We start from the raw sequence: 56,762 nt of genomic DNA on the forward strand, positions 1-56,762 counted from the left end.
CTCTGGTTCGAGAGGCGCGGACGGCTTGCGCGGGTGCGCGCCCCGACGCGCGCGACGTGGCTGGCCGCCGTGGCCGTCTGGGTCGCACGGCATCGCCGGGTCAGCGTGCCGGTGGTCGGAGTCCTGTTCGCACTTTCGGCCGTCTCTGCGAGGCATGCGTCGATCGACACGGATCTGTTCCACCTTCGTCCGGCAGAGTCGCGCGCGCGCTCGGTGGAGAAGGAAATTCAGCGCGAGTTCGGCTTCACGGACCCCCACGGTTCGGTTCTGGTCGAAACACGGAACATCGGGGATCCCGACGCGATCGACTCCGTAGTGCGCGTGGCGGAGATCGTGACGGAGAGTCTTCGAGGTGCGCAGGAGGCGGGCGACGTGCGGTCCGTGACGAGCCTGGCGCCGCTCCTCCCGTCGCGCACGACGCAGCGGGAGCGCCTGGACGCTTGGGCGGCGCTACCGCGCGAGGCTGCCGCCGATCGTCTCGAGGTGGCCCTCGATGCGGCGGGCTTTCGCACCGAGATGTTCGCCAGTGCGATACGGATGCTGCGAGAAGTCCCGGCTCCCGCGGATCCCACCTCCGAGGTGCTCCCCGGACTCGAGATCTTGATCGAGCGACAACTCGAGCGCGACGACGAGGCTCTCTCCATCCTGGTGTCGTTCACGCCTACGGATGCGGCGGCCCTCGAGCGGGTGGCCGATCGATTGGTGCGCGAGACCGTGCTGCCGCCTGGGGTTTCGTTGATCGTCACCGGTCGTCCCCTGATGGAGGCAGAATTGGGCCGGAGCGCCCGCCGCGAGTTGTTGGGCTTTCTCGGCTTTGTGCTCGCGTGCACCGTGATTCTGATCGGCGCCCACGAGCGCCGTGTCGCCCCCACCCTCGCGCTCCTCGCGATCCCGGTGGGATCCGTCGTGGGTGTCCTCGGGCTCGCCGGGTTCTTCGGGATTCCGCTCACCCCGGTGAGCGTCGTCGTGCTGCCGCTCACCATCGGCATCGGGCTGGACGATTGCCTCTATCTCGTCGAGCGGTACCGGGAGAGCGGTGACGTCGGGGAGGCGGTCGCACGCGGCGGCCGCGCTTTGTCGATCACCACGGCGACCACGATCGCGGGGTTCGGCGCCCTGGCGCTCTCGCGTTACCCCGCCCTTTCCGGACTCGGTACGCTTGCCGCGGTAAGCCTCGCCATCTGTCTCGCGACGACCATCGTTCTGCTTCCGGCGCTTCTCTCGCCCGCCTGGCTGCGACGCAGCCGCGAGGATTCGTCCGTGGTGTCTTCGTGAGCGACGATGAGCTTCGTCGCGAGCGGCGGAGTCGGATCTGGCGAAGCCTGCTTGCGATCCTCGGTCTCGTCGCCCTCTTCGCGCTCATTCGACGGGCTGGTGCGGAGAACGTCTGGGATACGCTGGCCGGTGTTCGACCGGGGTGGTTGGCGGTCTGGCTCTTCGTCGAGGGTGTCATCTTCGTCGGCTTCGCCCTGCGGTGGCGGATGCTGTTGCGCAGCCTCGGCGCCGAAGTTCCGCTGCCTCGGTTGATCGGCGTTCGGGTGGCCGGGTTGGCGGTCGGCACGTTGACGCCGGGTGCGAAGTTGGGCGGGGAACCCCTGCGTGCGTATCTGATCGCCCGCGACGGTGTGCCGAGCGGCCCGGCCATCGCGAGTGTCGCGGTGGACCGTTCGCTCGAGCTCGTGGCGAATCTGGTGTTCGCGGTGGCGTACTGCGCCCTGTTCGCACTGCGCGATCAGGAAACTGCGTCACGGGTCCTCATCGTCGTCGTCGTGAGTGGGATCGCCTTCGTCGTCGCGACGGGGCTCCTCGTGCGTCGGCTCAAACGCGGAGGCTCGATCGTGCCGGCGCGGATGAGGAGCGTACTCGATCGTCTCGGCGCGTCCGAGGACGCGATTGAGCGAACCGACGAGGCCCTACGGGAATTGCTCTTCGCCCGACCGCGCATGCTCGCCGGAGCTCTCGGCGCATCGCTTCTGCTGAACGCGATCATCCTGACCGAGTACGGCGTGTTGTTCATCGCCTTCGGAATCTGGCCGACGCTGCCGGACCTCGCCGGCGCACTGCTCGGCGTGGGCCTGGCGCATGCCCTTCCGATTCCCGCTTCTCTCGGGGCGCTCGAAGGAGCGCAGGCGGTGGTCTTTGGTCTCGCTGACGACGATCCAAAACTTGCGATCGTCGCCGCGACTGCGGCGCGGGTCCGGGACATCGGATGGACCGTGCCCGGGGTAATCTATCTCGCCGTGACGGCGCTACGGCGGCGCGCGTCAGGTCGGAACGACGCGTAGTTCCTCGTATTCGAGGCGCTCTTCATTCCAGAGGTGTCCGGACATTCCGGTGATCGAATTGTCGTCGACGCCCACGACGATGTAGACGGCTTCGGGGTAGATCGGCTCGTCGAACATCTTGGCGCGAGCCTGGTCCTCCTTCGAGAAGTAGGCACGTCCGTTCGGGTGGGAGTGGTAGATGCAGCGGAGTTCGAAGTCCTGCGCGTCGACTTGCTCTGACACGGCGAGGAGTTCCTTCTCGTCCATGATGTAGCCGTCGCTCCCGTCTCGTGAGAACGTCTCGGGATCGGCTTTGTGCCGTGCGGTCGCTACGTTTTCGACGCGCCGAACGATTTCGACATCGTTGTCGACGTCATAAAGGATGAATCCGCAACACTCCTCAGGGAAGGCTTCACGGGCGTGCTTCTTGACCTCGATGAAGAGGCTCTTGGCCAGATGATACATGATGGGGGTAGATCAGCCTTCTACGCGGTCGGAAGTCAAGCCGCTCGGACGGTCGCTCAGCCCTGGATCTCGCCGCCACTCGCCTCGGTGAAGGCGGTGCGCAACTCGTCGTAGGTCCGGCAGACGGGGTATTGGGGGAACTCGGCGATGACGTTGTCGGGGGGACGGAACAGGATCCCGGCATCTGCGACGCCGAGCATCGTGGTGTCGTTGTACGAATCGCCTGAGGCGACACAGCGGAAGTTGAGAGCGCGCAGCGACTCGACGGCACGCCGTTTTCCGTCGTCTATGCGCAGCTGATAGCCGGTGATTCGATCTTCGGAGTTGACCTCGAGCGCGTGACAGAACAGACACGGATGACCGAGCTGCCGCATGAGCGGCGCCGCGAACTGATAGAAGGTATCGGAGAGGATGATCACCTGAGCACGCGCCCGGAGCCAATCGAGAAAATCGGCTGCGCCCTCCAGCGGGCCCATCCCATCGATCACTTCCTGGATCTGACCGAGGGAGATCCCGTGCTCATCGAGAATCCCCAGTCGGTACTGCATGAGATTGTCGTAGTCGGGCTCGTCCCGAGTCGTGCGGCGGAGCTCCTCGATTCCGGTTCGCTCGGCCACGTTGATCCAGATTTCCGGGATGAGAACTCCCTCGAGGTCCAGGCATGCGATCATGCGCGGACGCTACCGGAGCCTCGGTACGCCGACAACCGATGGCGCGCCCTGCTGGTGGGTCTTCTCGTCCTTCTCGTCTCGGCTTGCTCGGTCCGCACGCTGCGCGTCGGCACAAGTGGCGACTACCCACCGTTTTCCGTGCAGGAAGAGGGCGGAACCCGCCATGGCTTCGACATCTCGGTGGCGCGGGCCTATGCGCGCGACCGGGGCTTGGCGCTCGAGGTCGTGCCGTTTTCGTGGCCGGAACTCGAAGATGCGTTGCTCTCCGGGAAGTTCGACGTCGCGATGAGCGGGGTCACCGTGCGCGGCGACCGGCTGGTCCGAGGCCCGATGACGAGTTCCGTCGCCCGCGCGGACGCGATCGTGCTGGTGCGCGATGGGCGCTCCGGTGCGGAGATCGATCGGGAGGGTGTCGTGGTGGCGGTGAACCGGGGTGGGCACCTGGAGAAGCTGGCGCGCGCCAGGTTCCGTCACGCGACGATCCGCACGGTCGACGACAACCAGAGCCTCCCCGCTCTTCTCGGAGGGAGACGGGTGCATGCAGTCGTCACCGACACGCTCGAGGTCAAGAGCTTCGAGGCGTTCGATACGGAGGTGAAGGAGGTGCTCGCCCGCGACCGGAAGGCCTATTGGGTGACGCCGGCCCGTCCGGAGCTCGCGCTCGATCTGAACCAATGGATTGGAGCCCGGGCCGCAGACCGCTGGCTCGAGACCGAACGCAACGTGTGGATGGACGATCCGCAGCGATCGACGCTGCCCGTCGACGACGCTGCGTTGGTCGATCACATCGCGCAGCGACTGATGCTGATGCCGCTCGTCGCCGAGGTGAAACGTGCGAAGGGACTTCCGGTTGAGGCGCCGGGTCGAGAGGAAGTGATCGAGGAAAAATCGCGGGCGGCGGCAACCCGCGCTGGTCTAGATCCGACGAGCTACCTGGGCTTCGTGCGCGCCGAGATCGAAGCTGCGAAGAACGTGCAGCGGGCCGTGCTCGCCGGCGCGGTGTCGATGAACGCATCCGATCTGCCGGATCTCTCTTCGGACATCCGACCCGCCATCGATCGAATCGACGTCGCGATCCGGATGACGTTGCTCTGGGCGGCCCCGGTCGAGTCCTCGGTAGACGACCTGGTGGCGGCTCTTCGACTCGACGCGCGTGTACCGGGCCTGGACGACGAATCCCTCCGCGCGATTGCTCGTGCGGCGCGCGCGATTCCGGCGCCGGCGCGCCAACCTACTTCGTAGTGCGCGGCGCGATGGCGTAGAGGACGCCGCCGCACAACCCCCCGAGGGCGCCCACGGCCCACCACAGAAGGGCCAATGCCACGGCGTCGTCCGTCGCGATGCCGGCGTGAGGGAGCAGGTAGGCGTACGCCGCTTCGCGGAGGCCGAAGCCCCCGATCGTGATGGGGATCGCCGTCGCGAGCACGACGAGGGGGTGGTAGATCGCGATGAAGCTCAGGGGCACGGCGAGTCCGAGTGCGTCGGTGAGGAGCTTTTGCGTCACGATCTGTAGCGTGTGGACGATCACCGAGAGAGCGACCGCCCGTGCCAAGAGCCCCGGGTCGCGGAAGTACGGGAGGAGATCATCCTCCACGAGGGTCCGGATTCGATTGCCCTCCGGAAGGAGGCCCGAGAGTATCGGGGCCAGCGCCCACCCGGCGATCAGCGCGACTCCAAGTCCGATGAGGACGATCACGACGCTTTCGGGCAGATCGCCGCTCGGCCCGAGAAGGAGAGCAGCCACCGCAACGCCGACCAATGTGACGAGTCCGACCCACCGATCGAACACCACTGAGGAGAGGGCCCGTGCCTGCCCCGGCTCTGCGCGACCGAGGTAGAGCGTGCGCGTGCCATCCGACCCGAGAGTGCTCGGAACGGCGAGGCCGAAGAACATCCCCACGAAGTAGATGCGGGTGCATTCGATCATCGACGTGGTGAATCCGACGCCACGGGCGAGGGCATGCCAGCGAACCGCGCTCACGATCTGCCCGAGGATGAAGAGCCCGAACGCCGCCGCGAGGTACTCGGGTCGCGCGCGGAGGCAGATCTCGAGTACGTCGCCGAGCCCGACGCGGTAGAACAGAACCGCGAGGACTGAGACGCTGACGGCAACGCGCAGGGCCGTCTTGGCTATGAGATCCGCTCCCGCGACATGCGCCCGCGAAGCTACCGCCCCGCGGTCGTTCGTTGCAACTTCCGCGTGGGTTGCACCGGACGCCCCCTCCGGAGGTATCCTGCGGCGTGGCGCGGTCGATGGGAAGCGCGGACCTGCCCCTGCACGGGGGGCGGGTGCCGCAGTGGCTGGGAGAGCGGATGACGCGCCTGGGCGGCGTGATCTCGCAGGCGATCGTCCACCATTACGGCCGAGACGAGCTCCTGCGACGCCTCGCCAACCCGTTCTGGTTCCAGTCCTTCGGCGCGGTAATGGGAATGGACTGGCACTCCTCGGGGATCACGACCTCGGTGATGGGAGCCCTCAAGCGCGGCCTCACGCCCATGTCCGGCGAACTCGGAATTCACGTCTGCGGTGGGCGCGGGAAGCACTCGCGGCGGACCCCTGAGGAGCTCTTCGACGTCGGCGAACGCGTCGGACTAGACGGCGCGGCCCTCGCCGTCACGAGCAAGCTCGTGGCAAAGGTCGATAGCGCAGCGGTCCAGGACGGCTTCGATCTGTATCTCCACAGCTTCGTCGTGGCAGATGACGGGAAGTGGGCGGTCGTGCAGCAGGGGATGAACCCCGACAGGAAGGAAGCGCGGCGGTATCACTGGTTGTCGGAGGGGCTCGAGAGCTTCGTGGAAGATCCGCACGCGGCCATCGAGGGTGCGGCGAAGGGGCGCATCGTGAATCTCGCCGACGAGCGCGCTCGCCGTGCCCGAGACGCGCAGCTTGCGTTGATCGTCGATGACCCGGAACGCGTGACGAGGGCCGTTCAGCACTGGAGCCCAGAGCTCGCTCTGGACGTCGAGAAACAGGATGCGGGCGCCATGGAGCCCATCACCCCGCAACCTGAATGGGAACCCGGCCCGCGTCTTCACCTGACGATGCCGAAGCGCCACGACGTGAACGCGTCCGACGTCGTACTGCGCCGCCTGCGCGGGACCATCGCGACGGCGCAGACAGCGGCCCCGCCGGACTTCCCCTCCCTCCTGCTCACGCCCGGGGTCGGTGCCCGCACGGTGCTGGCTCTCGCGATGGCGGCCGAGGTGATCCACGGGACGCCGTGTCGCTTCACCGATCCCGCGCGGTTCTCGCTCGCGCTCGGCGGCAAGGATGGCCACCCATTCCCGGTTCCGCTTCGAGTGTACGACGAGACGATCCGGGTTCTGAAGGATGCCGTTATGGCGGCAAAGCGTCTTCCGGGCGACGACCGGCTTGCCGCCATTCAACGCCTGGATCGCCAGGCGCGTTGGCTCGAGAAGGGTGCCGAAGGCCCCAGCTTCGAGGAGTTCGTTTCCCGTGAGCGCAAGCGTTCGCATTCGCTGGGTGGCCGCGCCGTCGGGGACAATCGGGGCGAGCGGAAGCCCCGGCGGCCCAGGGGGCAGCAGACGCTCCCAGGTTTCTGAGCGCCGGGCGGCGGCTCTCTGGTCGCGACGAACGTAGAATTCGCCGGGGCGGGGGTGGCGAGAGCGCGTCGCCTTTGGTGACTATGGGGCATGAGTCGACCGCGGATCTTCATCGATGGGCACGTCGGAACGACGGGGCTCCGCATCCGCGATTGGCTTGCTCCGCGCGACGACCTCGAGCTCTTGCAGATAGAGGAGTCGAAGCGCAAGGACCCGGACGCCCGCCGCGAGTTGTTGAATCGGGCAGATCTCGTGATCCTGTGTCTCCCCGACGCCGCCGCTCGCGAAGCGGTCACGTTGATCGAGAACGACACGACCCGGGTCGTCGACGCGAGCACCGCTCATCGTGTGGCGGACGGTTGGGTGTACGGACTACCGGAGATTAGTGCGGAGCATCGCGCATCTCTCGCGGCAAGTCGGCGCATTTCGAATCCGGGTTGTTGGCCGACGTCTCCGATCCTCAGTCTTCGACCGCTCGTCGACGAAGGGATCGTTCCGGCCGATGCTGCGATCTCCATCCACGGACTCTCCGGGTACAGCGGCGGCGGTCGCTCGATGGTCGAGAAGTGGGAGGACCCGGCGAATCGGCTGGTTGGGCTTTCGCACGAAGCTCCGTATGCGATGGAGCGTCGGCACAAACATGCGCCGGAGTTGCTGAAGTACTCGCACCTGTCGGCACCACCGCATTTTCTTCCGTCGGTCGGGCCATTTCGGTGTGGGATGCGAGTGGGTACTTCCCTTCATGCGGCGTCGCTCGCGCCGGGTGCGGATGGGAAGCGCATTCACGAGGTGCTCGCCGACTGCTACGCGAGCTCGAAGTTCGTGAATGTATGCGCGTATCGAGAACCTCTCGAGTCGGACGAGTTCACGTTCGATCCGCAGGCGTGCAACGACACGAACCGGGTCGACCTCCATGTCGCCACCCATCCCGACGGGCATGTTCTCCTGGTCGGTGTGCTCGACAACCTGGGGAAGGGCGCGGCCGGCGCGGCGGTTCAGAATCTCAACTTGATGCTCGGCCTCGACGAAGGCGCGGGCCTCACCGCCTGACCTAGTGTCCTGAGTCGAGCCGCTTGCCGAGCGAGAAGCGTTTCTCCACGGCGAACCCGATCCGCTCGTAGAACTCGACCACGGCCTGATTGTCGGCGCGGACCTGCAAGTTGACCTTGGGGCACCCGAGCTTGCGGAGGGCGTCTTCTGCCATCCCCATCATCCTTCGCCCGAGGCCTTCCCGTCGGTGTTCGGGTGCCACCGCGAGGTAGTTGATCCACCCGCGGTGGCCCTCGTACCCCGCCATCACGGAGGCGATGATTCGGCCGTCGCTCTCGGCGACGAACAGAAGACCGGGCTGAAATGAGAGCTTTAGGTCGATGTCCCGTTTCGGGTCATTCGATGGACTGACGAGCCCGCAGTGCTCCCAGAGACGGATGATGCCTGCCTGGTCGGCTGGAACGTACGTTCGTACGAGAAAAGATGCGCTACCGTCGGCCAATACGCCCGTTTCTCATCTGCACATCGCACGCGCAAGGACTTGACGAAGGGTGTACAAGAGAAACGGGTTCTCCGTTGGACAACATCGACCTCTCAGAACGAGCCCGAAGCGGAGCACGTGCGGGCTTCCCCTGGATCGCAGCCGTCTACGCGGCTGTCGGAGTGGTGTACATCGTGCATCCGCCCATCGAACCGGGTTGGTTGTATGCGGCGCTCGCGTTCTTCACGTCAAGTAGTTTCGTTTTTTTGTGGGCGTGGCTTCGAACCGCGCCGACGAGGTTGCTCGCGCCGCTGACGCTCGCCGCTGCTCTCACCGCGATCTTCTTTGCGTTGGCCTTCGTCGGCATTACCGGTGATGCGGGACAGACGACGACGTTGCTGATCACTCTGCTCGGGATCGGTTGTCTCGTTCTCGACCTCCGTACGATCGTCATCTCGGTGTTGGCTGGGACGTTGGGTTGGATCGCGTTGCTTCCGCTGCAAGCGCCGCCGCCGGCGGCGCACTGGAGTATCGACCTAGTGGCGACGGCTCTCTTGGCGATCGTAGTGACCGCAGTCCGACGCAGTACGTTCGTGGAACTCGAGATTCTGAACCGACAGAACCGTCTGCTCGTAGACTCCGCGGGCGAGGCGATCTACGGCGTCGACGCGGCGGGGCTGATTAGCTTCGTGAACCCGGTCGCGGAACGTGTCTTGGGACGGTCCCAGTCGGAGTTGCTCCGACAGTTGGAACACCCTCTCCTGCACCTCGAGCCGCGGGGCGAGCGGGTCTACCCCGCCGTCAGTTGTCCGTTCTGCCATCCGGCTCTCGACTCTTTCCGGACGGCTCTGCCGCTTCGGCGACCGAGCGGAGAGATTGCATGGGTCGAACTGACGCGCACCGACGCGCACGCTCCCGATGCGCTGCGTGCGGTGGTCACGATGCGCGATGTGACGGAGCAGACGTGGACGCAACGCGCTCTGCGCGCGAGCGAGGAGAAGAATCGCCTCGTCGTGGATACCGCCCTGGACGGCGTCGTCTCGATGGACCGCCGTGGACGGATCGTCGGGTGGAACCGCCAGGCGGAGAGGATCTTCGGTTGGACGCGCAGTGAAGTCGTCGGCCAACTACTGATGGATTGGTTGGTCCCCCCGTCCCTCAAACCGACGCTGATCGGTGAGGCAGAGCGGTACGGATCCACCGGCGACAGCCGCGTTCTGGGGCGCCGCCTCGAGGCCCGCGCGCTTCGAAAGAACGGAGAAGAATTCCCGATCGAGTTCTCTACGTCGTCGATCGGCACGGACAGCCAACAGCATTACACCGCGTTCGTGCGCGACATCACCGAGCGTGTGGAGGCCGCGGAGCGCCTTCGAGAGTCGAAGGAGGCCGCCGAGGCGGCCGCGGAGGTCAAGACCGAGTTCCTGGCGACGATGAGTCACGAGATTCGTACGCCGCTGAACGGCATCTTCGGGATGACGGAGTTGGCGATCGACACGACGGACGCCGGGGAGCGGAGCGACTTTCTCAACCGGGCACGTTCGTGCGCGCAGAGCCTCATGACGATCCTCAACGACGTGCTCGACTTCTCGAAGATCGAGGCCGGGCACCTGCCGCTCGAGAGGATCGAGTTCGAGCCGGAGAGTCTTCTCGACGGCGTGATCGACACGCTTGCCGCGGAGGCCCAGCGCAAAGGTCTCGAGTTGATCGGCTGCCTCGACCAGTCGGTCCCCGACCGGCTCATCGGCGATCCCGGACGGCTACGCCAGGTGTTGGTGAACCTGGGAGGGAACGCGATCAAATTCACCGAACGAGGCGAGGTGCTCATTCGCTTGTTTGCGGAACCGACGGCCGAGCACAATCACTTCATGGTGTCCGGGATGGTGCGTGATACCGGCGTCGGCATCCGGCCAGAGCACCAAAGCCGCATCTTCGAAGCGTTCACCCAGGCCGATAGCTCCACGACGCGTCAGTACGGCGGCACGGGTTTGGGCCTGACCATCGCGCACCGCTTGGTGGACGTGATGGATGGCACGATCGGGGTGGACAGCGTAGAAGGCACCGGGAGCGTCTTCTCATTCTCGGTTCCGCTGGCGGCCGAAGGGAACGGGACGGCGGAAGCGCCGCCTCTGCCGAGGGGATTTCGAATCCTGGTGGTGGATGACAACGAGGCGAGCCGCCGTCACCTGCTTCACCGTCTCCGGGAATGGGGTTGTTACGCCGACGGGGCGGCCGAGGGCACGACCGCGTGTACGCGCCTCAACGCCGCGTACCGCGAGGGTTCACCGTACGGCTTGGTCCTGATCGATCTCGACATGCCGGACCCCGACGGTGTCACGGTGGCTCGGTGGATTCGTGGAGCGGCGCAAGGGTCGAACGTTCCGATGGTGGCGCTCACGCCGCTTGCGACGTCGCCGGAAATCGAGGTCGAAGGGCTGGGCTTCCAGGCGTCCGTCACGAAGCCGATCAAGCAGAAGCAGTTTCGCTCCGCGATGACCGCGGTGTTCCGGCGTGCGGGCCATCGCAAAGGCCCGCCTGTGCGCGCGGTGCCGCGTCGAACGAAGAGAGCCTGAAGAGTCGGCTCAGCTTCCGCCCGGCTTTGGCTTGGCCTCGAACGCGACGAACACCAGTCCGGGCCCGCGCTGAACCTGCAGCACGGCCGCTTCTCCGCCGGGCAACTGATCGATCTCTTCTCGCAGCTGCTCGAGCGTGACGATGTCTGTGCCGTTCACGGCGATGATGACGTCACCCGGAACGAGTGGCATTTCGAACAATGGACCGTCGGCCGCTCGGCCGGCGACCGCGACCCCGCGCGAGATGCGCAGCGGGGGCAGATGTTTCGTGACCTCACTGTCTAGCTCGATACCCAGGATGCCGAGGCCGGGCACCAGGTTCTTCTCTGGGCGCACCATTTCGGCGATGCGCTCAGGCTCTCCTTCGCGCTCGCGCACGGAGACGTACTCCGTCGACTTTACGCCCGCGCGTTCGATCTCCATCTCGATCACGTCGCCGGGGGGATGCTGGTACACGTTGACCTCGAGCTGCCGGCCGTTCTCCATCGGCTTGCCGCCCATGCTGAGGATGATGTCGCCGATCTGGAGACCGGCGGCGTAGGCCGGCCCGCCGGGCTCGACGTCTCCGAGGACGACGCCACGGTCGCGACCGAGACCGAGGGCGTCCGCGAGGAGCGGAGTAATCGTTTGCGGGAACGCGCCGATGTTTCCGCGCCGGACACGGCCGTTCGTCTTCAGCTGCTGATAAACGGACTTCACGATGTTGCTCGGCGCGGCAAAGCCGATGCCTTCGCTGCCGCCGGAGTGGGACAAGATGAAGGTGTTGATCCCGACCAGATTGCCCTCGGTATCGACGAGGGCTCCGCCGCTGTGGCCCGGATTGATGGGTGCGTCGGTCTGGATGTAGACCATCCGGTCTTCGGGTCCGCGCTGACGCCCGAGGGCGCTCACGACGCCGAGAGACACCGAGCCGCCGAGGCCCATTGGGCTGCCGATGGCGACGACGAGCTCGCCCGTGCGGAGCTTGTCGGAGTCGCCGATCTTCACGGTCGGCAGGTTCTTCTCCGAGACCTTGAGCAGCGCGAGATCGGTTTCGCGATCGAGCCCGACGAGCTTCGCTTCGACCTGCTGGCCGCGCGGTCGAACGATTGAGTTCTTTCCGCCCTTGCCCTTGTGCTCGTGCGGCAGAACGACATGAACCTTCTGCGCGCCGCCGATCACGTGTGCGTTCGTGATGATGTAGCCGGAAGCATCGATGATGACGCCGGAGCCGGTCGAACGCTGTGTCGTGAGGAGACTGCTCGTCGCCGCGGAAGAGAGTCGCGCGGGGCCACCTGGTCCGTACCCGGTGGCGAGCACCTGGACGACGCCGGGCTGGACCCGTGCGACGAGGTCTTCGGTGGCGTCGCTTAGCGCCGTCAGATTGGTGCCGGCTTCGGCAGGTCCGGCCGCCGAGAAGAGAACCGTTGCGAGAACGGCCGCGCATGCGATCAGGCGTGCATTCATGAAGAAGATGGGTAATCGAAGAGAACCAGGGAAACACCCCGAGATGGGCTCCATGCGACGAAATCCCCGAAACCTCCGAGTTCCCGGCGCGCTCCTGCTGGCCGTTCTTCTGTGCTTGGCGCCGACCCCGGTGCCCGCCCTCGAGATGATCGAGACCTTCGATCGCGATTGGACCGCTCCCGATGCGGCCACCTGCCGCGGAGGGCACGGAGCCTTCGTCCGCCGGGTCACGAGCGGGGCCTGTGGGGATCCGGGCTCGTTCTCGTGGGAAGGTGCCCCCGGCGCGGAACACGGGGCGCCGGCGTGTCGGGGCGCGGCGGGCTGCGATGGTGATTCGGTCGCCGTCCACCGGTTCGCGGAATTCGAGGCGGACGGGGGACCCTTCGGAACGGCGAACCGGGGCGTACTCGAGATCATGACGACCCGCGACCGGCAGGCGTCGGAGACGGGCCGCCTGCGGGTGGATCTCCACGTCCACGAGGACGTCGCGGTGGGCGGCGCGGGAGAGCACTACCTCATCCTCCATAACCTCACCGTCACCGAGACCGCGTGTGACCGGGACTGCGCTGGTATCGCCGACACGGCGACGAGCCACGGGGACGGGCCGGACCGCTATCGGTGGTACGGGGTCATCGGGGGTGCGTTCGGCGAGCCCGCCGATCGCGACTCCCCGATTCGGGGAGGGAGCGTCGGGTTCGCGGTGGAAGTACCGAACGAGGTCTCGGAATCGGGAGGGCGGCCGAACGACCTGATCGACGTTTCGTACTTGCCCTATAGCGTCGGTGGAAAGGGCGTGGCGTTCCCGGCGGGGTGGTACCGGATCGAAATCGAGCGGGGCGCCGAGTCCTATCGGTACTCGGTTCTGCGCTTTGACGGGGCAGGCTTCGTTCCGATCGTCCCCGACGATGCCGCGCAGGGAGGCACGCACGAGCGTCGCTTTCCGACCGCATTACTGGCGGAACCCCTGGGCCGGGCCCTCCCCCCCGGCTACATCGGCCTCACTGTGGCCTGGTTCGGAGGAGCGGCGCGCGCGGGCGCGCATGTCGATTGGGACCATCTACGGGTGGACTGGTAGGCGCGGCTGCGTACAATAGGGCCTTGCCCAAGCCGTGCGGGCTCCGGCGTAACGCTCGATTCTCCTTGCTTGCTTGAGGATCCCTCCTTCCATACCGATATATCCGCAGAAGCCAGACTTTTTCCTTCAATTGCGCGGGCTTGCACCCGCGTGTTTCATTTTCGGGCACCCTGAGAGGCGATGTATTTTGTCTTGAGCACCGGGCGCGCCGGTAGCAGGACCATCGCTACCGCCCTCAATCAGATTCCGGGCACCGTCTGCCTGCATCACCCGCAGCCGGAGCTCGCGGCGGAAGCCACCGACTTCTACACCGGTGGTTCGTCGCGCAATGAGCTCGCGCAGACGCTGCGCGAGACCCGCGAGGCGACTGTCGACGGCAAGGTATACGGGGAAGTGAACCTGCAGCATACGCTGCTCTTCCCGATCCTGCGCGACGTCTTCCCCGAAGCCCAATACATCTGGCTGATTCGCGACGGCCGCGATTCCGTCGCGTCGATGTACTATCGCGGTTGGTACGACGAGGTGTATCCGCGCCAGGGCATCATGTGGCGGCGGGCCCGTCTGCATGGGGATCGCACCGGCGACTTCTCCTCGGAGGAGTGGGAGAGCCTCTCTAGGTTCGAGAAGTGCTGCTGGTGCTGGAGTAAGTACAACCGGTTGATCGAGACCGAGTTGTCGGGACTCGACGAGTCCCTGCACACCAAGGTTCGCCTCGATCGCCTCACATCCGCGATCCCTCGCTTGCAGGCATTCCTCGGGCTGTCCGAGCAAGGAAAGGTCGTCGTCGAGCAGCTGAACACCGCGCGGCAACCCGTGAGCTACTGGACTCGCTGGACGAAGACGCAACGCGCCTCGTTCGAGCGTTTTTGTGGTGAGGATATGGATCGCTGGTTCCCCGAGTGGCTTTCGCCTTCGGGCATCTGGCGGGATTTGGCGGCCGAGCCCGTGCACCACCCGGGCCGGGTCGAGTCGCTCGTCCGTTCCGGTCGAGCCACTGCGGAGAAGGTGAGTAAGAAGCTCGGTCGCGTGAGCGGCGGGCTCCCCGGATGACCGAGGCGGCGAGCCGCCCGGCAAACCCAAGTTAGGAAAACCATGAGCAGGAAGTTCGGTGTCGGCGTCGTCGGAGCGGGGGCAATCTTTCCCTCGCACCTGCAGGCGTACAAATATCTTTCAAAGCGCTTTCGGATCGTCGGGATCTCCGACACCGACGAGCTTCGCCTGCGCCAGGCAGGCCAGAAGCACTTCCTTCCGGTTTCGACGACGGACTACCGCGAGCTTCTCGCGCGCCCCGACATCGACATCATCGACATCTGCACCCCTCCGGGTGTGCATGCGCAGATCGTGAAGGACGCGCTCGTCGCGGGGAAGTGGGTCATCTCGGAGAAGCCTCTCGCCCCGACGCTGGCCGAGGTCGACGAGCTCATCGAGTTCGAGAAGCAGTACCCGGGCAAGCTCTCGACGGTGTTCCAGCGCCGCTACGCGACCGACGTCGAGCGCCTCATGCGGTTGAAGGACGATGAATCGCTGGGACGTCTCGTCGGCGGAACGTTTAATCGGACCGCGCGCGGCGCCTTCGTGCAGAACGCCAAGAACTGGGGCAGTTGGAAGATGTCCGGTGGCGGCACCGTGATGACCCAGTTCGTACACGAGCTCGATCTGATGTGTCTCGTCTACGGCGAGCCCGAGAGCGTCTCGGCGATGATGGATACCGTGCACCTCGACATCGAGTCGGAAGATGCGTTCGCCGCGACAATTCGATTTAAGAACGGTGCGATCGTGTCGTGTAGTTCGTCGACGGGAGTCGGCAAGTCGGGGGTCATGTTCGACGTCGTCGGTACCAATAAAGTCCATCGCTACGCGTCCAAGAGTGACGACGACGGCGGCGGCAGTGGGCTTGCCCGCTTGCAGACTCTCGCGACCAAGGTGGTCGAAAAGGGCGGCGACAAAATCAAAGGCAAGCTCGGACGCCCTACGAAGAAGAAGGGCGACGGTGGCAGCCACCGCCCCTACTTCGAGGCGATCCTGAAGGCGCTCGACATGGATCAGCCGTTGCCCGTGGGGCCGGCGTCGTCGCGACCCGCCGTGGAACTCGCGACGGGGATCTACACCTCGGCTATTCTCGGGGAGCCGGTCGTGTTCCCTCTCGGTTCGTCGGCGACGTACTACAACGGCATCACCGCCGAGATTTATCGCACTCGACCGGGTGCCGGCGGTGACAAGAATAATTTGACGGCGATCAGCGGGAGACAGGCAGGATGAGCGAAGCGGGCGCGAATGGCGCAAACGGCAAGCTGGCGATCTTCGGCGGCAAGAAGGCCGTCACGATAAAGCGCCCGACGGACAAGTGGCGCAAGGTCACGTTCAAGGACATCGTCTCGGTTCTCTACAGCGGCCTTCGCGACGTGAACACGATCTCCGATGGCCGTGGTGCGCAGGGTCAGTTCGAACAGAAGTGGGCCAAGATGGTCGGGACGAAGTACGGCCTCGCCATGAACAGCGGCACGTCGACTCTGCACAGCGCCTATTTCGCGGTGGGCTGTCGCCCCGGCGATGAAGTCATCGTGCCGGCGTACACGTTCTTCGCTTCGACCACGCCGATCCTGCAGACTGGTGCGACGCCCGTCTTCTGCGACGTGGACGAGAACACGCTCATCGCGGATCCGGAGCACGTCGAGAAGCTCATCACGCCGCGCACCAAGGCGATCTGTGTCGTTCACGTCTGGGGAAACCCGGGCAAGATGGACGCGTTCCTCGACATTGCGCGTCGACATCGCGTGGCGCTGATCGAGGACTGCTCACACGCGCCCGGCGCGACCTACGCGGGTCGGCCGGTTGGTTCGTGGGGCGACATCGGCTGCTTCAGCCTGCAGGGCGCCAAGGCCGTTTCGGGTGGGGAGTGCGGTATCGCGACGACCGACGATCCGGTTCTCTACGACCGGATGCTCGCTCTGGGGCACAACGGCCGCACGGGCAAGCAGCAGAAGGCCGGAACGTTCGAAGAGCTCGACAACATCAGCTTCGGCTTGAAGTACCGTCCGCACGTATACGGCGTTCTGCTCGCGGCGGGTGGCCTCGAGCGGCTTCCGATGCTCAACGACCTGCGACGCCGCAACTACGGGATCCTCGAGGAGGAGCTGCGCGGCTGCAAGGGAATTCAGCCGGTCGGCACGTACGACGAGGCCGAGCGAGGCGGCTTCCTCAACTACATTTTGAAGTACGATCCGAAGGAGTGCAGCGACTGGTCGCGCGAAGCCTTCGTCCAGGCCGCGAAGGCCGAGGGTGTGCCGCTGAACGTTGATCGCTACACGCAGTTCGGTCAGCGTTGGGCGCTTCTCCCCGACTCGCCGATGTTCCAGACGATGGATACGAGCGAACTCGGCGGCCCGATGGGTGTCGCGTTGGAGAACTTCCGCAAGAGTCGGGCGCCCGAGTTGCCGAACACGAGGAAGCTGGTGACGCGCTTGGTGTCGTTGCCGGGGTTTGCGAGTGTTCCGCCCGAGTACGTGCGTGAATGCGCGCGCGCTCTACGCAAAGTAGCGGAAGGCGCGAGCAACGTCAGCGACTTCCGCGAGGTCTAGCGCCGAGGTGCGCTAGCGCGCGGTTTCCGTTCGGGAGTCCTTGGGCCCGCAGGGCTTTCGTGTAGAGTCTCCTTCGCATGCGGCGGTTCGGGCTGATTCTTCTCGTTCTTCTGGTAGTGCTGGGCGGGGTACTGGGCCTCGCCCTGCTGAACGTGAACCGGTACTTGAACGAGAACCGGGATTGGATCGAAGAGCGGACGGAGTCCGCCACCGGCCGGCGCATCTCGTTCGGCGAGATCGGGCTGTCGCTCTGGGGCGGTTTCGGGGCTCGCGTTTCCGACCTGCAGGTCGCGGACGACCCGGCCTTCTCCGACGAGCCGTTCCTTCGGGCCGGCGTGGCTCGCGTGAAAGTCGCGATCCTGCCCGCGCTCTTCGGCAGAGTCGAAGTGCAGGAGATCGTACTCGAGGATCCGACCGTCCGCGTCATCCGCGATTTGAGCGGGATGAACTTCGAGACGCTCGGGGCCCCGGGCCCTGCAGAGCCTGCCGCTTCCGGGCCGCCGAGTTCCGAGGGCGACGAGAATGAGTCGGCCCCGCTGGGAATCGCGCTTCTGATCGGCCTCGTGACGATCCGCGACGGTGAGGTCGTGTACGTCGATCGCACGGTCTCCCCCGCGACGAGCACCGCCTTGCAGCACCTCGATGTGAGTGCCATCGGAGTCGGCAGTGACGATCCGGTGGAGGTGTCGTTCGCCGCTGCGGTGCTCGGAGCCGATGAGCCGAACGTGCGGATCGACGGGCAAGTCGGCCCGCTGACGTCGGCGACTGCCAAGAATGTGGGCGCGGTTTCGCTCGATCTCGCGGTTCGCATCGGCCCGGTCGTTCTCGACGAGATGCGAGGGCTTCCGGGAGCGGGCGAAGCGATGCCGCCGGAGTTGTCCGCTCCGGATCCTTTGACGCTCGTGGCGCGCATCCAGGGCAGCCCTTCGCGCCTCGGCTTCGAGGTGGACCTGGACGCGACGGCCGCGCGACTGGGCTACGGGGACGCGTTCCACAAGGGTGCCGGAGTCCCGCTCACACTTGCCGTGTCGGGTACGCAATCTTCAGAGCAGATCGATTTGACGAAGCTCGAGTTGGTGCTCGCAAAGCTGGAGCTCGGCGGCTCCGGAACGGTGAAGCTGGGCCCGGACGCGAAGATCGACGTGCGTATCGACGCCGACGGCGCGCCCCTCGCTGGGTGGAACGAGATCCTCCCCGCGCTCAAAGGGTACGACCTGGCGGGCACGGTCTCCGTTCACCTGAGCGTTGCGGGGAAGGTGGACGGGACGACACCCCCGGCGGTCACCGGGACAGTGGCGCTGGCGGAAGTCTCGGGGCAGCAAGAAGGATCGACCGACGAGATCGAGGGTCTGTCGACGAAGCTCGAGTTCACGGGCAAAGCGACCCGGTTCAAGGGGGACGTTCGGATCGACCGGGGCTCACTCGGCAACGTACCGTTCGATACGTTCGGCGCAGAACTCGCGATGGCGGACGACGTTGCGTCGCTCCAAAAAATCGAGATGAACCTGCTCGGTGGCTCCTACGAAGGAAAGGGTAAATATGATCTCCGTGATGCCGAAGCGCCTCGGTTCGATTTTAGTCAGGAGCTGCGCGGCGTCGACGTGAGCCGGATGCTTGCGAGTCAGTCGCCGAGCGCGGGGGGGCGAATGACGGGGCGCCTCTCGGGCAAGCTACAGGTGGCCGGCTCCGGCTCCGGCGCGGAGGCCGTCCACAAGACGCTTCGTGGAGACGGGAGCGTCGTGGTGACCGACGGCGTTCTGGTCGGGGTGAATCTCGCCGAGTTGGTACTCGAGAGCCTCACCGGAATCAGCGGGCTGACCGGCCTGCTCTCGGATGATCTCCGGACGAAGTACGCCGATCTCTTCTCGGCGGACGACACCACGTTCGAAAGGATGTCCGCCTCGGTCCTCATAGAGGACGGGCGTGCCCGCACGGACGACGCGATCGTAGCGGCGCGCGACTACACGCTGCGCGGCGAGGGTTCGGTCGCCTTCGATGGAGAGCTCGACTTCACCACGACGCTCGTTGCATCCGAAGAGCTGACCGGAGATGTGATTCGCAGCGTGCGAGAAGCGCGCTACATCACGAACGACGAACAGCGTGTCGCGGTCCGGGCCCGGATCGTCGGCGTCCTCCCGGACGTGAGCGTCAAGCCGGATGCGGAGTTCGTCGCGAAGGCCCTGACGAAGGGCGCGATCGGCGCCGGCCTCGAGCTTCTCGGCGGGGGAAAGAAGAAGGACGCCTCCGGCACGAAACCCGGCGCGCTCGCGGCCGATTCAGAGGCCGAACCGAAGCGCCCCGAAGACGTCGGAGCCGAGCTCATCGAAAAGGGGCTCCGCGGCCTGTTCGGAGACTGACCGGGCTCTATTGCCGCCGATTTCTCCCATCTGCCATCAAGCTGACGTCACTACTACGTTCTAGCCGGCATCGGGATCTACGGCGACGTCAAGAATGGAGCGACGCACTCGATCGGGTTCGCTCGGCCCTGCCCGAAGAGGCCGATCTGATCCTCATCGAACGTCTGTCGGAGTCAGAGGTCGGCGCCCGCGTGCAGTCTGCCCATCTCTTTCTCGCGATCTCCCCCGACGAAGCGTTCGGGCTCCCGCCGCTCCAGGCCATGTGCGCGGGTTGCTGCGTCGTCGGCTTCCCGGGGATGGGTGGCTTCGAGTGTCTGCGGCATCGCGAGGTCTTGCAGGCGACGGCTCGGAAGGGAACTCAGCGCCCGGCGAAGCTGCGGCGACGTTTGCGCGGTGCCGGTGCATCGTCGCCGCGATGCCAGGAGAATTCGTTGTTCTGTGAGCGCGTCGATCCGGGGCTACGGTCGAGTTCTCCCCGCATGGGCGCGCGGACTTGCATCCTAGGCAACGACTTCGCGGAACGGCGGATCGTCGCACGGGGACGCAGGACGAACTCCACGAGGAGGCACAGCGGCACGGAGACGATCATCCACAGTGCGACGCCGAGCCAACCTTCTACTTGCGAGAGGAAGGCCCAACCCGAACCGGCGAAGAGCAGCAGAAGCCCGACGCCGAGTGGGGCATCCCGTGCGAGTCTCCTCCTGCGTGCCGCATACTGAGCGTCCCTGCTGAAGCCGGGAGTAGTTTCCGCTAGACGCATTCGCCCCGACCATGGCGAAGCAGGTGGCGTCAGGCAAGCGCCAATGTGTCAGTTCGGTGAACGCGCGTTCAACTTTTCCGGTCGAGTGACGCCGGGTTTAGGTGGGAGCCTCACCCTGGATAGTGACGCGGTGAATCACTCGCGGCGCGTCCGAGTAGTCGGCGATCGCGTAGTGCATCGTGCACCGGTTGTCCCAGAATCCGATGTCGCCCTCTGTCCACCGGCGGCGGCAGAGGAATTCGGGCTGCGTCGAGTGGCGGTATAGGAAATCGAGCACGGCGTCGCCCTCTGCCATGGGCAGATTCACGATGTGAGACGTGAACGTGGGGTTCACGAAGAGACATTTTCGCCCTGTCTTCGGGTGGGTCCGGATGACCGGATGGTGGGCGCTTGGCAGGTCGAGTTTGGCGAATCCAGCCATGCCTTCGCCGATCTCGGTGCCCGGGTCGGCCGGATTCACCTTCGCCGAGAGCTCGCGCATGACCGTCTTCACCGTGCCCATGAGGTCGTGGTAGGCGACGACCCCTTCGAGATAGGTTTTCATCTTGTCGGAGAGTGCGTCGTAGGCCGCGTAGAGATTCGCGAACATCGTATCGCCGCCGTACTCGGGCGACGTACGCATGTGGAGGATCGAACCCATCGGGGGTTCCGGCGAGATCGTGATGTCGGTGTGCCAGAGGTCGGCGCGACCGCCCTCCTGACCCGCGAGCACGACAATCTCTTTATGATCGGGATGTGTCGGTAGATACGATGGATGGTCGGTGGTGAGTGAGCCGTACGCTTCCCCGAACGCGATGTGCTGCTCGGCGGAGATGTTCTGCTCGGGCAGGAAGACGACGAGGTGCTCGAGCAGTGCCTGTTCGATCGCGCCGATCGTCTCGCGGTCGATTCCGCTCTTGAGGTCGATTCCGTGGATCTCTGCGCCGAGCGATCCGGCGATGGGGCGAATGTCGAGCTGGGTCATTGTCGTGCTCCCTTCGGACTGCGCTTGTTTCCCGCCTTCGGCTTGAAGGTTCGGATGGCGATGTGATTTGTGGCTTCGAATCCGCCGGAGATGAAATCGATCAGCGCTGCGCCTCGTTCTCTCGCCTCGAGCGGTGCGGCGTCGGGTCCGGAGGTTGCGGCGGGGACCATCAGGTCGGCGAGGGAACGCAGGCTCGTCTCGAGTGCGATGCCGAGTCGAATGCTCACCAACTCGGGTGGCAGGTCCGGGAGCGCACGCTGTGCCATCGGGCCGATTCGCTCTATGCCGTTCCCGAAGTGTTCGCGGATGAACGCGGGATCGAGCCGGCGGTCGCTCCAGGCGCGGGCGATGAACCGCGCATAGCGAATGCCGTCGTCGCCTTGCTCGAGCACCAGGTCGAGGAGCGGACCGACGATCGCCTCGACGACCTGCCGGGCCGTCGGAGGATCGTCGTCGTTCTCGATTGCGTCCAGAAGCTCGCGCCGTTTCGCCATGAGGGCCGGCATGCGTCGCAGGAGGATGGCTTCGAGGAGCTTTTCCTTGGTGCCGAAGTGGTAGTGCAGCGCCGCCGGGCTGAGGCCCGCGGCGGCGTTGATCGCCCGAAGCGATACGCCCTCGAGGCCGCTCTCGGCGAAGAGTTCCTCGGCGACGTTGAGGATGCGCTCCCGTGCGGATCGGTCTGACATCTCTTCCGAGCATGGACTTATCAAATGATAAGATCAAGTGATAGGTGAGGCGCCGGTCGCTTTCAGGCCGATAGGGCCCGAGAGTCTGGTGAGGGCGGTTTCAGCGACCGAGGGCGGCCCGGACGGGCCCGACGAGAGTCTCGGCTATGACCTGGTAGCCGGCGTCGTTGGGGTGCACCCAGTCGATGTGGAGCGTCTCGTTGCCCCCCGAATCGAACACCGGGAGCAGGTCGACGAGGGCCACGTCCTCGGCGGCCGCAACCTCGCGCGTGATCTCCTGGTACACCGGGTGCGCATCGATGTTCGCGTCGACCAACGCGCGGGGATGTTTCCAGTGCGACGCGACACCGGCGCGCGTGTCTTCGTCGCTCAAGATGGGCGGGTACACCAGTAGGACCGGTTCGCTTCCTTTCTCGCGCAGCGTGCGGACGGTCGCGACGAGATTATCGCGGTACTGCACCGGTGAAATCGACGGCGTGAAGTCGACCAGTGGGGGGCGCGTGTCGGCCCGCGGCTGGGCCAGGTAGTCGAACATCGTCGCACACACCCGGCTCGCGAAGCACGCGTAGGCGCCGCGGCGGACCCACAGCTCCTCTTCGGCGGTTTGGTACGCCGGGAAGTGATCGTTGAACCCCGTCATCACCAAGGTGACCGGTGCGGGATCGTCGTTCCGTTCGGCGAGGAGTCGGGCGGACTGTGACGTGTATCCGGGAACGCCCAGATTTCGCACCGGCTCGCCGAGCAGGCGGGCGAGCGCCGCCGGGTAGGTGCGGCCGTTCACCGAACCGTACCCGAAGGTCGTCGAGTCCCCGATGCAATCGACAGTCGGTTTCTCCTCGCCTTCGCTGGTGAACCGATTGCCCGCTTCGTTAGTCGAGAACGGCTGGACCAACTCGCGGCCCTTCCATTCGAGGTGCGGCCTGAGTGTCCAGGCGAGGTCGCGGTCGGGCTGATAGAACGCCGGAAACTTCGGAAAGAGGAGGACGCGATCTCGGTTGTCGGGAGCGTGGTAGCCGACGAGCCGCAGAACCAGCTCGAGCACGATCCACGGCAAGAGGAAGGCGGTAACGAGCTTCGCCAGAGTTCGCATCAACTCCTCAGTCGCCCGCGCTTCTGCCGCGGCCGATCGCGATCTTGTACGTGAAGGACACGGGCGGAGTCCCTTCGTACCAGATGCCTGGTGTCGCCCCAATTGCGCACGCTACAACGACGGGCATGTTCACGAGTGTCGATCACATCATCGTCGCGGTATCGGACCTGGACGGGGCGACGTCCGACTACCGGACGCTTCTGGGCCGCGAGCCCTCGTGGCGTGGGGATCATCCGGGCCAGGGTACGGCGAACACGCTCTTTCGACTCGGCAACGGTTATCTGGAACTTCTCGCCGCGACCGGCGAGGGCGGTCTTGGGGATTTGGTCCGCCAGCGTATCGAGACCTCGGGCGAGGGCATCCTGGGCTTCGCGCTGCAGTGCGAGGACGCGGCGGCCTGCGCGACCACGCTCCGGGAGCGTGGGATGAGCCCCACCGATCCGGTCGACGGCTCGGGGAAGGACGAAAAGACGGGCGCCGAGCGCCGCTGGCGCAACGTCTATCTCTCCCCGGACGAGACCCGGGGCGTGCTTATCTTCGCCATCGAACACCAGTCCCCACCCGACGCGTTGCCCGACGCCGTCCCTACCCACGGCGACGAGGGGGCGGTGCGTGACTTTGACCACATCGTCGTGATGACCAAGGACGCCGACGGTGCTCGCGAACTCTACGGTGATCGTTTCGGAATTCGCATGGCGCTCGACAAGACGTTCGAGAAGTTCGGATCGCGGCTCGTGTTCTTCCGATTGGGAGGGATGTCCATAGAGATCGGTGCGTCTCTGAACGAGGAGCCCGACCCCGCTGCCCCGGACTCCTTGTGGGGCCTCGCGTACCGGGTGCGCGACGTCGCGGCGACGCAGGCACGGATCGCGAAGGCCGGCCTCGCCGTGAGCGAGGTGCGTGAGGGGCGAAAAGCGGGCACGCTCGTGTGCACGGCGAAGGAAGCGACGCACGGTGTTGCGACGCTTCTCATCGGTCCCGATCCGGGCGCCGAACGCACGGCTCATTGAAACGAACGCTCGGTCGAAATCCTTGACACTTTCGAGGATTTGAAGAACGTGCCTCCTATGAGCGCTCATTCGGATGTTCTCGTCGTCTTCGGAGCCTCGGGAGACCTGGCGAGGAAGATGACCTTCCCGTCTCTGTATCGTCTGGCGAGGCGCAAACTGCTCAAGGTGCCGATCATCGGCGTCTCGTTCTCGGACTGGACCGACGCGGACCTGAAGGCCTACGCCAAGAAGGCCATCCGCGAGGCCGGCCTGCGCGTCGACGCGAAGGTCTTCGCCCGCATGACCCGCGGGATGAAGTTCGTGAAGGGTGACTATACGAAGCTCGACACGTTCGAGCGCGTGAAGGCGTCGGTCGGAAAGGCCAAGCGGCCGCTCTTTTACCTCGAGATTCCGCCTGCCCTCTTCCAGACCGTCGTCTACAACCTCTCCAAGGTGGGGCTGACCGAGAACGGACGCGTGATCATCGAGAAGCCGTTCGGCCACGACCTGGCGTCGGCGCAGGCGCTGAACGTGTCGCTGCTGAAGGTCCTGCGCGAGGAACAGCTCTACCGGATCGATCACTACCTCGGGAAAGAGCCCGTCCAGGACTTACTCGTCTGGCGCTTCGGGAACACGATGTTCGAGCCGGTATGGAATCGCCGGTACATCTCGAACGTCCAGATCACAATGTCGGAAACCGTGGACGTCGCCGACCGCGGTTCGTTCTACGATGCCGTCGGTGCACTCAAAGACGTGGTGCAGAACCACATGATGCAGGTCGTTGCGTTGCTCGCGATGGAGCCGCCGGTCAGCGCTGCTGCTCAGTGTCTGCACGACGAGCAGATCAAGGTCTTCAATTCCATGCGGCCGATTGACCCGGTGAACTACGTGCGAGGGCAGTACGACGGCTTCACGAAGGTCGACGGCGTGGCCAAGAAGTCGCGCACCGAGTCGTACTGCGCTCTGCGGATCGACATCGATTCGTGGCGGTGGGAGGGCGTGCCGTTCTTCCTCCGCACCGGGAAGGCACTTGCCGCCAAGGCGACCGAAGCCGTCGTGGAGTTCCGCAATCCGCCGAAGCAGCTCTTCGACGACGCCGGGTGTGCAGCGCCCGAAACGAACCGGCTCCGGTTCCGACTGGGGAGTGACGCGGGCGTGTCGATCGAGGTGCAGGCCAAGAAGCCGGGTGAGGGGATGCACTCCGAGCCCATCGCGCTCAACGTCGACTTCGCACAGGCCCTCGGGGACTCGCCGCTGCCGTACGAGCGCCTCCTCGGCGATGCGCTTGCCGGGGAGTCGACTCTCTTCGCATCCGAGCGGGCCGTGGAAGGGACCTGGGCCGCGATCGACCCGATCCTCGGCGACGTGGGTCCGATCCGGAAGTACGCGCGCGGTTCGATGGGGCCGAAGGAGGCCAACCGGCTGACCGCGGAGTACGGCGGCTGGGTCGACCCGATCGGGGTGAAGGCGAAGTAGCGCAGTCGGACGCTTTTCAGGTGGTGGTCGAAGCCTCGCCTACGCGGGCGGCCAGCAGCTCTCCGACCTTGCCGAGGAACACCTCCGGCGCGACCGGCTTTTGCAAGAGCACTGTCGATGGGTCGAGCAAGCCGTGGCGGTCGGTCAGGTCGTTGGCGTAGCCGGAAACGAACATCGTCGGCAGCGGGCCGAGCTTCGCGGCGACGTTCAGGGCGAGCTCGGGACCGCTCATCCCCGGCATGACGACGTCGGTCACGAGCAGGTCGATCTCTGCATCGAGCCCGTCGAGGAGATCGAGTGCTGCGGGTCCACTCTCCGCATCGAGGACCCGGTATCCGCCTTTGCGCAGCACGCCGACAAGAAGGGTGCGAGCGGCGTCGTCGTCGTCCACTAGGAGAAGCGTTGCTTCGCCGGGCGCGTCGGAGTCCTGTACCGGTTGCGCGGTCGTCTCGGCCCCTCCGGCCTCGGGGAGGTAGATCGTCAACGTGGATCCTACACCGGGTTCGCTCTCCGCGACGAGGCCCCCACCGCTCTGGCGAGCGATGCCGTACGCGGTGGACAGACCCAGTCCCGAACCCTTGCCGAATTTCTTCGTGGTGAAGAAGGGCTCGAAGACGCGGCTCAGGACGTCGGGCTCCATGCCGTGTCCAGAGTCGCGGATCGATAGTGTCACGTACCGTCCGGGTTGCAGGTCGTTGTGTGGCAGCCCTTCGGGCGCGCGGATTTCCGCTTGGCGGACCTCGACGATCAGCCGGCCGCTCGTCGGCATCGCGTCTCGGGCATTCAGGCAGAGATTGACGATCGCCTTCTCGAGCTGCGCCCGATCGGCCTCGACCGAGCCGGCGTCGGGATCAGTGACGATCTCGACTTCGATGCCCTCGCCCAGGGTGCGGCTGAGGAGCGATTCCATCTGGCGCGCGACCTCGTTCAGGTTGAGGACGGCCGGAGACAGAACCTGCTTTTGCACGAAGGCGAGAAGCCCATGCGTGAGGGCCGCGCCCCGGTCGCCGCTGCGACGGATCTCTTCGAGCCAGTGCTGGCTCTGTTCCTCAGACGCCCGACCGCTGAGGAGCAGATCGCAGTAGCCGTTGATGATGGTGAGGATGTTGTTCAGGTCATGCGCCACGCCGCCGGCCAAGAGGCCGATGGCCTCCATTTTCTGCGCCTGTAGCAGCTGCGCTTCGAGCTGGCGGCGCTCGGTGAGCTCGTTGTTGAGATCGTTGCCGCGCTGGGTCAGTTTGACGAGCGCCTCGCGGAGAGTCGCATCGGTGACCGCGCGCTCGACCGCGATGCTGGTGAGGTGTGCGGCCGTCTCGAGTAGCTTCAGGTCGTCGGCAGAAGGAGCGCCCGGCTCGAGCTGGGAGAGGGTGACCGCGCCCAGAACCCCGCCCTCCTTGCTGAAGAAGGGGCGCGACCAATAGGCCTTCAGCCCGAACCGGTTCGCGAAGTCATGCAGACCTTGCGCCGCCCAGCGGGGATCGCAGGACGTGTCCTCGACGACCACCATTTCTCCGTTGAAGGGGGCGGTGCCGCAACTTCCCGAAAGGTTCGCCAAGGCGAGGCCATCGAGAGCCTCGGCGGCTTCCGGGGCGAGGCTCGGCGCGGCGCTGGTGTGGAGGCAGGTGCCGTCCTCGTCCAGAACCATGATCGAACAGAGGCCGGGGGTGGCCTGGGCCTCGACCAGAAGGCATGTTTTTTTGAGGATTTCGTGGAGGGGCTGCCCGGTGGCGATCATCTCCAGGATGGCGTGTCGCATTGAAGTCAGATGATCCATGTCGGTCCCGGGACCGGGCATAGGACCACGATGGGATTGGAACTGACAATCCCTTTCGCCGAACAGCTGACCGAGTCGGCGAGGCGTACCTCAGGTCCGCCAGAGCGCGATCCCACCCAGGACGCCGCCCAGGTTCGAATGCAGGCGGACGTTTGCCGGCACCTCGTCGGGCTTGAGGAGCTTCACGTTTCCGCCACCGATGTGCAGCAGGCGGTAGTTCCAGATGGGCTCCAGTTGACCGAGGACCTTCTGGACCCGCTTACGCCAGCGCTTCTTCCCCACGGCCTCGAGGGCGGGCTTGCCCACGTACTCCTCGTAGGTCCGTCCTTTTCGGAACGGGTGATGGCCGAGCTCGAGGTTCGGGACGAGCCTCCCGTCCACGAACAGGGCCGAGCCGAGGCCGGTGCCGAGGGTTAGAACCATCTCGACGCCCGTCCCTTCGACGCTCGCGTAGCCCTGCACGTCGGCGTCGTTGGCGACGCGGACCGGCTTCCCAGTGATCTCCTGGACGGCCTTCGAGAGCGAAACCCCGCGCCAACTGCGGTGCAGATTGGGGGCCGTCCAGACGACTCCGTCGTGGACCACTCCGGGGAAGCCGATGGAAACCCTGTCAAAATTGGGCTGTTCGGCGATCAGGCCCCGCAGCGCCTCGATCACGGCACCCGGAGTCGCAGGTCTCGGCGTGGGGACTCTCTTGCGCTCGTCGATGGCTGCTCCCAGGGGGTCGAGGACCAGCATCTTCAGTCCCGTGCCTCCGATGTCGATGGACAGTGTACGCTCTGTGGCGTCATTTTCGGTCATCTAGGATCTTTGTCACGGAAGCAGGGCTGAGGGGAGTGGGGCAGCTACCCAAGCTTGTCAGGTAGCATTGGGTGCGCTAACCAAGCCTGTTTCCAGAATCATCATTTTCTAATACCGCACGTCTGACGAAGGCCCCGGCGGTCCCGGTTCTCGGGCACCCGCGCGGCCCCAAAAACATATTGGTGGCAGGATGCAAAGTTTCGGACCCTATCTTCTTGGATTCGTCGCGATCGGCGTCGCTCTGTTCGGTCTCCGCACCGCTCGAAAGCTCTTCGGGCAAGTGGAGGCGGTCCCGGTCGACGACCCCAAGATCGCCGACATCGGCAAGCAGATCCAGGACGGCGCGATGGCGTTCCTGCGCGCCGAGTACCGAGTTCTCTCCGTCTTCGTGGTGATCGTCGCCGGCCTTCTGGCCGTCGCGACCAGTTGGCAGGCGTCGGTCGCGTTCCTTCTGGGCGCGCTCTCGAGCGTTGCCGCCGGTTTTGCCGGCATGCGTGCCGCCACGACCGCGAATACGCGCACCGCGATGGCGGCTTCGCAGAGCGGCGCAGGCGCGGCTCTGTTGATCGCCTACAACGGGGGCGCGGTGATGGGCCTCTGTGTCGGTGGTCTCGGCCTGCTCGGCATCGCGGTCATGTACATGCTCTGGGGCCATAGCCTCAGCACGGTGCAGTACATCAGCGGCTTCGGCATGGGCGCCAGCAGCATCGCGTTGTTTGCGCGCGTTGGTGGCGGCATTTACACGAAGGCTGCGGACGTCGGTGCTGATCTCGTCGGCAAGATCGAGGCCGGCATCCCCGAAGACGATCCCCGCAACCCGGGTGTCATCGCTGACAACGTCGGCGACAACGTCGGTGACGTCGCGGGAATGGGCGCGGACATCTTCGAATCCTTCGTCGGTTCGATCATCGCGTCCATCGTTCTCGGCGCGACGATCACGTCGGCAACCTCTGGTCTAATGTTCCCCGAGGGCCACATCCTCACTTCAGCGGATCGCGCCACTCTGATGTCGCTTCCCGTGCTCCTCGCGATCCTCGGATTCGGGTCGAGCATGGTAGGCATCTTCTCGATGAACTGGCTCAAGAACTCCGAGCCAGCGGGTGCACTCCGGAATACGACGCTGATTGGCGCCGGCTTGTTCTGGGTGCTCGGCTTCATCGTTCTCGGGTTGTTCGACATGCCATTCGAGCCGCTCTACGCCGTAATCGTCGGTAGCATCGTCGGCATCCTGATCGGTCTCGCGACCGAGTACTACACCTCGACGGATAAGGTTCTCGGGATCCAGACCAAGGCGGTTCAGCGCATCGCGGACGCTTCGAAGACGGGCCCCGCGACCAACGCGATCACCGGCCTGGCGGTCGGCATGGAGAGCGTCTTCCTGCCGCTGATCCTCATCACGATCGGCATCTACTGGTCCAACCACGCGGCCGGCCTCTACGGCATCGCGCTCGCAGCCATGGGCATGCTCGCGACGGTCGGTGTCACTATGACCGTCGACGCGTACGGCCCCGTCGCCGACAACGCCGGTGGCATTTCGGAGATGGGCGGCCTCGGCGAAGAGACCCGCAAGATCACCGATAGCCTCGACTCCATCGGCAACACGACTGCGGCCATCGGCAAGGGCTTCGCGATCGGCTCCGCGGCCCTGACGGCCCTGGCGCTGTTCGCCGCGTACTCCTCGGAGGTGGATCGTCTCATGGTCGTGGGCGGCGCCGCGGCGGGTAGCTTCAGGCTCGAGCTCACCGATCCGCTCGTTGTGATCGGTCTTCTCATCGGCGGCGCGCTTCCGTTCCTCGTCGCCGCAATGACGATGACTTCGGTTGGCAAGGCCGCCGGTCAGATGGTGGAAGAGATCCGTCGCCAGTTCCGTGAGATCCCGGGCCTGCTCGAAGGCAAGGAAGGCGTGAAGCCGGACTCGGCTCGTTGCGTGGAGATCAGCACCACTGCGGCACTGCGTGAGATGATCATGCCGGGCCTCATCGCGGTGTCCGCTCCGGTCATCTGCGGTCTGATCCTCGGACCTCAGGCTCTCGGCGGGATGCTCGCCGGCGCGACCGCGACCGGTGTGCTCATGGCTCTCTTTATGGCGACCGCCGGTGGCGCGTGGGACAACGCGAAGAAGGCGATCGAGCAAGGCAAGATCGAAGGCGAGAAGAAGGGCACCGACGCCCACTCCGCCGCGGTTATCGGCGACACCATCGGGGATCCCTTCAAGGACACCAGCGGCCCGTCGCTCAACATCCTGATCAAGCTGATGTCGATCGTCGCACTCGTCATCGTTCCGCTGCTCGTGTGACGAAGTAACCTCGTACGAGGAAGACGGCGGCGCGGCCACCAGGCTGCGCCGCCGTTTTTCGTTCCGGATCCTACTCGGCGGCGGCGCGCGCCCGCGCGGAGGCGGTGTTGTAGAAGTTCCGCGCGATGAAGGATGGCTCGATCGCGATGATCGCATCGGATGCGTTGGCTAGAAGGCCTTGCGCTTCGCGATCGGTCGCGTCCGCCTGAACGAGGTGCATCACGAGGTGCAGCGCCCGGTGCGGCTCGTTCTCGGCGAGGAGCTTTCGTACCCGGTCGACGAGGGCCTCGCGGCCCGCGGTTTCCACGATGTCGCGCGCGACGTCGGCGCGTTTGGCCGGGATGAGATCGGCCGGGTTTCCGCCCCACCAACCCGCGTACATCCGCAGAACGTCGCGGACGACAAACGGGGCGCAACCGTAGAGCGGTTGCAGGTAGGGCTTCTTCGCCAGGTCGTCCGGTAGCTCGATTTTTGCGTCGATGATGTCGTCCGGCCACTGCCCGGCGTTCATGCGCTCGATCACCGCATCGTGCAGGAACCGCAGGGCACGGGCGGTTTCCGTCAGTGTCTCGGCGATGTTGTCCTTCCCCCGCAGAGGGGTGCCGTGGCCCGGGATGATGATCTCGGGCCCGCGCGCGGCGATCGCCTCGAGGGTCTCGGCCCAGCCGAGCGTATACCGCTGGGGCTTGTTCGGGTTGCCACTGTTGGGCAGCGAGCCGATCGAGAGATCGCCGACCATCGCGACGGATCGCTCGGGGAGCCACACCCATGTCGCGTCGTTCGTCTCGGCGTTGGCGTGGTGAAGAACGACGCGCTCCCCGGCGAGATCGATCTCGGCCGTGTCGCTGTAAGTCTGGTCGGGCTCGATGAATTCCTTCGGGAATGCATCGATGCCGGGAGGCAGCTGGAACTGCCGTCGATTCACCTCGTTGTTCCAACCCCAGGTGAGCCGGTAGCGAGCCATCCGCTCGACGACCTTCTCGTGGCCCCAGACCGTCGGGCGGTCGTGTCCGCGTTCTTTGGCGGAATCGAGGAAGGCCGGAGCGCCGCCGACGTGATCCACATGCCCGTGCGTGTAGACGACGTGTCGGAGGGGATCGTGGGTTGCGGCCGCGAGGCCGTCGGAGGCCTTCTTTCCGAGGAGCGCGTTCGACGTGTCGACGGCCAGAGACGCGCCGCTGCCCCACGCGAAGCCGACGTTGCAAAAGCCGTGGAACATGGCGAGGCCGTCACCGAGGCCCTCCACAGTTCCGTTCTTCTCGCCCGATACGAGTGCCTCTCCGAGGGTGGCCATGCCTAACGCTTTAGGCTCATCGGACTACGGCATGCAACGGCGAGGGGCGGGTCAGGTGGACTCGGGGGCAGGTTCCTCGCTGGGCTCGAGGGGTACGATCTCGCGGCGGGTCTGCACGAGGCCGGCCGCGCAGCGCAGCCTACCGAGGCCGAAGGCGAAGCCGCTGTAAGTGTAGAAGCCGAGCTGCATCGAGACCGCCATGGTCGCGAAGCGCGCGCCGCGCTGCTGCGCGAGAAAGCGGAAGAAATCGTCGTTCAGGGAGATGATCTTTGCGGTTCCTGCACACCAAAGGCCGGCGACGCCCACAAGGAGCGGCTCGGCGGTCGAGAGCGAGCCGGATTGCGCGCGTGCGCCGGGCCACGCCGCGCCTGCGGCGTGATCACGGTCGCGCCGTGTCGGAGCGCGGTTCGGCCGGAGTCGTCGGTGGACCCGTCGTCGTCGACGTTGCACTCCGTCGGCTGCTTGGTGCTGCCCATCAGGTCGTGGAGGCACTGCTCCAATAGAGCGGACGCCTGGTGGGTCGGGATCACAACCGAGATCATGGGATTCAAGCCGTCGCTCATCACAAGCCTGAGGAAGAATTAACCGCGAATCCCTCTCGCTGGAAAGGCTTTAGATGAACCTCTCCTGTAACCGGCGCATGCCGCGGAGCCACCGGTCGTAGTCATTGGTCTTTCGCCGCATGTACTCCAGCACTTCGGGGTGGGGGAGGATCAGGAACTGCTCGGTCGCGAGGCCCGCGACGACGCATTCGGCGATCTCTTCGGGCTCCATCAATCCGTCCACGCCGGCAACGCCGCCCTCGTCGGATCCCGCTGTCATCGCCGTGCGCACAGCCTGCGGGCATAGGACCGAGACCTTGATTCCCTGTCCCCCGTGCGTGATCGAAAGCCACTCGGCGAGGCCGACGGCCGCGTGTTTGGTGACCGAGTAGGGCGCGGAACCGATCTGTGTGAGGAGCCCAGCCGCGGATGCGGTATTCAGGAGGTAGCCGCCGCCGCGCTCGGTCATACGCGGGACGAGGGCCCGGGCGGCCAACACGTGGGCGTGGACGTTGACCTGCCAGATCCGAGTCCACTCGGCGTCGGGAACTTCGGCGCCCCCGATCGCCAGGATGCCGGCGTTGGAGCAGAAGAGATCGATGGGGCCCTGGTCGCGCTCGGTTTCCTCCACGAGCGCTTCGATCTGCTCGCCCGAGGAGACGTCGATGACGTGCCCGGTCCCGGAGATTTCCTCGGCGACCGCGCGAACCCCGGCTTCGTCGCGGTCGGCGACGACCACGGCGCGTGCACCCTCGGTCTTGAAACGGTGTGCGAGGGCTCGGCCAATGCCACTGGCGCCACCCGTCACGACGATGGTTTTGCCCTCGATTCTCATTTCCAGCTCACCTTTCGGGGTCGAAGTCGGACTGCTCGGTCGAAAGTTTGGTAACACGGGCTTGGCGCGGACGCCGTGCCTCGGTAGTGCCGTGCACTAGTGATCGAGGATCTTGGAGGGTTTCGGATGAAGCGAATCGGACTGTTGCTCACTCCCGTGTTGGCGGGACTCGTGCCTCTTCTCGCGTTTGCCGAGGCGCCGCGCCCGATCGCCGGAGTCGTGCCTCTGTCGATGGACGATGTCGCCGAGGTCGAAGGGCCGACGCTGCGCCTCGATGACTACGAGATGGATCTAGCCGGGAAGCGCGTGCGCTTCGTGGGGGAGGTCGACGACGTTGGCGAGACGTCGGCGGGCGAGCACTTCGTCGTGTTCGAAGGGGACGGGGAACGGGTCGTCATCGCTCTTCCCGGTCCTCTCGAGACACCCGACCGCCTCGACGATGAAGAAGAGTGGGCGGTGATCGCTCGCTTCGATCGGCCGGTCACGCTCGCAAACGGAGAGAAAGCGATCTTCGTCGGACCCGACGTGTTGGTAAAGACACCGGGACCACCCGGCGTGGTACGTCCGGACGACGTCATCCTCACCGTGGCCGGCGAGGAGTTCTTCCAAGAGCCGAAGGTGAAGCCATGGGAATCGGAGAAGCCGATGTTCGGCCTGACGATCGTAGACGCGGGCCGGAATAAAGAGGAGTTCCTCACGCTGGGCGCGACGGGCTTCCAAGGTTCTCGGAAGGGCGGCAACCAGCTCTACGACTACCAGCAGGTGACGCACGCCAAAGATGGTCGCCAGCGTGCACAGCGCTGCGTCTACAAGGTCGAGATGGGCCGCTTTCGCAACACCGGCTTCGGCGAGGTCGAGCTCGACAAGGATGGGAAGCGGAAGAAGCAGCGCTGGGTGGACTTCGCTTCGGACAAGTTTCACGACACCTGGTCGGCCAAGCGGAAGTCGTTCCCCCCGAACACCTATCAGGCATCGTGCATCGGCATGGGCATGTCCGGTTTCCCGATCGACGCGGGCGTGATGCGGTTCTTCGTGTGGGGCGAACGTGGAATGCCGATCCCGGTCTACGCATTCATCGATGGAGAGGAGGCCGTGCAGGTGCGGGGTGGGTCCGAGAAGGCGTACCGGATTCGCGTCGGGCTCGACGTGCGTCGCGCGGCGCAGCAGGTGGATGTTCCGGAGCCCTGGAAGCGAGAAGCCGAGGCGGCAGGCGAGACCTGGTACGCGGGCGATTCGACGTACTGGATTGCGGTCGCCGAACCGCACGATTTTCTTCGCTTCGAAGGGCCGCTCGGACCGCCGGGTTCGCCGGTCGCGCGGATCGATCGACTCCGCTGAACCGGTAGTGCCTCCCGCGCCCGGCCGAGGTCAGTAGAAGCTCCCGTGCCCGCAGGAGACCAAGACGAACCACCGAAGGCTCCGCCGACGAATCCGTCACAAGAGTGGCGACTAAACAAACCGCCGAGACTAACGAACGTCCCTACCTCAGACTTGCAGGGTGGTGGGGAGTCCGCGGCGCGCTAGGAGTAAATCACCTGCGATAGCTTGGCCTGGTACTCGTCGACAATTGGGTTCTCGCGGCCGAGCAGGGTGAAGAGATCGAGCATGGCCTTGCGGGCCGCGGCGTCTTCGAAGTTGCGATCGTACTTGACGCCCTCGAGGAAGACGGCGAGGGCTTCCTCGGGGCGTCCGCTCGAAGCGAGGAGCCGGCCGAGCGCGAGTCCGGCGGCGAGGTCTTTCGGGTTTGCTTCGAGTGTGGCGCGGAGCGTGGCTTCGTCTTCGGCGCCGGTGCCTTGCATGCGCAGCTCAGCCGACAGGCGCTCGAACTCGACACCGAGTTCGCCGGAGGCGGTCACGGTCTGCAATAGCTCCGTTGCTTCGTCCACGCGGTTCGTCGCGGCGAAGACGCGAGCGAGGCCGAGCGTTGCGCGCGGGTGTCGCGGGCGGAGCTGTAGAGCGCTCGCGAACTTGACCTCGGCATCTGCCGCACTCCCCGCTGCCGTGAGTGCTTCGCCTTCGGAGGTCAGGTCGTCGGCTTCGTCGGGAAGGATGCGCTCGATGAACTGTCGGACCACGCTCTCGGGCTGGGCGCCCACGAACTCGTTCACGACCTGGCCGTCGCGGAACGCCAGAACGAACGGAATGCTCTGGATCGAAAGCGCCTGTGCGATGACCTTGTTCTGGTCGATGTCGACCTTGGCCAGCCGGAATCCGCCGCCCGAGCCGGCTGCGAGCTTCTCCAGCAAGGGGCCTAGGGTTCGGCAGGGGCCGCACCAGGGGGCCCAGAAATCGACCACGATCGGCACCCGGTGGGACGCCTCGATCACCTCGGCCTCGAAAGTCGCGTCAGTGACGTCGATGACGACAGTCTCTTCCATGCCCTCATCTCTAGCTCAGAGTCGGCTTGACCGGCATCGGCGGCCCGGGTAGAATTAAATCAATCGATTGATTGAATCGATCGAGTGATCCAATTCCACTGTGCCGAGGGGCCCCCGATGACTCAGGTTCAAGAAGTACAATACGAGAGCAGCCGAGAGCTCTTCGGTGGCTCGATAATGAGCCCGGTGCCGGATCCGTACAGCGTCTACGGCCGTCTGCGCACCGAGAGGCCCGTCATCCCGATGAAGGATTGGATGGACGCGAGCCACATGGTCACGCGGTATGACGACGTGGTCGCGGGTCTGAAGGATGCCGAGACGTTCTCGGCCAAGGGGAACGCGCGTGGCATCGGCCTCGTGATCGGGCGCACCATCCTCGAGATGGAAGGTGGAGAGCATCTTCGCCATCGTCGAATCGTCACGCCGGCCTTCTCCTTGCGCGCGCTGCGTGGCGAGGTGGAAAAGCAGGTCGAGACGATCACCCACGAACTGATCGATCAGTTTGTGAGTGAGGGCCGCGCCGACCTCGTGCCGCAGTTCACGTTCACGTTTCCACTGCGCGTGCTCGCGCGAATCATGGGCATCCCGATTTCTGACTTCGAAGAGTTCCACCATTGGGCACTCGATCTGATCTCGGTCGCGCAAGATCCGGCGAAGGGCTTCGCCGCTGCAAAGTCGATCGTCGACTATCTCCGACCGGTCCTCGACGAGCGTCGCGAAAACCCGCGCACCGATCTTCTCTCCATGCTCGTGCAAGCCGAGGTGGATGGAGAGCGCCTGACCGAAGAGGAGGTGCTGAGCTTCCTGCGGTTGCTCCTTCCGGCCGGCGCGGAGACGACGTATCGCCTCACCGGTAGTGTCCTGCACGCGCTTCTGACGCATCCCGAGCAGCGAGCCGAGGCGGAGGCCGACCCCGCGCGTCTCGACGATGCGATCGAGGAAACCCTGCGCTGGGAGTCGCCGGTCCAGATCGTGTCGCGCGAGGTGACCCGAGACGTCGAACTGCACGGGCACGTGATCCCCAAGGGCGAGCTTGCGATCCTCGCGATCGGTTCGGCCAACCGCGACGAGCGGCATTTCGATGACCCCGACGCCTTCGACCTTCATCGCGAGAACAAGAGCGACCACGTGGCGTTCGGTTTCGGCGAGCACTTCTGCCTGGGCTCGCATCTCGCGCGCATGGAGACCCGAATCGCCGTTGCAGCGCTGCTCGAGCGCCTCCCGGGCCTTCGGCTCGATCCGACCGAGCAGTGTGGTGTCGTGGGGGTCGCGTTTCGCTCCCCGGACAAGCTGCCGGTCCTCTTCGGCTAGCGCGCGATCCTGCGGGTCACGGGGCCGAGAATGGCGCGGCGCTGAACGGCATTCCGGCACAGCTCGTCGTCTCGCTGGACCCGGGCGCCGACGGGCCACTGTTGCGCGGTGGGGCGGGCGACTCGAACCTTCCCGATGTCGGTGCCGCCGGTCACTGCGTGCGTGGACTTAGCGAGCGATGGTGCGCGCCGCGAGTTCCAGAACCTCCTTTACCACTTCAGATTGGTAGACGACGGTGGTGACGTTCACGGCCGGGCTACGCGGCATCGTGGAAGATCACGCCGAGAGTGAAGCGCTCCCCGCTCAGGATGGAGCTGACGCCGTGGCGAACGTGCACCCGGTGGAATCCGCGCTTGCCCTCGACCGGGCGTTCCCGGCACGGGAAGACGAGCCCCTCGCCCTGCGCGAGTGAGATCGCCTCGCCGCGGGATTGTGCGCGGAGCCGTTGCTCGACGAGGAGGAGTTGTCCACCGGTGAAATCGCGCTCCGGGTCGGACAGCAAACAGGCGACCTGTAGCGGGAAGTGGATGGGACCGTAGAGGTCTTGGTGGAGGCAGTTATAGCCGCCTTCTTCGTAATGCAGGAGCAACGGCGTCGGTCGGGTCTGATCGCCCGCGCGACACGTCTCCGTGAACTCGCGGAGGGTCGACGGGAACCTCGCCTTCGAGCCGAGTCGTTCCTCCCAGACGTTCACGATGGGCACCAGGGTCTTGTAGAGGCGCGTTCGTAGCTTCTTCACCAGAGCGGGCAGCGGGTCGGCGAAGTACCGGTAGTCCCCTTCCCCGAAACGGTGACGCCCCATGTCGACGAAACTCCGGAATCGCTTCTCCTGGTCGTACAGCTCGCGGAGGCTGGTGCACTCCGCCTTGGTGAGGAGCTCGGGCAGACGCGCGTGGCCGTGGTCGTCGAGGGAGGATTGCATCGCGGCCGGGTCGAGTAGGGGGAGATGTGCTTTCGCCATGGGAGCTCCGAAGTCGGGAGGTTCCTTATCGGCTCCGGCCGCGTTACTGAACCCGGAACGACGATGATGGAGACTGTGACTGACCCAAGGGACGCCTCATGCCGTTGCGGCTAGTGTTCACGCTGGCCGTGGCCGCCTGGTTCGGAACGTTGATCTGCCTGAGCTTCGTCGTGACGCCGGTGGCGCATCGGACCTTTCCCGCGGAACAGGCGCGGCAGTTCCTTCGGCCGATGTTCCGGCGAATCTACAGAGCCGGTACGGGTCTCGGCTTCGTCGCACTTCTTGCCGTCTTCTTCGGCCGAGACGGTTTGCCGGCCGACGACATCGCCCGCCTGGCGACTCCGGTCGGGGTCGCGGTTCTGGCTTCGATCATCGGGGGTGAGGTGTTGTTGCCGCGCTTCCATAAGCTCGACGGCGAGGACCCGCGGTTCGGTCGGCTGCATCAGGTCTCCGCCATGCTGAACACGACGTCGATCGCGGCGCTGATGCTCGCGCTCGCCGGAGCGATCGCGCGATGAGCGCTCCCCTCAAAATCCTGAGTCACTTTCCGCGCAGTCGCCTGACCCGCTTGGAAGCGGACGTGGCCGACATCGAGATCATCGAAGTCGACACGGAAGGCGACGTTGCCCAAGGCATCGAGGGAGAGGTCTTGCTGACCCGCCCCTGGGGAACGCCGAACATGTCGGAGCTCCTACGGCGCGGTGTCCGTTGGGTTCACACCGTGGGCACTGGCGTGGATCGGTTCCCGATGGACGAGATCGGCGACCGCATCCTGACATGCTCGCGCGGCGCGAGCGCGACTCCCATCTCGGAGTGGATCGTCACGATGATGCTCGCTTACGAGAAGCGTCTGCCGGAGGTCTGGCTGTCCGAGCCACCGGAGGCGTGGAGTGTGGGCGGGGATCTCGGTTCGCTCGACGGCCGCGTGCTGGGGCTCGTCGGTCTGGGCTCGATCGGTCTCGGCGTGGCACGGCGGGTGGAGGCCTTCGGCATGCGGACGATCGCCTGTCGCCGTAAGAACGCGCCCTCCCCGATGCCCGGCATTGAGATCACGTCGTTCGAGGACGTGATCGAGCGTGCTGATCACCTCGTGATTGCTGCGCCCGCGACGAAGGCGACCAAGCAGTTGCTCGACGCCGAGGCGTTCTCGCGCGTGAAGGCGGGCGTGCATCTCGTGAACATCGCCCGAGGTTCGCTCATCGATCACGATGCGTTGCGAGCGGCCCTCGACTCCGGCCGGATCGCTCGAGCGTCGCTCGATACGGTTGATCCGGAGCCGGTTCCCATGGGGCACTGGCTCTACGAGCACCCGTCCGTGCGCCTCAGCCCGCACGTCTCCTGGAGCATGCCGAACGTGCTGGACTCGTTTCTCGGGATCTTTGCCGACAACGTGGGTCGGTATCGCCGCGGCGAGGAGCTGCATGGCGTCGTAGACCTCGTCGAGGGCTACTGACGAGCGCCCGGCGTTCAGTCCTTCAGTTCGATCAGGACCTCGCGGTACGGCTTGGCGCCGATGTTCACCGCCCATTCCGTCTCTCCGCGGGTGAGGTAGGTCGTGCGACCAGGCGTGACGTCGGCCGCGCGGGCGATGTGTTCGGAGCCCGGCCCGGGGATCCCTGCGATTCGATCGCCCTCGACCAACACGACCATGTAGTCGAGGTCGTGCCGGTGCAGGGACGAGGCTTCCCCGGGGGCGAGAGTGAGCTCCCAGATCCGGACACGCTGGTTGTCGGTCATCACGCGACCGCCGACCGGCCCCATGGGCGCATCGGCGTGAGCGGAGCGAAACCGCTCTGCGAATTCTTCCAGCGACTCGTCGGGACCAATCTGCATGACGGGAACGTGCCTCGCCCCGATGGGGGCGTCAAATCGGCGGCCGAGCGAGGGCCTTGCTGCTTGCGAGACTCCGGGGGAGAGCGGGTGGCTCGATCCGGGTACGCGCGGTAGGCTCGGTCGATTCCCCTTTTCGGGGTGTACCGCTCCCATGACGCCCACCCAACCGCTCTTCCACACGATGCTCGAGTGCCGCCTGACCCCGTCGGGGTCAGAGTGGCTCGGCGCTGGGTTGCGAGAGATCAAAGCTGGTGCCGCGGCCGATAGGCTCGCGAGCCTACTCTCGATGGCGAGCCGTCACGCGCCCCGGGGAGACCTCGCGCCGTCCACTGGGGAGCGCGAAGAAGCGGGTCGTCTTCTGCCGGGATGGAACCCGGAACGCTGGTCCACCCTCGAAGCCCTGCGCGTGTGCCTCCTGCTGGGGCAACCCGGTCTCGCAACTCCAGAGTTCCCCGCGGTCCTCGAGGAGTGCTTTCGCTACGCGGACGGCGGGGAGCTGACAGCGCTCTATCGTTCGCTAGCACACTTTCCGGACGGCAAGCGGTTCACGAGGCGCGCCGGTGAGGGATGCCGAACGAACATGCGAACGGTCTTCGAGGCCACCGCTTGCGATACTCCGTACCCGACTTCGAACTTCGACGAGGTTGCGTGGTGTCAGCTGGTGATCAAGGCGGTCTTTGTCGAGGCGCCGCTGTGGCGGGTCTACGGCTTGGACCGCCGTCTCTCGCCGGAGCTTGCGCGGATGGCTCTCGACCTCGCGGACGAACGGCGGAGTGCCGGCCGACGGGTCCAGCCCGAGCTGTGGTTGTGTCTCGGCGAACACGCCGGCGAGCGCGGTCTCGCCGCGCTCGAGAACGAGATGCGCTCGGCCGATGCCGTTTCGCGGAGTGCCGCCGCGCTGGCGCTCGCACGGGCGGGTGCGGCTGCGCTGCTGCGAGATTTTGCTTGTGCGGAGAGCGACTTGGATGTGAAAGCGGTGCTCGACTGCGCGATCGCGGGCGACTGCGATCAAACCGCGTTTGCCAGGTTCGAACCCGAGAGGGAGTGAGATGCGTTTCTTCGATCCCCATATCCACATGACGAGCCGCACGACGGAAGACTACCAGGCAATGGCCGATGCGGGGATTCGCGCCGTCATCGAGCCGGCCTTCTGGCTCGGCCAACCTCGCACGCACGCCGGTAGCTTCACCGACTACTTCTCCAGTCTCGTCGGCTGGGAGCGGTTTCGTGCGTCGCAGTTCGGCATCGCGCACTACTGTGCGATCGGCCTCAACTCGAAGGAAGCGAACAACGAGCCCCTCGCGCGTGAAGTTCTCGAGCTGCTGCCGCGCTTCGCCTTCAAAGAAGGCGTGGTCGCGATCGGCGAGATCGGCTTCGACGAAATCACACCGGCAGAGGAGCACGCGTACCGCTTCCAGATCCAACTCGCGCTCGAGAACGATATGGTGATCATGGTGCACTCTCCGCACCGCGACAAGAAGCGAGGCATCTTGCGCTCGCTCGACATCGCGAAGGAGATGAAGGTGCCCATGAACAAGCTCGTCATGGATCACAACAACGAGGAGACGATCGACGACACGCTTGCGAGCGGTGCGTGGGCCGCGTTCAGCATCTATCCGCACACCAAGATGGGAACCGATCGGATGGTCGACATCGTCCTGCGGTACGGCCCCGAACGACTGATCGTGGATAGCTCGGCGGATTGGGGCGTGAGTGATCCGCTCGCCGTACCGCGGACCGCGCGTCGCATGCTCGAGCGCGGCGTCTCCGCGGAGGCGGTGGAGAAGACCACCTGGGGGAATGCTCTCGATGCCTACGCCCAGTCCGACCAGATCGACGTGGCGGCGCTGGAGAAGTCTCCGGTGATCGACCAGCGCGCGCTTTGGGAAGACAACTCGGTGCTGCGTGGGCAAGAGCCGCGCGTCGACGATCCGGTTCCGAACTAATTCCGCTCCTCCCTTCTTCATGCGCATCGCCTCCTCCATCGCCCTCGCCCTCTTCCTGCTCGCAGGCGCCGTGCAACTGAATGATCCGGATCCCCTGATCTGGGTCGGCGCGTACGGTCTTGCCGCCGCGACGGCGCTCGCCGCCTTCTTCGGAGTCGTGTCGGTGACGGTCTCGGGCGTGCTCGCCGCGGTGTATTTCTGCGCCGGGTTCTTGATGCTGCCCAGTGGTGCGGATGCTTCGTCCTTGTCGTTCTCGAACTTCGGGATGTCGTCTCTGCGCGTCGAGGAGATGCGCGAAGCCCTGGGGCTCGGGTTGTGTGGCGTTTGGATGGTGATCTTGGTGGCGAGTCGGATGCTTCGTCCTGCCGCCGCGACGGGCAGCGTTCTACTGGCTTGGTTTCTTGCCGTGGGCTGTGCCGCCACGGTTCCGATCGGCCCCTACGCTCCGGCGTATGATGCGATCGCCGTTCCGCAGATCGTCGAGCGTCACATTCTCGATCGCACGCGCGTCGCGATGGATCTCGAGAATCCCCGCGGGATGCTTCCGCGAACCGACGACGAACTGCTCGTCGCCGTCGCCGGCACGGGCGACCCGAGCACGGTGCCGACCGGGGCGCTCCTCCTTCTGGAAGACCGGAATGGCGACGGACGATTCGAAGAGCGCCGGGAGCTTCTCGGCGGGCAACTCTCACGCAACATCATCGACATCGTTCGACGCGACGAAGTTTTCGGCATGGCGGGTGTCGCCCAGGGGGGTGGTGCGACCCTCGTGAGCCTCGCCTACTTCGGCGGACCGTCGAAGATCTTCCGGGTCGACGGAGAGGACGTCGTCGAATGGAGTCAGGTTTTCGGCAATATCAACGATCTCGAGTACGACCCGAAGCGCGATGCGTGGGTAGGGGTATCGAGTTCGAGTGACGAGGTCGTGCGCTTGCAGGCCGGTCGCGGGTCGCAGCGGATCCTGAAGCTTCCGCCGATGATCGACGGGCAAGACCCGGTCCCCGGCTACCTGCGGCATGACGCCCGGACGGGCGACCTTCTCGTCTCGCTCTTCTCAGGCTCGACCGAAGGGGAAGAGGGCGGCGAGGGGATCGAACTGTTGCGGGGTGCCGGCGGGATCGTACGGATCGACCCGGACACCGGAGCGATGCGGCCCGTGGTGACCGGCCTTACGGCACCGACGGATCTGGAGATCGGCCCGGACGGGCGCCTCTACGTTTTGGAGTTCTGTAGCCATTTCGAGGACCCGGTCGGGACGCGTGCGGACATGTGGAAAGCTCCCAGCCACGGTGGGTTTCGCCGCTTCTCGGGCCGCTTGCTGGCCATCGACAGGGATACCGGCGCGACGACGGTGGTCGCAGAAGGCCTCGACGGACCGACCAACCTCGCACTCCACGGTCGGGACCTCTACATCGCGCAGGGAATGGGTACGCCCGGCAGACCGATCCCCGGCCCCGACGGCAACGTGCCGCTCACTGGGTTCATCGACAAGATCGAACTGCCGGCGGCGGGTGCGGGCGCGTGATGCGAGAGATCGAGCAGTCCTTCTCGGTATCGTACCGGTACCCCGTCGTGTTCACGCGCGGTGCGTTCAATGAGGGCAATTCGGCATTGCGAGATGCGTTGCTGCGTGCCGGCGAGGGCCCTCATCGCGTTCTGGTCGTGATCGACTCCAACGTGCTCGCCGCGACCCCGGAGCTCCCCGGACGGCTGGCCGCTTACGCAGCCGCCAACCCGGCGCTGTTGGAGCCGATACTCGAACCGTACGTGTTGCGGGGGGGCGAGGGCTGTAAGGAAGATCTTTCCTGGCTTCCGGAGATCCACAGCCGAATCGCCGAGCGAGGCATCTGTCGTCACTCGTTTGTCTTCGCGATCGGCGGAGGATCGGTGTTGGATGCGGCTGGCTATGCCGCGGCGCTCGCACATCGGGGTGTCCGACTGATTCGTTTCCCGACCACGGTGCTCGCGCAGAACGATGCCGGGATCGGCGTGAAGAACGCGGTGAACTTCCAGCAGCGAAAGAACTTCGTAGGCACCTTCGTTCCGCCGTTTGCCGTCGTGAACGACTTCGACTTCTTGTCGACGCTCGACCCGCGCGACATGCGCTCGGGGGCCGCGGAAGCGGTGAAGGTGGCGCTCATCAAGGACTCGGAATTCTTCGGGAAGCTGCACGCCGGCCGCGAAGACCTCGGCCGTTTCGAGCCGAAGCTCATGGAAGACATGATCGTCCGGTGCGCGGAGCTTCACCTCGAGCACATCCGGACCAGCGGCGATCCCTTCGAACTCGGCTCGGCTCGGCCCCTCGATTTCGGCCACTGGGCCGCGCACAAGCTCGAAGAACTCTCTGGTTACGATCTCCGACACGGGGAGGCCGTCGCGATCGGTATCGCTCTCGACTCGTCGTACTGCGCCCGTCGCGGCATGATTTCGCAGGCCGCCTGCGACCGGATCTTCGAAACGCTCGAGGCGATCGGGTTTGGGCTATCCCACTCGTCGCTCGCGGTCCTCGACATCAAAGCGGCCCTCGACGACTTCCGCGTCCATCTCGGGGGCGAACTCTGCATCTGCCTTCTCGAGGGCATCGGTCGGTCCGTCGATGTTGGGTCCATCGACATCCACGAGATGCAGCGCTGCGTGGACCTGCTGCACGACCGAGGGTAGTCTCGGCTGCGTGCGCCGCCTCACGTACTGCACGAACATTCATCCGGGGGAGTCCTGGGCGGACGCGCGTGCCAACCTCGAAGCACACCTGCTCGGCGTGAAGGCTGCCGTCGCGCCCGAAGTCCCGTTTCCAATCGGTCTACGGCTGTCGGGCCAGGCCGTCGCAGAGATCGACGACGCCGAGGCGCAGCGCTTCCAAGCGTGGTGCGAAGAAAACGGCACGTACGTGCTCACCGTGAACGGGTTCCCCCACGGCCGCTTCCACGGCGTCTCGGTGAAGGAGAAGGTTTATGACCCTGATTGGCGGGACCCGGTTCGTGCGAAGTACACGAACGCAATTGCGGACCGCCTCGTTCAGTGGCTTCCCGGAGATGCACCCGGGTCGATCTCTACGGTGCCCATCGCCTGGGCTCCGTCGTTTCAAGAGGCCGATTGGCCGGCGGTTCGGGCGAACGTCCTGACCGTAGTCGATCACCTCGACGCCCTCGCGCAATCAAGCGGGAAGGCGTTGATTCTCGCGTTCGAGCCCGAGCCGGGATGCGTCGTCGAGACAACCAGCCAGGCGATCGAGTTGTTTGAGCGCCTCGCGCTTCCGCAGGACCGCGTTCGCTACGCCGGTCTCTGCTACGACTGCTGCCATCAAGCCGTCCAGTTCGAAGATCCCATCGACAGCTTCGGCCGGATCGAGGCCGCCGGGATCCCGATCGGGAAGATCCAGGTTTCCTCATCGTTGCGCGCCCGCGGCGACGAGATCCCGAATCTCCGCGCCTTCGACGAGCCGACCTATCTCCATCAGGTCGTGGCGCGTGACGTCGACGGGGGGCTTCATCGCGCCTCAGATCTGCCGGTGTTCTTCGGCGAAGGTGGGGGCGCGAGTGATGGTCCGGCGCTCGAGGAGTGCCGCGTACACTTTCACGTGCCGATCTTCGCCGACCATCTCGGTCCGTGCGGAACGACGCGCTTCTTTCTCGAGGAGCTCTTGCCGCGCATCGACCCCGGGATTGCCCTCGAGGTCGAGACATATTCTTTCGACGTATTGCCCGCCGAGTTGCGCACGGACTCCGTGACGGAGTCGCTCGCACGAGAACTCATCTGGGCCGAACAGAGGTGCCATGCATCGAACCGTCGTACTTGACGTCGTCGGCCTCACCCAGTCGCTCATCGGACCGCACACGCCGCGGATCGCCGCCTTCGCCAAGGAGATGGCGACGGTCGATGCGGTGGTCCCCGCGGTCACGTGTACGGCGCAGAGCACCTACATGACAGGGCGCGCCCCCCGCGATCACGGGATCGTCGCAAACGGCTGGTACTTCCGTGACCTGAGCGAGGTCTGGCTCTGGCGCCAATCGAATCGATTGGTGCAGGGGGACAAGATCTGGGACGTCGGGCGAGCGAAGGACGCGTCGTTCACCTGCGCCAACACGTTCTGGTGGTACGCCATGGCCACGCGGGCGGACGTCACACTCACACCGCGACCGTTGTACTGTGCGGACGGGCTCAAGCTGCCCGACTTCTATGCGTATCCGCTTCACCTGCGCGACGAGTTCAACGAGAAGCTCGGGACCTTCCCTCTCTTCAACTTCTGGGGGCCGAACACATCGATCGAATCGTCGGATTGGATCGCGAAATCGGCGATCGAGGTGGAGGAGCGATACGAGCCGACGCTGCAGCTCGTCTACCTGCCGCATCTCGACTACTGCCTGCAGCGCGAAGGGCCGAAGGCCGATCTGTCGAAGGATCTGAGCGAGATCGACGCGGTCGTGGGTGGCTTGATCGACCATTTCGAGAACAAGGGTTGCCGCATCGTCGTTCTCTCCGAGTACGGGATCGTGCCGGTGAGCCGTCCGGTCTATCCGAATCGTCTCCTGCGTGAAGCCGGCCTGGTGGAGGTGAAGGTCGATCTCGGAAAGGAATACCTCGATCCGGGAGCCTCCCGGGCGTTCGCGGTGACCGATCATCAGATCGCGCACGTCTACGTGTGCAACGAAGCCGACCGTGCGGCTGTGAAGGAGCTCTTCACGGGTGTGCCGGGGGTCGGTCAGGTCCTGGGTGAAGAGGGGAAGCGGGCGTTCGGGCTCGACCACGAACGGTCCGGGGAGATCGTCCTTCTGTCCGAGCCCGATAGCTGGTTCGCGTACTACTTCTGGCAGGATGACGACAAAGCTCCGGACTACGCGCGAATGGTCGAGATCCACCGGAAGCCGGGATTTGACCCGTGCGAGCTCTACATCGATCCGGAGCTGACTCTGCCGTACGCGAAGGTCGGGATGTCGCTCGCCCGCAAGGCCATGGGGTTCCGCTACACGATGGAGGTCACACCACTCGACGCGACGATGGTGAAGGGCTCCCACGGACTCGTGACGCCCGATGCGGATGCGCCGGTCTTCTTCACCTCGGAGCCGCGCTTCCTTCCCTCGTCTTCACTGGCTGCGACCGATGTTCGCGATCGCATCCTCGACCACGTCTTTCAGGATTGAGATGCCCGTCGACGTAAGAACACTGCTCGCGATTTGTCGGGTCAGCAATCTGCCGACCGTGTGGATGAACGTTCTCGCCGCCGCCTTGCTCGCGCAGGCCAGCCCACCTGCTTCCGCGGTCCTCTTCTTGATGGCGGTTCTCTCCTGCTCCTACTGCGGTGGGATGGTTCTAAACGACTACTTCGACCGCGAGCACGATGCGCGCGATCAGCCGTTTCGTCCGATTCCGTCTGGACGGATCCGGAAGGGCCAGGCGCGTCGGCTTGGCACGGGCTTGCTCGCGATGGGGCTCGGCCTGATGGTCTTCGCGCCGAATCCGACCGCGATGGTCCCGGCGACGGCCCTTCTCGCCGCGATTTACGTCTACGATCGCTGGCACAAAGACCTCTCCGCGAGCGTCTTTCTGATGGCCGCAACGCGGACGCTCGTGTTCGTGATCACGGGCTGGGCACTCACGGGCGGTGTTTCCGGCCTCGTCCTCTTCGCGGGTGCGGTCTCCTTCGTGTGGACGCTCTCGGTGACCGTCGTCGCCCGACAGGAGAACGCGCGTGGCGAGCGGTTCGGGTTCCCGGTCATTCCTTGGATGATCGCCGGGATGGCGCTCGTCGACGGAATTCTGCTCGCGATCTTCGTCGGTCCCGGATGGCTGGCCGTCGGCGTCGCGACGATGTTCCTCACCCGTTTCGGGCAGCAGTACGTCCGCGGGGATTGAACACCCGTTCGACTAAGCGTTCCTTGCAAAAGACCGATAGCTGCCGTCCTGGAGGTGGTGACTACGGGTTCTCTGTTCGGAAGGTTTGTGCTGGTCTTTGGGGTTCTGACGCTGGTGGGTTGCAGCGACATGGAGGTGGCAGGCTTGCCGGGCGAGGCCTGCGATCTCTCGTATGATCTCCCGGGGGACATCCCGGGGGACATCCCGGGTGCACTCGTCACGGCATCCCAGTCCGGCTTCGAGCAGTACTCGTGGCAGTCCTTTTTCGCGGTGAACGCGCCGAGGGTCGGCGGTGAAATCTGACTCACGCAGGACAGCCCGAAGCAGTGGAGTTCGTGGTAGTCCACCGTCGATCTGATCGAGTGCAGCCTCGATCCCAGCCAGTGCGTCTGTCCCGGCGACGACTGCCGCGAATCGGGAGCACGCTACTATCCGCCCGAGTGCCGGGAGATTCCCGGGTTCGATTCGTACCGGGCCCTCGCCGAAGTCGGAAAAGCCGACGACGCGTTCCTGGAGGCGACGAGTGGCGGACTGCCCGACTCCCCTGTCCCGCATGGACTCGCGGCTCGCGACCGAGGCGATCTTCGATTCCGGCCTCGGAGATCTCTTCAACATTCGGATCGCCGGCAACGTGGTTTCGGATCAAGGCCACGGCCCGCCCTGCGACAACCTCGGTGCGATCGTCGAACCGATTGCGGTGTCCGTGCGGGCGGAGACCGAGACCTCATCGGACCGAGTCGGAGCGAACGAGGCGTTCGTCCGCAAGGTCACGGTGATGAACGTCCGGCGCTCCATGGAACAGGTGCGGGAGCGCAGTGGTACCCTGCGCAAGCTGATCGACGAGGGAAAGATCCAGCTGGTAGGCGGGATTTACGACGTGTCGACCAGGAAGGTGGAGTTCCTCGACCCCGCCTGACCCCGCCGCCAGGAAGGGACTGGTGTAGTCCGAAACGGGCGTGGTACCGCCTTCCACGGAAGGTATGGCAGATTTGCTCCATAGGGAACTCCCCGCGCGCCTGAACGGACACGGTCAGGAAATCGGCAAGGGGAACGGCCACAGTGCCGCTCTGTCGACCCGGCTCGTCCCGATGATCCAGAACGCGATGCCGCTGCTCGGTGTCGGTCGGCCGTCACCGAACGAGGACGGCGACGTCGAGATTCTCGGTACGACACGTGCGCTGCATCGCTTCGTAGAGGCGCCCGGGGACAGCGGTACCATCGCGTGGCACTTCGTCGAGGCCGGCGAGGGGGAGCCCGTGGTCCTGCTGCACGGCCTCCCGGGCTCCTGGTTCACGTGGCATCGACAGATCGACGACCTGGCGCGCGACCACCGGGTGCTCGCGATCGACCTGAAGGGCTACGGGCAGAGTCAGAAGACCCCAGGCGATTACCGTCCGGAGGGCGTCGCCGAGCAACTCGTTGCCTTGTTCGACGTTCTCGGTCTCGATCGCGTGAATCTCGTCGCGCACGACCAGGGTGCTGTCGTCGCCGACTACCTCGGTGCGGCTCACCCGTTTCGTGTGCGGCGTTACGTCCGTGGACAGCAGCACCTCTACCATTTCAACGAGTCGCTCGCGCAGCAGCAGAAGCTCTTCGCCGATCCGGTCCGCGGGCAGATCCTTCGGGCCCCGGCGCTCCTCGTGGCGGCCCTGTTCGCCGAGCGGAGTCATCATCCCGTTCCGTCCGAGGACCTTCGCCGTACCGCGCGCGAGTGGAGCTACCCGGGCATCGGTACGGCCGTGGCGCGCTACTTCCAGGCGTCGTCGGCTCGCCAGGAATGGGTCGATCGACGCACGCGGCTCATGAGTGACTGGCGGTTCCCGGTCCTCGTTCTTCAGGGTGAGCACGACCCTCGGCAACCGCGCGAGTTCTACGAGGACATCGAGGGGACGATGCCCGATGCGGTCGTGGGGTTCGTCGACGCCGGCCAGTATTTCGTCTTCGAGAACCCGCAGCAGACGACGCGCGTGATTCGGGACTTTCTCTTGAAGTAGCCGTGCTCAGCAGCCGTCGGCGCCGACCCCAATCGGCAGTACGCAGCGCACGAAGACAGAGACGCCGACACCGGGCCCGCCGGGGATCGTCGCTTTCGCCACCACCTGTGGGAGAAATTCTGCACGGATCATCGTGGCGCGCTCCTGAACCTCCTCGGTTGGAAGGCTGCAGAAGTCGGCGCAGGGATCTTCGCCCGCCGCGGCGGCACAACTCGCCGCGAAGGCCAGCGTGTAGACGGGGGATCGCTCCTCGAGGGAGTAGAAGAGCACCATTGCGATCGCGGCGGTGGTCCCAAACATCTCGATCGTGCGCAAGGATGTCCTCCCGACGGCGGTCGAGCTCAACCGGCGCGAACAGCGATTGGCTTGCCTCCCGCAGGCCTTCTGGGTGTATTGCCCGGGTGTCCATCGAGGTGCGTCCACTTTCGGCTCTGATCGGGGCCGAGGTCCTGGGAGTCGATCTTCGCGCGCCGCTCGCCGCAGCGGACGTCTCGGCGATCGAGACCGCATTGCTCGACCACCTCGTCGTGTTCTTCCGTGGGCAGGACGTCACACCCAAACAGCAGATCGCATTCGCGCGTCAGTTCGGCGAGATCAGCATTCCGCCGATTACCCCGAAGTACGGCACCGACCCGGAACTCGTGGTGCTCGATCAGGTCTCGCCGAAGGGGGAGGGCGCAGACGCCTGGCACAGCGACAACACGTTCATGGCCGAGCCGCCGATGGGTTCGATCCTCAAGGCGGTTCAGTTGCCCGCGGTCGGCGGCGATACGTGCTTTGCGAGTATGTACGCAGCGTACGAGGCGCTCTCTCTTCCGGTTCGGGCGCTGGTGGATGAGCTCCGCGCCGTGCACGATCTCACCCGGCCTCTCCAGAAAGCGATTGCGGCGGGTCACAGCACTGCGGATCTCGGCGAGCTGCAGAAGAAGTGGCCTCCGGTCGAACATCCGGTCGCGCGCACGCACCCGCAAACCAGCCGGAAGGCGCTGTACGTGAATCGAAATTCGACGACGCACCTCGTCGGCTTGTCGGAGCGCGAAAACGAAGTCCTGCTTCCGTTCCTAGTCGATCATGTGCGGTCGCCACAGTTCCAGTGTCGCTTCCACTGGGACGTCGGTTCGATTGCGTTCTGGGACAATCGATCGGTCCAACACTACGCGGTACCGGACTACACCGAGCGTCGAGTGATGCACCGCGTGACCTTGTCGGGTGACGCACCTCGTTGAGCCTAGAGAATGAGCAACCATGAGAGATGGATTCAAAGTATTCGATGCCGATGCCCCCGTCGTCGAAAGTCTGAAAGCGCTCTACGGCCGCCGACAGGAAGCCGTGAGGTGGACGACGGAGGCGATGATCGCGGGCGGCGTGTTCGAACGATTCCCGAAGCACCGGAGTGCACGAAGTCCCCGACCGAGTACTTCAAGCGCAACTGCGGGGTCACGAACGAGTGCGACGAGCATCTGGTTTCCCACGTGATCGACGAGCGCGGCGATTCGCGGATCTTGTTCGAGCCCGACTACCCGTCTCCCGATTCGAAGTATCCGCGCGCCGTGCAGACCTTCCTCGGCCAGAAGCGTCTCACCGATGAGAGCAAACGAAGAATTCTTTGCGACAACGCCGTCGACTTCGATCGCTTCCCGGAAAGCCACATGACGTCGGCCTCCGAGGAGGCCACGGGCATATGAGCGTTGCGCCGGGTTTCCGGCGGCCCTTCGAGGTCGTCGACTACGATCAGCTGATGCGCGTGCATCAGCCACCGCCCGAGTATTTCGAGGGCGACTATCTAGCGAGTCGCGAAGAGATCGAGGCGCGGCAGCTGTCGGCGCTGCAGGACCGTGCGACGCGAGTGTACGAGGTTCCGTTCTTTCGCCGGCGGTGGGATCAGGCCGGCTTCCGTCCCGACCAATTGCGTACGCTGGACGATTTGTGGCGGGTTCCCGCGTACACGGTGGACGATCTGCGGCGAAGTATCGAAGAGCATCCTCCGCTCGGTGACTACCAGGGAGCCTCGCTCGACGGTGCGTGCCAAGAGCCCGTGCGGATTTTCATGTCCGGTGCGACGACCGGGGCACCTCGACCGACGCTCTATACGCAGTGGGATCGCGACGCCGGCGCGATTCTGATGGCGCGGGCCCTGTACCTTCAGGGCGTGCGCCCGGGCGACGTCGTCGTCAACGCGTGGGCCTACTCGACACACAACGGCGCATTCGCGTTCGACGAGGCGCTTCATCGTTGGCTGAACTGCGTCGTCCTCACGACCGGGACCGGGAACGTGACGAGCACGCGCCGGCAGGTGGAGCTGGCACATCAGTACCGTGCGACCGCGATTCTCACGACCGGCGACTACCTGCTCCGGCTCGCGGACATGGCGCGCGAAATGGGCCTCGACCCGAAGGCCGACTTCAACATCCAGGCGCTTCCGAACATCGGAGACCGCGAGAAGTTGGAATCGACGTGGGGTGCGCAGTGCTTCGAGTCGTACGGCTTCCACGAAGTGCAATGGGTGGCCGTCGAATGCCCGGAGCACGATGGCCTCCACATCTTCGAGGACGCCTTCATCGTCCAGGTCGTGGATCCGGAAACCGGGGAGCCGATGCCTGAGGGTGAGCAGGGCTCTCTCTGCATCACAGAGATATACAAGACCGGTAGTCCGCAGTTCCGGTACAACATCATGGACCTGTCGTTCTTGTACCCGCGTGAGCAGTGCAAATGCGGAAGCTGGTTGCGACGCATGGGTCCGTTCGCGGGGCGCGCTGACAACATGGTGAAGCTTCGCGGTGTGAACGTGTGGCCGGAAGCCGTGGGTGAGATTGCGTTGGACGACCGACGGCTCGAGACCGACTACTTCGTTCGAGCGGTGCGCGAAGGAAATCGAGATGAGATGATCGTTCACCTCGCGGCGGCTCTCGATCGGCCGGAACGCGAGGAGATCGCCTCGCAGGCCGAGGGCCGGTTGAAGGAGCGGCTCGGGGTGCGCATTCGTGTCGAGCTGGCGGCGCCCGGAGAACTCGATCCACTGACCGAGATCCAGACGTCTCCGAAGCCGAAGCGGTTCCGCGACGAGAGGGGCGAGTGATGGCGGGCACGATCGACTATTGGTGCAACGCGTTCACGCCGGACTACGCAGATCGGTGGGCACGCGCCATCGAGCTTCAGGGGATCCCGCTCAAGGTGCGCAAGGAATCCGACGACAGCTTCGCTGCCCCGGGCGCCTTCGTTGCCCGGATGGACGAGTTGTCCATCGATCGAGTTTTGCTCCCGTCGACGGCGGACCCCGAAGCGGCTGCGGAACTCGAGTTCGAGGGGTTCACGACGTCTGCGGGTGAAGTGAGGCGGCTGGTCGCGGCCCATCCGGGTCGCTTCGGCGGGCTCTGGACGATCGATCCGGCCGCCGCATTTTCCGCGGCGCAGGAGGCATCAGCGGTGCTGCGCGACCCTGGGTTCGTGGGGTTGCATCTCCACACGCACAGCTGGGATCGCCCCTTCGATCATCGTGATCTCTACCCGTTCTACGCGGTTGCCGCGGAGCACGGCGTGCCGGTCGTCGTGCAGGCGGGTACGTCGGGCGGACTGATGCCGAGCGAGTGCGGTCGACCCATCGGGATCGATCGACCGGCGCTCTACTTTCCGAACGTGCGTTTCGTTCTCTCCCACACCGGCTGGCCGTGGGGGGACGAGGCGATCGCGATGGCCTTGAAGCACCCGAACGTCTTCCTCGGGACGGCGGCGTATCCGCCGCGGCATTGGTCTTTCGAGCTCGTTCGATTCGCGGCGGGACCCGGGCGCGGCAAGGTATTGTTCGGTACGAGCTTTCCCGTGGTGGGACACCGGCACGCGCTCACGCAGATCGACGAGCTGAAGCTGTCTCCGGCAGCAAAGACGGCACTGCTCGGCGGGGCTGCGCGAACGGTCTTCACTCGACTCGCCGCTGGAGGGATCTCATGATGGGCACCGTCTACACCGTCCCCCCGATTCCACCGGACGAACGGCACACGACTTGGGTCCCTGCGGGTGTCTTGTCGATCGGCGTCGAGCATAGGCTTCTGGACGATGCGGAGCTTGCCGCAAATTACGGCGGCGCACAGATGGAAGAAATCCAGGCGAACCTCAAGGGCAGCGCCGTGAACGACAACGGAGTCTCGCTCCACGTGAAGGCCGTTGCGGATGATCACGAATATCTTCGCTTCGATCTCTTCGAACACGAACCGCACTACCACTACATCGAGCCTTCGGGAGAGAAGCAGACTATCGTCCAGTTCGATTCCGTGGCGATGGGCGAGATGCTTCCGTGGGCGTTGCACCAACTTCGACATCGCCTGAACGAGATGCTGGCCTTCGCGGGTGGGACGGAGCTGAGCGCGCGTGTCGATTCCGAAGCACTCGAAGCTGGGCTGCGGCGCGTAGAGGAACTTGCGCGAAGCGCACAGGCTGAACTTGCAGCCGCAGGAGATCGCGATGGCAACTGACGCGACCCCACCAGCCGTTCTTCATTACGACAAGATCGACTGGGACGATCCGACGCGAAGGTATGGAGTTCCTCACGATTCGAACCGGCGAAGCGAGTGTGGACCTCGTGAAGACTTCGATTGGCCCGAGCGGCGGCGGGGCTGAATGATCGAGACGAAGGTTCTGATCGCAGGCGGTGGCCCGGTGGGGCTCGTGTTGGCCCTGGAGCTAGAGCAGCGCGGTGTTTCGGCGCTCTTGGTCGAGCGCAACCTCACGACCACGCAGCACCCGAAGATGGATGTCACCAACGGGCGCAGCATGGAGCACTTCCGCCGTCTCGGCATTGCCGACGAAATCCGCTCGCACGCGGTTCCATCTGATCATTCGATGGATGTTCTGTGGTGCTCGAAGCTCGCCGAATGGGAGATCGCGCGCTTCGCCTACCCGAGTGTCGAGACCGCTCGTGAGATCATTCGCTACGTGAACGACGGGACACTTGCGCTCGAGCCGTACATGCGGATTTCGCAGGTCGTCCTCGAGCCTGTCTTGAAGCAGCTGCTCGAGGCGCGCGGCGGTCACGTCTCGACGCGCTTCGGTTGGGCGCTCGACTCCTTCGAAGAAGATGCGGACGGTGTGGACGTTACGATCCGCAACTCGGAGACTGGTGATCTCGAATCCGTTCGCGCCGCGTACCTCGCCGGTTGTGACGGAGCCGCGAGCGTGACGCGGAAGGGTCTCGGCATCGACTTCGAGTACGCGTCGGTTGGCCAACTTCTGCGCGGAATGGGTGGTGGAGTCTTGAAGGCCGTGGGCTCCATGATGAGAGGACTCGTTCGGGGAGAGCGGCGGCTCGACGGTCGGTTTTATCTCATTCACTTCCGTTCCACGGATCGCCCTTTCTTCGAACGGTTCGGAAGGGTTTGGCACATTCAGGCGCCCGTCAGCGGCACGTTGATCGCGCAGAACGACCTCGATACCTGGACCTTGCACGTGCCGCTCCGCGCCGGTGTCGACACCGACACGCTCGATCCGAAGAAAGTTCTGTTCGATGCGCTGGGTCGGGAGTTCGCTTGCGAGATCATCGTTGCTAGTGCCTGGACGCCTCGGCTCGCGATGGCCAAGAGCTACGGTCGAGGGCGCGTCTGGCTCGCGGGTGACTCGGCGCACCAGATGATCCCGACCGGTGGCTACGGGATGAACACCGGAGTTGGAGACGCGGTTGATCTGGGTTGGAAGCTTGCGGCAGTTCTCGAGGGCTGGGGCGGTCCCGGCTTGCTGCCGTCGTACGAAACCGAGCGCCTCCCGGTCGGCTGCCGAAATCGCGATACGTCGGTCCGACACGCTTCCGTGCGGATGCAGATATCGGCGGCGGCGTCACCGAAGATTCATGAAGACTCAACCAAGGGAGAAGGCTCCCGTGGCAAGCTCGCAGAGCAGATACGGACCCTGGGTAACCTGGAGAACGAGGCCCGTGGAATCGAGTTGGGTTATCGGTACGACGGCTCGCCGATCATCTGCGCGGAGGAAGGGGAGGCACCGACCTGGTCGCAGGAAGAATACGTGCCTTCGACGTGGCCGGGTGCGCGGCCGCCGAGCGTGATTCTGGAGGATGGTCGCGGCCTGTTCGATCTTTTCGGTCCGGGTTTCACGTTGCTGCGATTCGCAGAAGTGCCGGTGAACGCGCTCGTGGAGGCAGCGCGGGAGTGTGGCCTCCCTCTGTGGCTGGTCGACGTACGCGACGAGAATGCACGCCGGTTGTACGAACGTGACCTGGTTCTCGTTCGACCGGATCAGCATGTCGCGTGGCGTGGGGACACGGCCCCGAGTGACGCGGGCGCGGTCCTCGATCGCGTGCGTGGTGCCGGATGAGCACGGGCGACGTGCTCCACCGCTCCTGCCCGATCTGCGAGGCGTCGTGTGGGCTCGTGCTGCGGCTGGATCCCGAGGAGCGACGGGTGCTGGGGGTCACGGGCGATGAGAACGATCCGAGAAGCCGTGGCTATTTGTGCCCGAAGGCATTCGGCATGCAGGCGGTGTTCGAAGACGCGGACCGGATTCGTCGTCCTCTCCGGCGGATCGGCGCAGACTGGGAAGAGATCGGGTGGGACGCCGCGCTCGACGAGGTGGCCGGTCGGTTGGTGGATCTCCAGCGTTCCCACGGCTCGGGCTGCATCGCGTCGTACATCGGTAATCCGATCGGCAGCGACGTCGGAGCGCAGCTCTATCTGCGCCACCTGACGTCGGCGCTCGCGAGCCCCCGCGCGTTCTCGGCGATCACGATGGACCAGTTTCCGAAGGTCGTCTCGTCACGCTTGATGTACGGCAACGGGGCGGTGTTGCCGATTCCCGATGTCGATCGAACGGACTTCCTGCTCGTGCTGGGCGGCAACCCGGTCGTGTCGCAGGGAAGCCTCATGTCGGCGCCTGACATGAAGGGGCGTCTTCGTTCCTTGCGCGAGCGAGGCGGACGGCTGGTGGTTGTAGACCCGCGCCGAAGTGAGACCGCCGCTGTGGCGGATGAGCACGTCTTCATCCGACCCGGCACCGACGCTTTCTTTCTGTTCGCGATGGTGCACGCGATGTTCGAAGAGAACCTCCTTCGGCCGGGGCGGCTGGCCGAGTTCACCGATGGAATGGAAGATGTCCGCGCGCTCGCAGAGGAGTTTGCGCCGGAGAGGGTGTCTGCCATCACTGGAATCGCTGCCCACGACATTCGCAGCATCACCCGTGCGTTTGCGGGGGCCAAGCGCGCCTGTTGCTACGGCCGCATCGGAACCTGCACGCAGGAGTTTGGAACGCTCGCCAGCTGGCTCGTCGACGTCGTCTCGATTCTGAGCGGCAACCTGGACTCGCCGGGCGGTGCCATGTTCCCTCGGCCGGCGACCGGACAGATAGAACCCAGCTCGACGATCGGTGCGGAGATGCCGCTCGGACGCTGGCGCACGGTGGTTCGCGGTCTTCCGGAAGTGAACGGAACACTCCCGAGCGCCGCGCTTGCCGAAGAGATCGACTCTGCGGGCGAGGACCGCATTCGCGCGCTGGTCACGATTTCGGGCAATCCGGTTCTCTCGACGG

At 65.2% G+C, this 56,762-nt stretch carries 53 protein-coding genes and 1 pseudogene (2 of these 54 only partly in view); 35 read left to right on the plus strand and 19 right to left on the minus strand.

Going from position 1 to position 56,762, the window contains the following annotated elements:
* Both P8R42_26885 and P8R42_26890 read left to right on the plus strand, forming a co-directional pair.
* Positions 1-1,275, plus strand: partial view of an MMPL family transporter gene (locus P8R42_26885; protein MDG2308220.1) — the 3' portion only. Its footprint begins 1,251 nt before the window's first position; only the last 1,275 of its 2,526 coding nucleotides appear in the window; its start codon lies beyond the left edge, outside the window; its stop codon occupies positions 1,273-1,275.
* Positions 1,272-2,285 (plus strand): lysylphosphatidylglycerol synthase transmembrane domain-containing protein, encoded by a 1,014-nt coding sequence (locus P8R42_26890; protein MDG2308221.1) that lies wholly within the window; start codon positions 1,272-1,274, stop codon positions 2,283-2,285. Before P8R42_26885 ends, P8R42_26890 begins: the two co-directional genes overlap by 4 nt.
* Here P8R42_26890 and P8R42_26895 read toward each other — a convergent pair.
* Together P8R42_26895 and thrH are read right to left on the minus strand one after the other, a co-directional pair.
* The gene (locus tag P8R42_26895; GenBank protein ID MDG2308222.1) at positions 2,265-2,729 is read right to left on the minus strand and encodes a M67 family metallopeptidase; all 465 of its coding nucleotides are present in this window, start codon (positions 2,727-2,729) and stop codon (positions 2,265-2,267) included. The genes P8R42_26890 and P8R42_26895 overlap by 21 nt on opposite strands.
* 56 nt (positions 2,730-2,785) lie before the next feature.
* Entirely contained in the window at positions 2,786-3,400 is a 615-nt protein-coding gene (gene thrH, locus P8R42_26900) for a bifunctional phosphoserine phosphatase/homoserine phosphotransferase ThrH (protein MDG2308223.1), read from the minus strand.
* 54 nt (positions 3,401-3,454) lie between these two features.
* Here thrH and P8R42_26905 point away from each other — a divergent pair, with 54 nt between their 5' ends.
* Positions 3,455-4,642: a transporter substrate-binding domain-containing protein gene (locus tag P8R42_26905; GenBank protein ID MDG2308224.1), complete on the plus strand. Its 1,188-nt coding sequence runs from the start codon at positions 3,455-3,457 to the stop codon at positions 4,640-4,642.
* On the opposite strand, the gene P8R42_26910 is transcribed toward P8R42_26905, so the two are convergent.
* Complete coding sequence (locus P8R42_26910; GenBank protein ID MDG2308225.1) at positions 4,632-5,483, minus strand: lysylphosphatidylglycerol synthase transmembrane domain-containing protein; 852 nt, start codon at positions 5,481-5,483, stop codon at positions 4,632-4,634. The two genes, P8R42_26905 and P8R42_26910, sit on opposite strands and share 11 nt — an antisense overlap.
* 158 nt (positions 5,484-5,641) lie before the next feature.
* Here P8R42_26910 and P8R42_26915 point away from each other — a divergent pair.
* A pseudogene (locus P8R42_26915) lies at positions 5,642-6,898 on the plus strand (DUF763 domain-containing protein).
* A 156-nt stretch (positions 6,899-7,054) separates the two neighbouring features.
* Positions 7,055-8,014, plus strand: a complete 960-nt coding sequence (gene argC / locus P8R42_26920) for an N-acetyl-gamma-glutamyl-phosphate reductase (protein ID MDG2308226.1) — start codon at positions 7,055-7,057, stop codon at positions 8,012-8,014.
* A 1-nt stretch (position 8,015) separates the two neighbouring features.
* On the opposite strand, the gene P8R42_26925 is transcribed toward argC, so the two are convergent.
* Entirely contained in the window at positions 8,016-8,456 is a 441-nt protein-coding gene (locus tag P8R42_26925; protein ID MDG2308227.1) for a GNAT family acetyltransferase, read from the minus strand.
* Between the two features lie 74 nt (positions 8,457-8,530).
* Between P8R42_26925 and P8R42_26930 the strand changes: the two genes are divergently transcribed.
* Positions 8,531-11,005, plus strand: a complete 2,475-nt coding sequence (locus tag P8R42_26930; protein MDG2308228.1) for a PAS domain S-box protein — start codon at positions 8,531-8,533, stop codon at positions 11,003-11,005.
* A gap of 9 nt (positions 11,006-11,014) precedes the next feature.
* Here P8R42_26930 and P8R42_26935 read toward each other — a convergent pair whose 3' ends face one another.
* A complete protein-coding gene (locus P8R42_26935; protein MDG2308229.1) occupies positions 11,015-12,451 on the minus strand; it encodes a trypsin-like peptidase domain-containing protein in 1,437 nt (478 codons plus the stop codon).
* 52 nt (positions 12,452-12,503) lie between these two features.
* Between P8R42_26935 and P8R42_26940 the strand changes: the two genes are divergently transcribed.
* The 5 genes from P8R42_26940 to P8R42_26960 all read left to right on the plus strand — a co-directional run bounded on the left by P8R42_26940 (position 12,504) and on the right by P8R42_26960 (position 19,461).
* The gene (locus tag P8R42_26940) at positions 12,504-13,526 is read left to right on the plus strand and encodes a hypothetical protein (protein MDG2308230.1); all 1,023 of its coding nucleotides are present in this window, start codon (positions 12,504-12,506) and stop codon (positions 13,524-13,526) included.
* A 192-nt stretch (positions 13,527-13,718) separates the two neighbouring features.
* Positions 13,719-14,576: a hypothetical protein gene (locus tag P8R42_26945; GenBank protein ID MDG2308231.1), complete on the plus strand. Its 858-nt coding sequence runs from the start codon at positions 13,719-13,721 to the stop codon at positions 14,574-14,576.
* A 42-nt stretch (positions 14,577-14,618) separates the two neighbouring features.
* Entirely contained in the window at positions 14,619-15,785 is a 1,167-nt protein-coding gene (locus P8R42_26950) for a Gfo/Idh/MocA family oxidoreductase (protein ID MDG2308232.1), read from the plus strand.
* Positions 15,782-17,104 carry a DegT/DnrJ/EryC1/StrS family aminotransferase gene (locus P8R42_26955; protein ID MDG2308233.1) on the plus strand — a complete coding sequence of 441 codons (1,323 nt, stop codon included), beginning with the start codon at positions 15,782-15,784 and terminating at the stop codon, positions 17,102-17,104. The genes P8R42_26950 and P8R42_26955 overlap by 4 nt, the downstream gene beginning before the upstream one ends.
* Before the next feature lie 77 nt (positions 17,105-17,181).
* Entirely contained in the window at positions 17,182-19,461 is a 2,280-nt protein-coding gene (locus P8R42_26960; GenBank protein ID MDG2308234.1) for an AsmA-like C-terminal region-containing protein, read from the plus strand.
* 173 nt (positions 19,462-19,634) lie between these two features.
* Here the strand turns inward: P8R42_26960 and P8R42_26965 are convergent, their stop codons facing one another.
* The 5 genes from P8R42_26965 to P8R42_26985 form a co-directional block, all read right to left on the minus strand.
* Positions 19,635-19,784 carry a hypothetical protein gene (locus P8R42_26965; protein ID MDG2308235.1) on the minus strand — a complete coding sequence of 50 codons (150 nt, stop codon included), beginning with the start codon at positions 19,782-19,784 and terminating at the stop codon, positions 19,635-19,637.
* Positions 19,785-19,819: 35 nt separating this feature from the next.
* A complete protein-coding gene (locus P8R42_26970) occupies positions 19,820-20,221 on the minus strand; it encodes a hypothetical protein (GenBank protein MDG2308236.1) in 402 nt (133 codons plus the stop codon).
* A gap of 97 nt (positions 20,222-20,318) precedes the next feature.
* Positions 20,319-21,185, minus strand: a complete 867-nt coding sequence (locus P8R42_26975) for a TauD/TfdA family dioxygenase (protein MDG2308237.1) — start codon at positions 21,183-21,185, stop codon at positions 20,319-20,321.
* Positions 21,182-21,871 (minus strand): TetR/AcrR family transcriptional regulator, encoded by a 690-nt coding sequence (locus tag P8R42_26980; GenBank protein MDG2308238.1) that lies wholly within the window; start codon positions 21,869-21,871, stop codon positions 21,182-21,184. Before P8R42_26980 ends, P8R42_26975 begins: the two co-directional genes overlap by 4 nt.
* 100 nt (positions 21,872-21,971) lie before the next feature.
* Complete coding sequence (locus P8R42_26985; GenBank protein ID MDG2308239.1) at positions 21,972-22,961, minus strand: GDSL-type esterase/lipase family protein; 990 nt, start codon at positions 22,959-22,961, stop codon at positions 21,972-21,974.
* A 125-nt stretch (positions 22,962-23,086) separates the two neighbouring features.
* Here P8R42_26985 and P8R42_26990 point away from each other — a divergent pair, with 125 nt between their 5' ends.
* Complete coding sequence (locus P8R42_26990; GenBank protein MDG2308240.1) at positions 23,087-23,971, plus strand: VOC family protein; 885 nt, start codon at positions 23,087-23,089, stop codon at positions 23,969-23,971.
* A gap of 57 nt (positions 23,972-24,028) precedes the next feature.
* Entirely contained in the window at positions 24,029-25,426 is a 1,398-nt protein-coding gene (gene zwf / locus P8R42_26995; GenBank protein ID MDG2308241.1) for a glucose-6-phosphate dehydrogenase, read from the plus strand.
* 16 nt (positions 25,427-25,442) lie between these two features.
* On the opposite strand, the gene P8R42_27000 is transcribed toward zwf, so the two are convergent.
* Positions 25,443-27,182, minus strand: a complete 1,740-nt coding sequence (locus P8R42_27000; protein MDG2308242.1) for an ATP-binding protein — start codon at positions 27,180-27,182, stop codon at positions 25,443-25,445.
* 108 nt (positions 27,183-27,290) lie between these two features.
* Positions 27,291-28,001 carry an ROK family protein gene (locus P8R42_27005; protein MDG2308243.1) on the minus strand — a complete coding sequence of 237 codons (711 nt, stop codon included), beginning with the start codon at positions 27,999-28,001 and terminating at the stop codon, positions 27,291-27,293.
* Positions 28,002-28,191: 190 nt separating this feature from the next.
* Between P8R42_27005 and P8R42_27010 the strand changes: the two genes are divergently transcribed.
* Complete coding sequence (locus tag P8R42_27010; GenBank protein MDG2308244.1) at positions 28,192-30,297, plus strand: sodium-translocating pyrophosphatase; 2,106 nt, start codon at positions 28,192-28,194, stop codon at positions 30,295-30,297.
* Between the two features lie 70 nt (positions 30,298-30,367).
* Here P8R42_27010 and P8R42_27015 read toward each other — a convergent pair whose 3' ends face one another.
* From P8R42_27015 to P8R42_27025, 3 genes are all read right to left on the minus strand, one after another.
* Complete coding sequence (locus P8R42_27015; protein MDG2308245.1) at positions 30,368-31,591, minus strand: alkyl sulfatase dimerization domain-containing protein; 1,224 nt, start codon at positions 31,589-31,591, stop codon at positions 30,368-30,370.
* A 51-nt stretch (positions 31,592-31,642) separates the two neighbouring features.
* Positions 31,643-32,041 carry a hypothetical protein gene (locus P8R42_27020; protein MDG2308246.1) on the minus strand — a complete coding sequence of 133 codons (399 nt, stop codon included), beginning with the start codon at positions 32,039-32,041 and terminating at the stop codon, positions 31,643-31,645.
* Between the two features lie 162 nt (positions 32,042-32,203).
* Positions 32,204-32,968 (minus strand): SDR family NAD(P)-dependent oxidoreductase, encoded by a 765-nt coding sequence (locus P8R42_27025; protein ID MDG2308247.1) that lies wholly within the window; start codon positions 32,966-32,968, stop codon positions 32,204-32,206.
* Positions 32,969-33,094: 126 nt separating this feature from the next.
* Here P8R42_27025 and P8R42_27030 point away from each other — a divergent pair, with 126 nt between their 5' ends.
* The gene (locus P8R42_27030) at positions 33,095-34,306 is read left to right on the plus strand and encodes a hypothetical protein (protein MDG2308248.1); all 1,212 of its coding nucleotides are present in this window, start codon (positions 33,095-33,097) and stop codon (positions 34,304-34,306) included.
* A gap of 182 nt (positions 34,307-34,488) precedes the next feature.
* On the opposite strand, the gene trxA is transcribed toward P8R42_27030, so the two are convergent.
* Entirely contained in the window at positions 34,489-35,346 is an 858-nt protein-coding gene (gene trxA, locus P8R42_27035; protein ID MDG2308249.1) for a thioredoxin, read from the minus strand.
* Between the two features lie 117 nt (positions 35,347-35,463).
* Between trxA and P8R42_27040 the strand changes: the two genes are divergently transcribed.
* The gene (locus P8R42_27040) at positions 35,464-36,657 is read left to right on the plus strand and encodes a cytochrome P450 (protein MDG2308250.1); all 1,194 of its coding nucleotides are present in this window, start codon (positions 35,464-35,466) and stop codon (positions 36,655-36,657) included.
* 256 nt (positions 36,658-36,913) lie between these two features.
* On the opposite strand, the gene P8R42_27045 is transcribed toward P8R42_27040, so the two are convergent.
* Positions 36,914-37,618 (minus strand): 2OG-Fe(II) oxygenase, encoded by a 705-nt coding sequence (locus tag P8R42_27045; GenBank protein ID MDG2308251.1) that lies wholly within the window; start codon positions 37,616-37,618, stop codon positions 36,914-36,916.
* Between the two features lie 98 nt (positions 37,619-37,716).
* On the opposite strand from P8R42_27045, the gene P8R42_27050 reads away from it, so the two are divergent.
* Positions 37,717-38,136 (plus strand): DUF4149 domain-containing protein, encoded by a 420-nt coding sequence (locus P8R42_27050; GenBank protein MDG2308252.1) that lies wholly within the window; start codon positions 37,717-37,719, stop codon positions 38,134-38,136.
* Entirely contained in the window at positions 38,133-39,071 is a 939-nt protein-coding gene (locus P8R42_27055; GenBank protein MDG2308253.1) for an NAD(P)-dependent oxidoreductase, read from the plus strand. The genes P8R42_27050 and P8R42_27055 overlap by 4 nt, the downstream gene beginning before the upstream one ends.
* Before the next feature lie 14 nt (positions 39,072-39,085).
* On the opposite strand, the gene P8R42_27060 is transcribed toward P8R42_27055, so the two are convergent.
* Positions 39,086-39,451, minus strand: coding sequence for a hypothetical protein (locus P8R42_27060; protein ID MDG2308254.1), 366 nt, complete (start codon positions 39,449-39,451; stop codon positions 39,086-39,088).
* 151 nt (positions 39,452-39,602) lie between these two features.
* On the opposite strand from P8R42_27060, the gene P8R42_27065 reads away from it, so the two are divergent.
* The 10 genes from P8R42_27065 to P8R42_27110 all read left to right on the plus strand — a co-directional run bounded on the left by P8R42_27065 (position 39,603) and on the right by P8R42_27110 (position 49,241).
* A complete protein-coding gene (locus tag P8R42_27065) occupies positions 39,603-40,499 on the plus strand; it encodes an EboA domain-containing protein (protein MDG2308255.1) in 897 nt (298 codons plus the stop codon).
* 1 nt (position 40,500) lies between these two features.
* Positions 40,501-41,397: a TatD family hydrolase gene (locus tag P8R42_27070; protein MDG2308256.1), complete on the plus strand. Its 897-nt coding sequence runs from the start codon at positions 40,501-40,503 to the stop codon at positions 41,395-41,397.
* Between the two features lie 19 nt (positions 41,398-41,416).
* The gene (locus tag P8R42_27075; protein MDG2308257.1) at positions 41,417-42,922 is read left to right on the plus strand and encodes a transmembrane 220 family protein; all 1,506 of its coding nucleotides are present in this window, start codon (positions 41,417-41,419) and stop codon (positions 42,920-42,922) included.
* A complete protein-coding gene (locus tag P8R42_27080) occupies positions 42,922-44,058 on the plus strand; it encodes a 3-dehydroquinate synthase (GenBank protein MDG2308258.1) in 1,137 nt (378 codons plus the stop codon). The genes P8R42_27075 and P8R42_27080 overlap by 1 nt, the downstream gene beginning before the upstream one ends.
* A 10-nt stretch (positions 44,059-44,068) precedes the next feature.
* Positions 44,069-45,193 (plus strand): metabolite traffic protein EboE, encoded by a 1,125-nt coding sequence (gene eboE, locus P8R42_27085; protein ID MDG2308259.1) that lies wholly within the window; start codon positions 44,069-44,071, stop codon positions 45,191-45,193.
* Positions 45,171-46,535 (plus strand): alkaline phosphatase family protein, encoded by a 1,365-nt coding sequence (locus tag P8R42_27090; protein ID MDG2308260.1) that lies wholly within the window; start codon positions 45,171-45,173, stop codon positions 46,533-46,535. The genes eboE and P8R42_27090 overlap by 23 nt, the downstream gene beginning before the upstream one ends.
* Position 46,536: 1 nt before the next feature.
* Positions 46,537-47,247, plus strand: a complete 711-nt coding sequence (locus tag P8R42_27095) for a UbiA family prenyltransferase (protein MDG2308261.1) — start codon at positions 46,537-46,539, stop codon at positions 47,245-47,247.
* 57 nt (positions 47,248-47,304) lie between these two features.
* Complete coding sequence (locus tag P8R42_27100) at positions 47,305-47,550, plus strand: hypothetical protein (GenBank protein ID MDG2308262.1); 246 nt, start codon at positions 47,305-47,307, stop codon at positions 47,548-47,550.
* A gap of 220 nt (positions 47,551-47,770) precedes the next feature.
* Complete coding sequence (locus tag P8R42_27105) at positions 47,771-48,163, plus strand: carbonic anhydrase (protein ID MDG2308263.1); 393 nt, start codon at positions 47,771-47,773, stop codon at positions 48,161-48,163.
* A gap of 64 nt (positions 48,164-48,227) precedes the next feature.
* Positions 48,228-49,241 (plus strand): alpha/beta hydrolase, encoded by a 1,014-nt coding sequence (locus tag P8R42_27110; protein ID MDG2308264.1) that lies wholly within the window; start codon positions 48,228-48,230, stop codon positions 49,239-49,241.
* A 6-nt stretch (positions 49,242-49,247) separates the two neighbouring features.
* Here P8R42_27110 and P8R42_27115 read toward each other — a convergent pair whose 3' ends face one another.
* Entirely contained in the window at positions 49,248-49,556 is a 309-nt protein-coding gene (locus P8R42_27115; protein ID MDG2308265.1) for a hypothetical protein, read from the minus strand.
* Positions 49,557-49,654: 98 nt separating this feature from the next.
* Between P8R42_27115 and P8R42_27120 the strand changes: the two genes are divergently transcribed.
* The 7 genes from P8R42_27120 to P8R42_27150 all read left to right on the plus strand — a co-directional run.
* Positions 49,655-50,467: a TauD/TfdA family dioxygenase gene (locus tag P8R42_27120; protein ID MDG2308266.1), complete on the plus strand. Its 813-nt coding sequence runs from the start codon at positions 49,655-49,657 to the stop codon at positions 50,465-50,467.
* A gap of 108 nt (positions 50,468-50,575) precedes the next feature.
* Positions 50,576-50,926 carry a hypothetical protein gene (locus P8R42_27125; protein ID MDG2308267.1) on the plus strand — a complete coding sequence of 117 codons (351 nt, stop codon included), beginning with the start codon at positions 50,576-50,578 and terminating at the stop codon, positions 50,924-50,926.
* On the plus strand, positions 50,923-52,317 hold the full coding sequence (locus P8R42_27130; protein MDG2308268.1) for a hypothetical protein: 1,395 nt from the start codon (positions 50,923-50,925) through the stop codon (positions 52,315-52,317). The genes P8R42_27125 and P8R42_27130 overlap by 4 nt, the downstream gene beginning before the upstream one ends.
* On the plus strand, positions 52,317-53,186 hold the full coding sequence (locus P8R42_27135; protein MDG2308269.1) for an amidohydrolase family protein: 870 nt from the start codon (positions 52,317-52,319) through the stop codon (positions 53,184-53,186). The genes P8R42_27130 and P8R42_27135 overlap by 1 nt, the downstream gene beginning before the upstream one ends.
* A complete protein-coding gene (locus tag P8R42_27140) occupies positions 53,186-53,707 on the plus strand; it encodes a hypothetical protein (GenBank protein MDG2308270.1) in 522 nt (173 codons plus the stop codon). Before P8R42_27135 ends, P8R42_27140 begins: the two co-directional genes overlap by 1 nt.
* A 145-nt stretch (positions 53,708-53,852) precedes the next feature.
* Entirely contained in the window at positions 53,853-55,556 is a 1,704-nt protein-coding gene (locus P8R42_27145) for an FAD-dependent monooxygenase (protein MDG2308271.1), read from the plus strand.
* On the plus strand, positions 55,553-56,762 hold the 5' portion of the coding sequence (locus tag P8R42_27150) for a molybdopterin-dependent oxidoreductase (GenBank protein ID MDG2308272.1). Its footprint extends 1,010 nt past the window's final position; only the first 1,210 of its 2,220 coding nucleotides appear in the window; its start codon is at positions 55,553-55,555; its stop codon lies beyond the right edge, outside the window. Before P8R42_27145 ends, P8R42_27150 begins: the two co-directional genes overlap by 4 nt.

Source organism: Candidatus Binatia bacterium, assembly GCA_029243485.1.
GTDB lineage: Bacteria > Desulfobacterota > Binatia > UBA12015 > UBA12015 > VGTG01.

What these genes read in the sequence shown, in the direction of transcription:
- P8R42_27050 (MDG2308252.1), top strand. Translation starts at nt 37,717, where the DNA reads ATGCCGTTGCGGCTAGTGTTCACGCTGGCCGTGGCCGCCTGGTTCGGA.
- P8R42_26940 (MDG2308230.1), top strand. Translation starts at nt 12,504, where the DNA reads ATGCGACGAAATCCCCGAAACCTCCGAGTTCCCGGCGCGCTCCTGCTG.
- P8R42_26895 (MDG2308222.1), bottom strand. Translation starts at nt 2,729, where the DNA reads ATGTATCATCTGGCCAAGAGCCTCTTCATCGAGGTCAAGAAGCACGCC.
- zwf (MDG2308241.1), top strand. Translation starts at nt 24,029, where the DNA reads ATGAGCGCTCATTCGGATGTTCTCGTCGTCTTCGGAGCCTCGGGAGAC.
- P8R42_26985 (MDG2308239.1), bottom strand. Translation starts at nt 22,961, where the DNA reads ATGCGAACTCTGGCGAAGCTCGTTACCGCCTTCCTCTTGCCGTGGATC.
- P8R42_27135 (MDG2308269.1), top strand. Translation starts at nt 52,317, where the DNA reads ATGGCGGGCACGATCGACTATTGGTGCAACGCGTTCACGCCGGACTAC.
- P8R42_27130 (MDG2308268.1), top strand. Translation starts at nt 50,923, where the DNA reads ATGAGCGTTGCGCCGGGTTTCCGGCGGCCCTTCGAGGTCGTCGACTAC.
- P8R42_27025 (MDG2308247.1), bottom strand. Translation starts at nt 32,968, where the DNA reads ATGAGAATCGAGGGCAAAACCATCGTCGTGACGGGTGGCGCCAGTGGC.
- P8R42_27045 (MDG2308251.1), bottom strand. Translation starts at nt 37,618, where the DNA reads ATGGCGAAAGCACATCTCCCCCTACTCGACCCGGCCGCGATGCAATCC.
- P8R42_27065 (MDG2308255.1), top strand. Translation starts at nt 39,603, where the DNA reads ATGACGCCCACCCAACCGCTCTTCCACACGATGCTCGAGTGCCGCCTG.
- P8R42_27040 (MDG2308250.1), top strand. Translation starts at nt 35,464, where the DNA reads ATGACTCAGGTTCAAGAAGTACAATACGAGAGCAGCCGAGAGCTCTTC.
- P8R42_27070 (MDG2308256.1), top strand. Translation starts at nt 40,501, where the DNA reads ATGCGTTTCTTCGATCCCCATATCCACATGACGAGCCGCACGACGGAA.
- P8R42_27010 (MDG2308244.1), top strand. Translation starts at nt 28,192, where the DNA reads ATGCAAAGTTTCGGACCCTATCTTCTTGGATTCGTCGCGATCGGCGTC.
- P8R42_27140 (MDG2308270.1), top strand. Translation starts at nt 53,186, where the DNA reads ATGGGCACCGTCTACACCGTCCCCCCGATTCCACCGGACGAACGGCAC.
- P8R42_26950 (MDG2308232.1), top strand. Translation starts at nt 14,619, where the DNA reads ATGAGCAGGAAGTTCGGTGTCGGCGTCGTCGGAGCGGGGGCAATCTTT.
- P8R42_27145 (MDG2308271.1), top strand. Translation starts at nt 53,853, where the DNA reads ATGATCGAGACGAAGGTTCTGATCGCAGGCGGTGGCCCGGTGGGGCTC.
- P8R42_27030 (MDG2308248.1), top strand. Translation starts at nt 33,095, where the DNA reads ATGAAGCGAATCGGACTGTTGCTCACTCCCGTGTTGGCGGGACTCGTG.
- P8R42_27110 (MDG2308264.1), top strand. Translation starts at nt 48,228, where the DNA reads ATGGCAGATTTGCTCCATAGGGAACTCCCCGCGCGCCTGAACGGACAC.
- argC (MDG2308226.1), top strand. Translation starts at nt 7,055, where the DNA reads ATGAGTCGACCGCGGATCTTCATCGATGGGCACGTCGGAACGACGGGG.
- P8R42_27080 (MDG2308258.1), top strand. Translation starts at nt 42,922, where the DNA reads ATGCGAGAGATCGAGCAGTCCTTCTCGGTATCGTACCGGTACCCCGTC.
- P8R42_27055 (MDG2308253.1), top strand. Translation starts at nt 38,133, where the DNA reads ATGAGCGCTCCCCTCAAAATCCTGAGTCACTTTCCGCGCAGTCGCCTG.
- P8R42_26965 (MDG2308235.1), bottom strand. Translation starts at nt 19,784, where the DNA reads ATGCCGCAGACACTCGAAGCCACCCATCCCCGGGAAGCCGACGACGCA.
- P8R42_27090 (MDG2308260.1), top strand. Translation starts at nt 45,171, where the DNA reads ATGCATCGAACCGTCGTACTTGACGTCGTCGGCCTCACCCAGTCGCTC.
- thrH (MDG2308223.1), bottom strand. Translation starts at nt 3,400, where the DNA reads ATGATCGCATGCCTGGACCTCGAGGGAGTTCTCATCCCGGAAATCTGG.
- P8R42_26980 (MDG2308238.1), bottom strand. Translation starts at nt 21,871, where the DNA reads ATGTCAGACCGATCCGCACGGGAGCGCATCCTCAACGTCGCCGAGGAA.
- P8R42_26990 (MDG2308240.1), top strand. Translation starts at nt 23,087, where the DNA reads ATGTTCACGAGTGTCGATCACATCATCGTCGCGGTATCGGACCTGGAC.
- P8R42_26975 (MDG2308237.1), bottom strand. Translation starts at nt 21,185, where the DNA reads ATGACCCAGCTCGACATTCGCCCCATCGCCGGATCGCTCGGCGCAGAG.
- P8R42_26960 (MDG2308234.1), top strand. Translation starts at nt 17,182, where the DNA reads ATGCGGCGGTTCGGGCTGATTCTTCTCGTTCTTCTGGTAGTGCTGGGC.
- P8R42_27095 (MDG2308261.1), top strand. Translation starts at nt 46,537, where the DNA reads ATGCCCGTCGACGTAAGAACACTGCTCGCGATTTGTCGGGTCAGCAAT.
- P8R42_27000 (MDG2308242.1), bottom strand. Translation starts at nt 27,182, where the DNA reads ATGCGACACGCCATCCTGGAGATGATCGCCACCGGGCAGCCCCTCCAC.
- P8R42_27060 (MDG2308254.1), bottom strand. Translation starts at nt 39,451, where the DNA reads ATGCAGATTGGTCCCGACGAGTCGCTGGAAGAATTCGCAGAGCGGTTT.
- P8R42_27005 (MDG2308243.1), bottom strand. Translation starts at nt 28,001, where the DNA reads ATGACCGAAAATGACGCCACAGAGCGTACACTGTCCATCGACATCGGA.
- P8R42_27015 (MDG2308245.1), bottom strand. Translation starts at nt 31,591, where the DNA reads ATGGCCACCCTCGGAGAGGCACTCGTATCGGGCGAGAAGAACGGAACT.
- P8R42_26970 (MDG2308236.1), bottom strand. Translation starts at nt 20,221, where the DNA reads ATGCGTCTAGCGGAAACTACTCCCGGCTTCAGCAGGGACGCTCAGTAT.
- trxA (MDG2308249.1), bottom strand. Translation starts at nt 35,346, where the DNA reads ATGGAAGAGACTGTCGTCATCGACGTCACTGACGCGACTTTCGAGGCC.
- P8R42_26935 (MDG2308229.1), bottom strand. Translation starts at nt 12,451, where the DNA reads ATGAATGCACGCCTGATCGCATGCGCGGCCGTTCTCGCAACGGTTCTC.
- P8R42_26955 (MDG2308233.1), top strand. Translation starts at nt 15,782, where the DNA reads ATGAGCGAAGCGGGCGCGAATGGCGCAAACGGCAAGCTGGCGATCTTC.
- P8R42_27075 (MDG2308257.1), top strand. Translation starts at nt 41,417, where the DNA reads ATGCGCATCGCCTCCTCCATCGCCCTCGCCCTCTTCCTGCTCGCAGGC.